Source organism: Paenibacillus polymyxa, assembly GCF_018614975.1.
GTDB classification, from domain to species: Bacteria; Bacillota; Bacilli; order Paenibacillales; family Paenibacillaceae; genus Paenibacillus; species Paenibacillus polymyxa_E.
This window is the reverse complement of the sequence record NZ_JAGGNR010000018.1, coordinates 57,672-115,342: the sequence shown is the minus strand read 5'-3', so window position 1 is coordinate 115,342 and position 57,671 is coordinate 57,672. Positions and strand designations below refer to the sequence as shown.

Here is a 57,671-nt window from a genome sequence, read left to right as displayed (position 1 = left end):
TGATCTGTTCCCTGATCGTCATCAGGAAGAACACAGCGGTGAGGAACTGTTATCCTTCTTCACAGGCAGCTATGAGCATATCGTTCTGAAAGCAAAAGAATTGCTCGTAGAGCGTCCACACGGTCACATTCTGATGAGTGGTGGCAACGTGCAACTTGGAGCACAGGTTATTACGACAACGTCGTATATGTACGGTATTTTCAACTCACAACTCGTTATTGGTAACACCAATTTTAATAAAATGATCAGTAATGCCCGCAATGCATTAAACGTGCCGAAAACGGCGGGACAACGCATCTATGTGGAAATGGACGGACAATATCGTCTGCTGACGATGCCTTCCCTGTTCGAAATTGGCTTCAACTATGTACGTTGGATCTACAAAACCGAATCCGATACGATCATCGTAACGAACTATACAGGGGCACACACCACTGAAGTAAGCATGAACGTACGCTCCACAAGTGGCACGGCATACCGTTACCTGGTAACAAACCAGATTACGATGAATGTGAATGAATACGAGTATCCGCTGCATATGACGCAGGATGGTGATACATTGATCTTCAAGGCTGATCCACAAGCGATGAGTGCAGGAACGTATCCAGATCTGCAATATCGTATGTCGGTGGATGGCGCAGCTGTAAATGTAGGTGACGAGACGTTGCTGGCAAGTGGGATCCGCAGTGGTTCCGCATCTCTGGTAACGCTTAGTCTGGAAGCGAGTGCTGAATGGACGCTGAAGGTACAAGGGGTATTGGAAGGTCAAGCGGATAGCGGAGCGGTAGCAGGCTCAAGCCTGACGTTTGAAGAGGAAGTACAGGCATACCGCGAGTTCTTCGCAGGTGTGATGAACGGTTTCCGTTTGTCCCGTGGCGAAGGTCAGCGTGCAGAGGATCTGTTCAAAGTAAATGCGCTGGCTTGGTGGTACACCCACAATATGTTGGTTCACTACTCCGTGCCTCACGGTTTGGAGCAGTATGGCGGCGCGGCTTGGGGTACACGGGATGTGTGCCAAGGTCCGGTGGAGTACTTTATGGCAACGCAAAAATATGAGCAAGTTCGCGATATCATCAAAATGGTTTATACCCACCAATATGAAGATGATGGCAACTGGCCGCAATGGTTCATGTTTGATAAATACTTTGCGATTCAACAGGAAGAAAGTCATGGCGATATCATCGTATGGCCTTTGAAAGTATTGGCGGACTACCTGACAGCGACTCGCGACTATGCAATCCTGGATGAGAAAGTACCTTATACCGTCAAGCATAGCTTCGGGTTCACGGAAGAGACGGCAACGGTATTGGATCACGCAAAAAAAGAGATCGAATATATCCGTTCGCACTTCCTGCACGATACATTCCTGTCTTCCTACGGAGATGGCGACTGGGATGATACGCTCCAACCAGCCAATGCACAGCTGAAGCAATACATGGTGAGCAGTTGGACGGTGGCATTGACGTATCAGTCCGTGAATGTACTCTCGCAAGCGCTAAAATTCAAGGATGCGGACTTTGCACAGGAGCTTGACGTGCTGGCTCAAGGCATTCGTGAGGACTTTAACCGTTACATGCTGGGCACAGATGTGATTCCAGGCTTTGTGTACATGGAAGAAGCGGACCAAGCGAAGCTGATGCTTCATCCAACGGATACAGAGACAGGTATTCAATATCGCCTGTTGCCAATGACGCGCAGCATGATTGGTGAATTGCTGAACGCGGAGCAAGCAGAATCGCATTACGCATTGATCCGTGAGCAGTTCCTGTGCCCGGATGGCGTGCGTCTGATGAATCGTCCGGCTCAATATGCTGGCGGAGTAAGCACACACTTCAAACGTGCAGAACAAGCATCCAACTTCGGACGTGAGATTGGTTTGCAATATGTACACGCCCATATCCGTTACGTGGAAGCGATGGCGAAGCTGGGTAAGACAGATCAGGTGTGGAATGGTCTTGCGATGATCAACCCGGTTGGTATCGGCGAGGTTGTACCTAACGCGGAGATTCGCCAGGCGAATTCATACTTCAGTAGTTCGGACGGTAAGTTTAATACGCGTTACGAGGCACAGGAGCATTTTGACCAGCTTCGCAAAGGGACTGTACAAGTGAAAGGTGGATGGAGAATCTACTCCAGCGGGCCTGGAATCTACATGAACCAGCTGATCTCCAACGCACTTGGCATTCGTCAAGAGGGCGGCGATCTGGTCATTGACCCGGTATTGCCAGCTGAGCTGAACGGCATGCAATTCGAATTCGAGTATGCGGGTGAGCCAGTGACGTTTATCTATCACTTGAACGAAGGTGCTGTGAGCCATGTAGCGGTGAACGGCAAGGACATTCGCACAGAGCGTACAGCGAACCGTTACCGTCAGGGCGGGGTCTGCATCTCGCTTGATGAGTTCAGACAAGCACGCAGTGCAGCTGAGCGTACGGTTGTTGATATCTATATGTAATGTCATAGCATGATGTACACCAAGGTCATCCTCCTTTATTCAAGGCGGGATGGCCTTTTTGGTTTTGTGGGAATAAGCTCTAGGCGATTCGTCGATTACCGCAGCGGAACTGCCAGCAACGTATGTAACAGCTCGTTATGCCGCACATGCTTGGTTACGTAGCCCTGTTGCTCCAGCCAGCCGCATAGCTCACTGAGCAGAGGGAAGTGACGCTCACGCAAGGCGCGGAGCTGTTCCTCGTGTCCTGTGGTTTCTGCCTTCCAAATATAGGAATCACGGTGAGTCGCATCAACAAACATCAGATCGGTTAGACCGATACGTCCGCGCGAGGTTAAAACACGCTGCATCTCCTGTAATGCCAATAGTTGCTGGTCTGGACTCAGATGATGGAAGGCAAAGCTGGATACAACAAAGTCGAAGGAATGATCGGTAAAAGGCAGCGCCAGAAAATTACCAAGTTTCACATGCATCTCGGGATATTTGGTACGGCATCTGCGCAGCATCTCCCGGGATTGGTCGATTGCAGTCATGTCTGCGCCGTGTTGTAGCAGTTTCCCAGCCAGGTTCCCTGTGCCTGTACCAATATCGAGTCCTTTCTCACCAAGAGCGGGAGAGATACAATGAGCTGTCTGTTCGAGCGCTTCGTCATAGTTGTGATACAGATAAAAGGAAGACTGTACCGTATCATTGGAATCGCTTGGTGTGGAATGATCTGCATCCTGGTGTGGATGTAGAACTTCATGCTCATTGCTTATGGGCGAGGCATTGTCCGAATGATGCCTGCCCTCTGAATTGGGATGTTCAGTACTGACTCTGCCTTCTGTCTGCACTCTCTGATCGTGGATGGCTGCCTGCGTGTCATAATTCCAACGATCATGCCAGTTCTGACGTGCTTCACGCAGGCGGCGCGCACTGTCCGCGAGATCGTGCAGATGGCTGACATCCAGCGGTCCGTCCTGACGATTCAGGTCAATCATACGCTGGGTTGTATCCATCATACGTTTCAGTTCAATCCACTGGGCATACATGACGGCCTGTTGCAGCTCCAGGTACTCTTCCAGCCGCTGCTGGTTTCCCTGATCGATCTCTCCGAGCGCGTGTCTAATATCCTGTAGCGACATGCCAATCTCACGCAGTGCAGCAATGGTCTGCAGCCGCCAGATATCATTCTCGGTATAGGTGCGATACCCGTTACTGGACTGTTTGGCGGGTAGAATTAATCCTTTTTCCTCATAAAAGCGAATGGCTCTCGCCGATATACCGAGCCTGCTTGCTGCCTCTTTGATATTCATCGTGCATCCCCTCCTTATCAAAACAGTATAAACTATGACGTTACGGCAAGGTTAAGTGTATATTTCGTTTTTCTGAATGGTAAAGGTCAAATTTCGTTCATCTGGAGTGGAATTTTAGTCAAAGCTGAGGCTATGCTACAATATATAGAACGAATATATGAAACAGTGAAGCAAGCGAACAACGTATTCCTACGTTTCTTACCTTGATTAACTTCCCGGACGTTGTAACGTACAGCGTTGTCGACTATAGCACGAAAGGTTGAATCATTATGCTTACCAGCCATACATTTACGATTCGTCCATCCGAGATTAAAGATGCAGCCCAGCTAATGGAGTTGGACACTCTGGTATGGGACAAATACACCTCTCCTGCACCGATGCAATGGCGCTCCAGACAGCAATACCTGCAGCATTGCCCGCCAGGCAGTCAATTAATTGCGGTGCAGGGAGAGCGGGTATGTGGTTATGTGGGCTTTCAGCCAGCCACAGGTATGCCGGTCAACCGTCATGTCTACGAGATTCATATTGCAGTTCATCCTCATGATCGGCGTTGTGGTATTGCTACAGCTTTGATGGATGCCATCAAGCAGCATGCGGCCCAACAAGACGTTCGCAAGCTCAGGCTGCGCGTGCTCTCCAGCAATCCGGGAGCGATTACGTTTTATACACAGTGTGGATTTGTGACAGAAGGCAGGTTGGTGTCCGAGTTTTATATCGGAGGCAAGTATGTGGACGATATTCTTATGGGTTATTTTATCCAAACCAATATAGAAACTAGCTGAGGAGGAGGAACAACGATGGACATGGGACTTCAAGGTAAAAAAGCACTGGTGCTGGCTTCCAGTCGCGGGCTGGGCAAAGCGGTAGCCGCTCAATTGGCAGCAGAAGGTGCTGACGTCATGCTTGCCAGCCGGAGCGAAGAAAAGCTCGCAGCAGTGAAGCAGGAGCTGCTGGCGCTTGGTGGTGGCGGACGTGTAGAATACTTTGCAACCGATGTGACACGCAAGGAAGATATTGAGGCTCTGATTCAGAAGACAGTGGAGCTGTTTGGGCAGATTGATATTCTGGTGAACAATTCGGGTGGCCCGCCATCGGGTTCATTTGAGTCACTGACGGATGAGGATTGGGAGCGTGCATTTGAATTAAATGTACTCAGTTATGTAAGACTGATTCGCGGTGCTCTTCCTTATATGAAAGAAAGCGGAGGACACATTGTGAATATCGCTTCAACTTCAGTGAAACAGCCGATTCCGGGTCTGGTTCTGTCCAACACGTTCCGTACCGGCGTGTTTGGATTGGCGAAGACCTTGTCTCAAGAGCTTGCTCCATACGGTATTTTGATCAACACGGTGGCGCCAGGGCGTATTGCAACAGACCGCATTCGTGAGCTGGATGCAGCACGGGCAGAGCAGAACGGAGTCAGTGAGGATGAAGTCTCTGAACAGTTCCGCAAGGAGATTCCACTGGGCCGTTATGGTCAACCGGAGGAGTTTGCCAAAGCGGTGGTGTTCCTGTTATCCGGGGCCAATACATACATTACCGGAACCTCATTAATAGTGGATGGTGGCATGGTCCGAGCCCTATAAAAGTCATGGATACAATAAAATACCCTCTGTCACCACATTCCGTGGAGATCGAGGGTATTCCTGTTATTCTGATATGTTGGGAGAGATCACTCCCCATTCATTATGTAGGCGAATTAGCGTAAAAGTTCCCATTCATGCTGAAGCATGCCGTATACCGCATGGTTCACGTAACCTTTAGGCAGCTTCTCTGCCTGACGAATGACACCCTCGAGAACAAATCCGAGTCTTTCAGGGATGGCACGACTCCGTTTGTTATTCGTTGCCGAGCGAATCTCGACGCGATTCAGGTCCAGGGTCACCAGTGCATAATCAACCAGAACGCGACAAGCGCTTGTCATCAAGCCTTGACCCTCAAAACCTTTGCCAAGCCAATATCCGATGCTTACCGAGCGATTGGTCCAGTTAATTTCGTGGAATCCAATGACGCCTGCTAGATCCCCTTTTACCCATACTCCGGCGGTGAAGCCGCCATTCTCAGCACCTTGTTTTAAGGCGTTTGTAATAAAGTTTGAGGTGTGTTCCACTTCTGTCACATGATCCACCCACGGCAACCAATGTCTCAGTTGATCCCGCGAGCGATCTGTCAGTTCGAACAGCGGTTTGGTATGTTCCATGGCCAGCGGCCGGAGTTCGGTATATTCATCCAATGAATAGGTAAACATGAATGCAACCTTCTTTCTTTGTATAGTGTTGTTCAAAAAAATCCACTTTTGATTACGTATTATGCCTAGCGGCATTATCAGCATCGAATATGTAATTCAGCCGAAATAAGCGGAAGGCTTACGAAGTATGTTTCCAAAGGAAACATTTTGGTTGCTCACGTAGCTCTATCTACGCTCCGCTACTCCATTTCTAGCTTCATTCCATCTTCTCGGTACTGAAAACCAGATTTTTTGAACACGTATTTGTAGTGGATTAACGGGAAGTCTTGGGTAACTTTTGCTCCAGTGCAAACAGGTCTTCTTCCATTGAGGCCATGCGTTGATTGACCGTTGTGCGTGCGTCACGGAGTGCCTGATTATATATGTAGGGAGCGAGCTGTGTCATGAATAGGTCGAGGACACCCCAAGCGGCCAGATCACCCAGCTCTTCGCCACGTTCCTCTTCGAAATACGACTGGATGGTGCGAATGGCTTCATCCTGCTGTTCTTTGGTCAGTTTAAGCGTGTTCAATGGGAAACCCTCCCTCCCTTTCATTTGCTTTTACTATCATGCTACATGATTCGAGCGAACCCGTCAAAATGGTTTAGGGCCTATTTATGCACGGCTTATCCTGACTTTGGTGCCGTTCTTTATTGAACTCCTCCCCCGTTAAAGGTATATTTATATGAAACGCGTACGAAACTTTCCAAGAAAATAGATTTTTTCAGGAAATGACTTCGTTATTAAGGAATTATAGCCGGAATTGCTGCAATTCCCTAAGGCTCCAATCCATTCATGAAAGGTTTGATACCTGTGGACAATCGTACAACCCCACCTAACTTTATCAAAAATATTATTACCGAAGATCTCCGGTCTGGGAAAGTCCAGGAAGTGATTACCCGTTTTCCTCCGGAACCGAACGGTTATCTGCATATCGGCCATGCCAAGGCGATCTGGATCAACTTTACGCTGGGCGGCGAATTTGGCGGCAAAACGAATCTGCGCTTTGATGACACGAATCCGGTCAAGGAAGATGTAGAGTACGTTCAATCGATTCAGGAAGACGTGAAATGGCTCGGATACGAGTGGAACGAGAAACGTTTTGCCTCGGATTATTTTGACGAGATGTACAACCGTGCTATCTTGTTGATTAAAAAAGGTAAAGCCTACATCGACGACCAAAGCGCCGACGAAATCCGTGAAATGCGCGGAACGCTGACGGAGCCGGGTAAGAACAGCCCGTACCGTGATCGTTCGGTGGAAGAGAATCTCGACCTGTTCACACGTATGCGTGCAGGCGAATTCAAGAACGGAGAGAAAGTGCTGCGTGCCAAGATCGATATGTCTGCACCAAATATCAATCTGCGCGATCCGGTCATTTACCGGATTTCACATGCACACCATCATAACACGGGCGACAAATGGTGTATCTATCCAATGTACGCTTTTGCTCACCCGCTTGAAGATGCAATTGAAGGTGTAACGCATTCCCTCTGTTCCCTGGAGTTTGAGGATCAACGTCCATTCTACGATTGGGTTATTGCCGAGTGTGAGATGGAGAGTAAGCCGCGTCAATACGAATTTGGTCGCCTGAATCTGTCCCAGATGGTGACAAGCAAGCGGAAGCTGAAACTGCTCGTGGACGAAGGACATGTGGATGGATGGGATGATCCACGCATGCCAACGATTTCGGGTCTGCGCCGCCGGGGTTATACACCGGAAGCTATTCGTGATTTTGTATATGAGACAGGCATTTCCAAAAACTATGGGGTTATCGACCTGCAAACGCTGGAGCACTTTGTACGTGAAGACTTGAAACTGAAAGCTCCGCGCACGATGGCTGTCCTGCACCCACTCAAAGTGGTCATCACCAACTATCCTGAAGGACAAGTGGAATGGCTTGAAGCAGAGAATAATGTGGAGAACCCAGAGATGGGTAATCGCCAAATTCCGTTCTCTCGTGAGATTTATATTGAACAAGACGATTTCATGGAGAATCCGCCGAACAAATATTTCCGTTTGTTCCCTGGCAACGAAGTTCGTCTGAAACATGCATACTTCATCAAATGTAACGATGTGATTAAGGACGCAGAAGGCAATGTAACCGAGATTCATTGTACCTATGATGTGGAGACAAAGAGCGGCAGTGGCTTCACTGGCCGTAAAGTCAAGGGAACAATCCACTGGGTAGAAGCGACTCAAGCGGTACCTGCTGAATTCCGTCTGTATGAGCCGTTGATCCTGGATGAAGCACCGGAAGCAGAAGTGGAAGTGGCAGTAGCTGGAGCTGAAACTGAGGTTGTGGAAGAGCAACCGGAGAAAACGTTCCTGGATCAACTGAACCCGAACTCCCTTGAGATTGTCCACGGGTATGTGGAGCAAGAGATGAAGGAAGCGAACGCTCAGGATAAATTCCAATTTTTCCGTCATGGTTACTTCAGTGTAGATCCGAAACATTCCGAGCCAGGTCGTCCGGTATTTAACCGGGTCGTATCCCTGAAAAGCTCATTCCAACTGCCGAAGGCATAAGGCCGCTGGAAGAACTTATGGTCTGTATCAGAGTGCTGGTAAGCAGCCAATTTATAAGTTAAATGAGGGGCATCCTTCGTCATGATCATGGCGAAGGATGCCCTTTATGTTTTTCTGGATTTAGCCAGGTCCAGTTTTAGACGTAGTAATACAATTTCGCATGAACATGAACATGAACATGAACATGAGCTGAGGCCTTAGGTGTGCGTATGAGGCAAAAATCTAACGAACCGAAGACACGTTATTCAAGTGTATTTGGACATTCCAGCAACGTAATGAATCGTAGACACCTTATTTCCCCGTTCGGTCTGTCTTTTTTGGATTTTTAACATCTTTTATGCAAAATAAGGTGGCTGAGATTCTTTAGCTTTAGAATTTCGTGAAATTGCTGCAAATAAGGCGTCTAAGGTTCGTTTGGCAACAAACCTTAGACGCCTTCCTCTTTACTGCACCTATGCTTAATCTTTTGTCTGAATGTTTGAACGTTTTATTTACACCATAACGGAGAGGACAGAAGAAAGCTGAAGAAGCGGAGCGGTCGCCTTTATCCCCGGATTTATCCCTTTGAAAAGGGAATCAAAAAAATCCGGGGATAACAGCGATCGAAAGATTGTTCTGTCCTCGTAGTGCTCCAGTGGAAATCCTTCAACTTTTTCAAACAAAAGATTATCGGTCCTCATCCATATTACCCATCTCCGTCAATACAACCGGCTGATAGCCGTTACGTCGATTCGATAACCACATGATGCTAAATCCGACAGCGCCGATGAGCGAGAAGAATACGCCAATGCTATACATGATTTCTGCACCGAAGCTCTGGAACAACCAGCCGCCGAACAGACCGGCAATCACGCCGGAGAGACCGCCCCAGGCCATCGTATACACCGCTTGACCGGAGGAACGATAAGGTCTTGGAATGAACAGCATAGTCAGCTGTGTACCTACATAGAAGTACCCACCAAACGTAATGGAGTGCATCAACTGAATGAATACAATCTCCAGTGGGTTGTTAGCCAGTGCCATGAGCTGCCAGCGAAGTGCAAACAGCAGACTGATCAGAATGAGAGATGCCAGGAGCATGCTCATTTTGCGTTTGAGTAAGCGGTCGAGCAGCAGGAATACGCCGACTTCGAGAATGGATGAGGTGAAGATGGCCCAGCCGACCATCTGTTTGTCGCCACCCATTTCTACAATATATAGTGACATAAACGTACTGTTCATCGCATTAGGCACCGATACGAGTACACCCAGGCCGATAAATGCCATAAAATACGGATTGAACATGACTTTGCCAAACCGCCGAAAAGTAACCACGGGTGTATCCGAAGCGATCGGCTGTCTGGGTAGAAATACGGATAATACAAAGGCGGTGGCAATCATGCACGCAAATATAATGGATACACTGCCGATGCCAAAACGGTCAATGAGCGGTCCGGCTGCGACGGCAGTCAGTGCCCAACCGAGTGAACCCCAGAGCCGGAATGACCCAAATTTTTGGGTTGTACCATCGATATATCCGAGAATCAGGCTGTTCGTTTGGGCGAATAATGGACTTTGAAAAAAATAAAAGAAAATCATGGCTACATAGATCCATGTATAAGTGGGCGCATAGAACACACCCTGGGCGAGCACAAATGTCCCTCCCATCATAATCATCAGAATGATGCGAATGTTGCGAGATTTATCGCTCCAGAAGCCCCAGAACGGGTTGGCGAACAAGGATACAAAGGGTCCAATCGCCATGAGACTGCCAATCTCCAGTTTGGTCATACCAATCTCTTGCAGGTAAAGCTGCAGGAATCCGGCGAAGATCGAGATGGCTCCATATATGAAAAAGTTATATAGTTTCAGAGAAACCAATGAGGGATTGCCTCTTGAAGGTGCAGGTCTGTCCAATTAAGCCATTCCTTTCAAATGCATATTGTTCAATGTATCATGTGTTGAAAGGGGATTCAATGCATAGCGAATGTTTTGAAATTGATGCAGTCAAACACCTATCGTTACCAGGAGGGAGCATAACAACATGAACACACGTGAATGGACAGGCATCATATTGGCAGGAGGGTTATCCAGCCGCATGGGGACCAACAAAGCCATGCTGGAACTGAACGGTTCCGTTGTACTGCAACATGTCACAAAGGCCATGAGACCCGCCGTATCCCGTATCATCGTGGCTGCCGGACCCGATGTGACAACCTACAGTGCAATGGGCTACGACTGCGTTCAGGATCACTATCCGGGGAAGGGGCCACTCGCCGGTCTTCACGCGGCGCTGGAAGCTTCCGATACAGACTGGAATCTGGTATGCGCCTGCGATATGCCGCTCCTGCAAACGTCTTTTTTTGATGGACTAAAAAAACTGGTCGAATCGCATAACTCTTATTCTGCTATCGTTCCACGCGTGGATGGACATGTCCACCCTCTTGCAGGGGCTTACCACAAACGAGTGCTCCCTGATCTCGAGCAGCGCCTGATACAGGATCATCTTCGAGTCATCCGATGGCTTGAAGAGATCGGTTGCTGTTATGTCGAAGCGGAAGAGCTTGAGAGAGCGGGTGTTCATCAAGTAGCGATGCAAATGAGTAATATGAACACGCCGGAAGAGTATGAACGTATTCGTAATCAAGATTCTGGACTCGATTCAGATCTGTAGGATACAGGATCACCTGATGCATCTGTATGATGATTGCGATATTGAAGCGGGCTTTGGCCTGTCCACCGTTTGAATTGTCTGCTGAAATGGGACAGATGGGTGTAACCTAGCTTCCACGCAATTTCCCCGAGCGACAGCTCTGGCTGTTCGATCAGCACTTTGGCCTCCTGCAACTTCAAGCTGGACAGGTAAGCTCTGGGGGAACGCCTGTACACCTTGCGAAAGACCTGTAGACCATATCCCGGGCTGATGCCAAACGAGGATATAATCTGCTCTACTTTGACCGTGGATACACTGCTTTCCTTGGTTCGAAGCTGGGCATGGAATGCCTGCTTGATTGCCTCCGCTATAGCTCCCGCATAATGCATGGCTGTTGGAGCTGGTGCATGTGAAGCAGCAACGGAAGTGGTGGACTCCGATTCATTGTCAGCGGCTTGGGACAACAGGGCGAACAGTTCAAACATGCGGGCCTGCATGATCATTTTGTCAGTGGACGTGTAGGCCTCAGATACGTTAATCATCCCCATCCAACTCTCCAGCACAATACGAATCTTCTTATTATCAGCCGTACCTGCTGCGTAGATTTGGCTATGCTGTGACATCAGCTTCAAGGTGAAAACCGGATCATCCACATTAAAATGAGCGCTAAAATAAGTCATGCCTTCCGGGGATACACATTGATTCGTATGTTTGAACCCGGGCGGAATGAGAAGAATGGAACCTTCCTCCACGGTATAGGTATAACCATGAATTACACTCTCCTGCGTACCTTCGATGATCAACATAATCTCAAAGCCCGGATGTGATTCTTCCGGCATTGCCCATCCATAGGGTACTTGTTGGCTGTGCGCACCATAGAATTTGATGTTACAGTCGATAATAGGCAGCCAGTGGGCCAACGTATGGTGAGGCATTTCTCGGAGCTGTGATCGAATATCCATCATATTCACCTCGGAAAAGGGTAAAAACAACTTGCCTTATACAATCGGCACCCGTAGTATATTTCATTATAATCAGTTTAACGCAAGCATGGATTATCCATGGAACACATCAGCGTTTGAAGTGGTTGCTGAACAATCGAAGTTCTTCAACCGACAATAATGTAAACGCTACCATTATGGAATGGAATATGTCAACTCTTGCACACGTCAAGATCATTATATTTTCCACCTAAAAAGGAGATTAAATCATGGACAAATTATTATATGGTGTAGCTTACTATGATGAATATATGCCTTACGAAAGAATGGACAAGGATATTCAGATGATGAAGGATGCAGGCATCAACGTGGTCCGCATTGCAGAATCCACCTGGAGTACTCATGAACCGCAGAATGGTGTATTTGACTTCTCTTCCGTGGATCGTGTGCTGGATGCCATGCATGAGGCGGGGATTCAGGTTATCGTTGGCACACCAACGTATGCTGTTCCTACATGGATGGTCAAGGAACACCCGGATGTGCTGGCTACCACCTCACAGGGTCCTGGCAAATATGGCGCAAGACAGATCATGGATATTACACATCCAACCTATCTATTCTATGCTGAGCGGATTATCCGTAAGCTGATTTCTCGGGTAAGCACACATCCAGCAGTAATCGGTTATCAGACAGATAACGAGACGAAGCATTACAATACGGCCGGAGATAATGTACAACTGCAATTCGTCAAATATATGCGGAACAAGTTCAGCTCCCTGGATGAGCTCAACAAGGAGTTTGGCCTCGACTACTGGAGCAATCGGATCAATAGCTGGGAGGACTTCCCGTCTGTTGTAGGAACGATTAACGGCAGTCTGGGTGCTGAATTTGCCAAGTTCCAGCGACAGCTGGTAACCCACTTTTTGGCTTGGCAAGTGGGAATCGTGAACGAATACAAACAGGAAGGACAGTTTGTTACCCAGAATTTTGACTTTGATTGGCGTGGATATTCGTACGGCATTCAAGGGGATGTGGACCATTATGCCGCATCAAAACCTTTTGACATCACCAGTGTGGACATCTACCATCCTTCCCAGGATGATCTGACCGGCATTGAAATTTCATTCGGCGGGGATGTGGCGCGTTCGACCAAACAATCGAATTACCTTGTACTGGAGACCGAAGCGCAAGCGTTCTGGCATTGGGTTCCCTATCCGGGACAGCTGCGTCTACAAGCATTTAGTCATCTGGCATCAGGAGCGAACATGGTCGCTTACTGGCACTGGCATTCGTTGCACAATTCGTTTGAGACGTATTGGAAAGGTTTGCTCAGTCATGACTTTGAACCGAATCCGGTATACAACGAAGCCAAGACCATTGGCAGGGATTTTGCCCGTCTCAGTCCGCAGCTTGTGAATCTGAAGAAAAAGAATCGGGTGGCGGTGCTGTTCAGCAATGAGGCCCTGACATCAATCAAGTGGTTTGGTTTTAACTTCACCAGTGACAAGAATTACAATGACGTGGTGCGTTGGATGTACGATGAATTGTATAAAATGAACATTGGCTGTGACCTCATCGACCCATCTGTTGAGAGTTATGCGGAGTATGACGTGCTCGTTGTACCTGCTCTGTATGCAGCTTCGGATGCATTGTTGGAAAAATTAAATCGATTCGTACAGGATGGCGGACATATCGTCTACTCGTTCAAAAGCGGATTCGCAAATGAGCATATCAAGGTACGCTCTACCCGCCAGCCTGGTCTAATTAGTGAGGCATGCGGCATCAGCTATAACCTATTTGTAGAGCCAAAACATGTCTCGCTGCGGGATGATCCATTTGGCGTTGGCAAGGAGGAGAGCCAGATTCACACCTGGATGGAACTGATTACGCCAACAACGGCTGAAGTACTCGCTTGGTATGATCATCCACATTGGGGTGAATATGCGGCAATTACCCAGAATGCCTATGGAAAAGGCAAAGCCACCTATGTCGGCTGTTATACCAGTTCTGCGGTAATTCGTAAGGTACTGGAGCGTGTCATGAAGGAAGCGGGAGTATGGGGAGCCGATCAGGAGCTGGCTTTTCCTATCATTGTGAAGACGGGTGTGAACGATCAAGGGAACACGATTCGCTACTATTTCAATTATGCGGATGAGGCAACATCCTTCGTGAATGCTTATGGGGAAGGGACCGAGCTTCTGGCAGGAACCCCGATTGCTGCGAGAGAGAAGATCGAACTGGAGCCATGGGGCATACGGATTATCGAACAATATAGGAAATAATAATTACCAAAAACGAATATAAAGACCAAAGCGCCCTCAGCTTCCATGCTGGGGCGTTTGTCTATTTTAGCTCAGGAGTGGATGCGCTGTGTTTACCGAATGTTATCGGAAGCTGATTGATCCTTTCAAACGCAGCATTCGCAATAAATTGATTCTTACCATGACGCTGCTGGCTGTTCTGCCCGTCATTGCCATGACCGCCATGGCAGCCGAGAATACCCGCTCTTCCATGGAAGAGGAGATTATGGAGACCAACCGAGCCAATATGAACTGGGCCTCCATCTATCTGGGTGAACAGTTCGCCCGCATGAATAATATTATTTATTCGATTCAGATCAGTGACGAATTGCATCAATATCTGGCGTTGAACCAGGAAGCGCCGGCAGCCAGCCGATTCGATGAACAGAAGGCCATGTTTAATATGCTCAACAGTGTATACTATTCCGCTGGCAATTATGTATTTGGCGTTGAACTGTATCTGAAGGAATTGGACACCCTGTTCACCTTCAACTCCATGGATTCTCGCATCAAAGCGGTATCGGAAATACCGGAAGATTATCATGAACTTTTTGCACAACATAAAGATTTTACGATTATCAATGATCCGGATGATCCGCAAAAGTTTCACATGACCCGCAGCATGAATCGGTTCGAGGATCAGGCACAGATTGGGGCCATCAGTCTGGAGGTCAAGTGGGCTGAGTTCAACCAGACCCTGGAGCTGCTGGATAGCCGGGGAGACTATGCGGTATACATTGCTGACAGCATGGGCAGTCCGGTCTATCAGCCAAATCAAGAGATTCAGCCTTCTACGGAAGCACTGGAGAAATTGGCAGGCACCAAAGAAAGTTCAGGCTTCATTCGTACAGCCAAGGAATACGTATTCTTTCATTCCATTGAGCCGTCAGGACTGCGTGTGATCAAGATTGTACCTGCCCATGTCGTTAACGAAAGTGCCTTGGAAACGATGAAATACGGATTGGTTGTGGGTGGCCTGGCCACCGTCATATCTGTGGGACTAGCTGCGCTGGTGGCCTGGCGTACATCAAAGCCTATTGTCAGACTGGCCAATTCCATGAAGGGTATCCAACTGATTAAGGACAGAGAAGTGGTACGAAGCGGCCGGGTAGATGAGATTGGTCTGCTGGAGAAAAATCTGCACGGCATGGCTAGTCGTATCCGGGAACATATTCGCGACAACTATCTAATGAATCTGGAGAAGCAGACGGCCGAGCTCAAAGCACTGCAATCCCAGATCCATCCGCATTTCCTGCAAAATACACTGCAGATGATTGGTGGCATGGTCTACTCGCAAAAACCGGCAGACAGTTACAAGGTCATTCGAGCCTTGAGCGAGATGTTTCGTTATATTGTGCGAGCGCCGGACGGACTTGTGCCCCTACAGTCTGAACTGGACCAGCTGGAGCATTATATGCTGATTCAGAAGCAGCGTTTTGGCGGCAAGCTTGAAGATGCACTGGAGATTACCGGAGAACTTCGGGCGTGTTATATTCCCAAGTTGTCTTTGCAACCTATTGTGGAGAATGCATTTTTGCATGGTCTGGAGAAGAAACCGGGCGAATGGAAGCTGGGCATTGAGGTCGTTTGTGAACCTGAAGATGTAACCATTCGAATTTGGGATAACGGTGTGGGTATGGATGCTGAGAAACTAACGGAGATGCAGTCTAGGCTGGAGCGACTTACCTGGGAGGCCGATCGGGTGTGGAGTTCGGGTACAAGTATTGGACTGGTCAATGCGGCCTCACGAATGGTAATGCATTTTGGACCTGAATATGGGATGAGCATAGAAAGTGAATACGGACAGGGGACAAGCGTTACGGTACGAATCCCCTGCAATACAGGAGGCGAAGCCTTATGAACAAGGAACTGTACAGAGTGCTGCTAGTGGACGATGAACCGTGGAACCGGGATATTTTGCGCAACCTGGGAGATTGGAATGAACTCGGCATGACCGTTGCAGGTGAGGCAGAGGATGGTGAGCAGGCCATACAACTGGTCAAGCAGCATCAGCCTCACATTATCATTACGGACATGCGCATGCCCGGTACAGACGGTGTGGAACTGTTACAGACGCTGAGCGGACAGTACCCACAGATCAAGGTGATCGTGGTGAGCGGATATGATGACTTCAATTATGCAAAACATGCGATTCGCCATCGGGCCGCAGATTATCTGCTCAAACCGGTGAATCCGGATGAACTGAATGGTGTACTGGCCAAATGTGCAAAAGATTTGGAAAAGGCTGAATCTACGCCTGAATCATGGGAATCATATCCTTCTGCGTTTGCTGGTGAGTTCTCCCTGTTTCAGCAGCAGGCTCGCTTGCGGTTTAATGACCTGAACGTTCAGAGTCTGCGGGAATGGTTCCAGCAATTACAGCAGAAGCTGGAACGATGCGAGATTAACAGACCCCGGCAGCTTGGAAGGGTGGCTCATGAATTACAGGCTTTGCTGGATGAGTTGTGCGTCTCCAATGGCTTGTACGAGCGGCCCGAAGCAACGGCGCTACCTCCTGCGGCTGCACTGGCTTCCATCGAATCCACGATCGCATGGATTTCGACTCCGTACTATCAGGCTTTGGAGCAGCTCATTGCGCAGCGTAAGTTCAAGAATAAGCTGAACATGGACGAGGTGAAACAATACATTGAGCAGCACTGTATGGAGATGATTACCCTGGAGCAGCTCGCCCAGATCTTTTTTGTCAGCAAGGAATATCTCAGCAAGGTATTCAAGAAAGAGTATGAGGTGAATGTGACCGACTATGTTGTCCAGTTACGCATGACACGAGCGAAGGAATGGGTGATGGATAAACAGATTCCGTTCAAGCATATTGCCGAGATGGCGGGTTATGAGGATGTGTCCTACTTCTATCGGGTATTCAAGAAACATTTCGGAGTTTCCCCGGGGGAGATGCGGAAGGGACAACCTCGGTTATCAGGCAATTCTGGCAGTAGCACGGAATGAGTCGTTTAATAGAGCATTTGCGGCAGGATTAAGGTTTAAAATAATCCAATACACAAGTCTAATTTTGTCCAATGAAGCGCCTTCATTATCTAATATATAATGAGCCTATGAAAGACAAACCAGTTACACACCGGGAGGTCATAAGAGATGAAAGTATGGAAAAGCGTAGCAAGTGCGGTACTGGTCAGTGTTCTGCTCGCAGGTTGCGGTTCCAATGCAGGAACGGACAATGGGCAGGAGGAATCGGCGTCAGGCAGCACGGTATCACTCAAAGTATTCGTTGCACAACCTCGGCTGAAAGAACATTACGATAAATATATAGAACAGTTCAAAGCCAAGGAGAAAGCAGAGAAAAACATTGAAGTGAACGTGCAACTGGAGATGCCGCCTGCGGACAATGCACCTCAGATTCTGAAGACTCGTCTCGCCTCCAATGATGCACCGGATGTGTTCGCCCTGCATGCCGTCAATGAGATCCCACCATTCAGCAAAGCTGGTTATCTGGAAGACCTGTCGGGCCAACCTTTTGTCGATAAGCTGCTGGATTCGGTGAAACCTTCCATAACGGATGCGGAGGGCAGAATCGTAGCTGTTCCATTGGAAACAGTATCATGGGGCTATCTGTACAATAAAGATATTTTCAAAGAGCAAGGGCTGGAAGTGCCAACGACTTTAACGGAAATGAAAGCGGTCGTGGAGAAACTCAAAGCAGCCAACATTACACCGTTTGAACTATCCTACAAAGAAGCCTGGATTCCGCAATTATTCCTGCCACTTACCGTGGGTGCATTAACTCAGTCTGAGCACAAAGACTTCGTGGAGAAGATGAATCAGGATCAGGGCTCCTTCTCCGATATGAAAGCATTGTTCGATATCTTCGATCTGGTTAATGCCAATGGAACGGACAAAGCGCTGGAAGTGGGCGGAGATGATGGTTCAGCAGCCTTCGCATCAGGAAGCGCCGCGATGTGGATTCAGGGACCATGGTTTGCCGAAACCATTCTGAAGTCCAACCCGGACTTGAACTTTGGTGTAGCACCAATGCCGATCAATGACAATCCGGATGATACCAAAATCAATCTGAGCACCTCCACTTCATTGGCAGTATCGTCATCTAGCAAAAACAAAGAAGTGGCACTCGATTTCGTGAACTACATTCTCGATGACAAGGATTCAAGTGCATTCTTCGAAGCACTCAAGTTCAATCCGATTGCCAAGATCCATGACTTCAAGAGCTTCCCGTGGGTAGACGATGCCCAGAAATATGTGAGTGAAGGTAAAGCTTATGAGGACCCATCCCTCCCTCAAGCGGTGAAAGACGAGTCAGGCAAAGCGTTGCAAGGCTACTACTCTGGGCAATTAAATCAACAGCAGGTTATCGATGCGCTCGACAAGGCGTGGAAATCCTACAACAAAGTCAACAAGTAAGGAGCTGTGAGGAATGGAGTATCCGCTTTTGTTGGCAAATCTCAACGGTCTGAGAGTTTTGTCAACAAATTAGCGGTACTTTGTTTCGTCACAGTCTCCAAGCAGATGATACGGCAGGCAGAACGTTCTTCGTTCCCTCGTTTGCAATCATCCGCTTCGAGTGAAAAGGGGGAGAACCAATGGCTACGAATGTGTTCAAGAAGTATCTGTCACTGCTCGCGTTCACTGCGCCTGCCTTTGTCATTTATGCGATTTTCCTGCTGTATCCCACGTTTAGTGGCATGTTCTATAGTCTGACGGATTGGAACGGACTCAATCAGGGTTACAGCTTTATCGGTCTGGGCAACTTTGTGGAATTGTTCAAAGAAGATCCCGACTTTCTGAACTCCCTGTGGTTCACGATGAAATATGTAATATTTATGCTGATTCTGCAAAATGGAATTGCCTTGCTGCTCGCTGTGTTGATTGAGTCACGAACGCGCAGCAAAGGGCTTTTCCGGACGCTGTTCTTCATGCCTAACATGATCAGTACAATCATCAGTGCTTTCATGTGGACCTTCATCTTCTCTCAGGTGCTGCCACAGCTCGCAGAGAAACTGGCCTTTTCGTTCCTGGACCAGCAATGGCTGGGTGATCCGAAGTTTTCATTTTACTCCATTCTGATCGTATCGCTCTGGAACGGTGTAGGGTATATGATGATCATCTATCTGGCTGCTCTCCAGGGTGTACCAAAAAGTCTCAAGGAAGCGGCTGTTATTGATGGGGCCAACGCATTCCAGGTACTGCGCAATGTGGTGTTGCCGATGATTACTCATGCCGTGACCATCTGTTTCTTCCTGACGCTGAACGGAGCATTCAAAGTGTTCGAAGTGGTGTATGGACTGACGGGTGGTGGACCGGGCCGGGCCACGCAGGTTATCACGATGAACATCTATGAAGAAGCGTTCTCCAACAACTTCAGATACGGCTATGCGAGTGCCAAATCGGTTGTGCTGTTCATCATCGTACTCATCTTTACACTCATCCAGATCACCGTCATGAAGAAGAAAGAGGTGGAAGCATGAGGATGCAACGACTGAACCGTTATCTGATTCGACTGCTGCTGATTCTGGGTTCTCTCGTCGCCATGCTGCCGATCTACATGGCGGTGGTGAACTCTTTCAAAACACAGGGTGAGATGTTCCAATCCTTTATCGCGCTGCCAACAACGTTGCACTGGGAGAATTATTTGGACGCGTTTAACAAAATCAATCTGTTGGGCAGTTCGATGAACTCGGCAATTGTATCTTTTCTGGGGATCGGGGGAATTGTTTTCTGTGCCTCCCTTGCGGGATACAAGCTGTCACGTACCTCTGGCCGCTTGAGCAACCTGATCTTCTTCCTGTTTGTTGCGTCCATGCTGGTGCCGTTCCACTCGATCATGATTCCGCTGACACGGGTAGCCAAAGGCATGGGTGTACAGGGAAGCACATACGGATTGGCCCTGATCTATATCGGGCTTGGTGTGAACATGGCAATCTTCCTCTATCACGGGTTTGTGAAGTCCATTCCGCGTGAATTGGAAGAATCAGCTCAGATGGACGGATGTAATGAGTTCCAGACGTTCTTCCAGATTATCTTCCCGCTCTTGCTTCCGATCACAGTCACCATCGCGATCCTGGACTTCCTGTGGATCTGGAATGACTTTTTGTTGCCACTGCTCATGCTGACCGATGTGAATCGGTATACGCTGATTCTGTCTACGAACATGCTGTTTGGTGAATATAACAAAGAATGGCCGTTGATTCTGTCATCGCTGGTACTGACTGCGATTCCCGTTATTCTGATCTATGCGTTCTTCCAAAAGTTCATCATGGAGGGCATTGCGGAGGGTGCGGTAAAGGGGTAAAACAGTTGAAGGAATGCCTTATCTTCGCCGGTAACTACGCGCTTTTGGTATTCGAACACACTTTCGAAATTACGCTAACAGCCTTGATCTGAAGGACATGGTCCTTTAGATCAAGGCTGTTTTCTTTTGAAAAATAAAACTCCCCGTAGCAGTAACGCACGGGGAGTTAGAAATGGATGCTGAACTTGGTCATTCATGTATTCCTAGTACAACGTTCTATTTCACGTTTCCAGCAATGAATGCTGATTCACGTAAAGGTATACAACGCCAGCATGCATCATCCATGAAACACGTGCTATCCGCCAATCTGGGACATGCGGCGTACCGTCGGTGTATGAGATTGCATTTTTTGTTCCAAAGCCAGAGCCATCTCATGATTCTTCGGTTTCGTACCCAGTGCTTTGAGGAAGAGTGCCGCCATGGCATCCGGATCATCCACGAAGCGGCGAACATTATACTCATCCGACCAGTACAGGCAGGCTTTAATATGTCCGTCAGCGGTCAGCCGAAGTCGGTTGCAATTGTCACAGAAGTGATCGCTTACGGGATGAATCAATCCAAATGTGCCTTCGGAGCCCGCAATTTTCATATTGCGTGATGGGCCATTGCCCGCAGGGCCTGTTGTATTTTCTACCGTCCAGCCTGCTTCAGCACATACATCAGTCACGGCTTCCAGCGGCAAATAAGATTTGCGCCATGAATCCGAAGCCTGTCCAATCGGCATATATTCAATAAAACGCACATGAAGAGGTTGATCAATCGTCATTGCAATAAAATCTTTGATTTCATCATCGTTGATACCCTTCATCAGCACAACATTCAGCTTGATTGGAGCAAGGCCAGCGGCAGTTGCAGCTTCAATGCCTTTCAGCACCTTGTTCACATCTCCGCCGCGGGTAATCATGGAGAAGCGATCAGCGCGCAGGGAATCCAGACTGATGTTAATCCGGTTCAACCCAGCATCTTTCAACGCCTGAGCTTGTTTGTCCAGCAGAAGAGCGTTGGTAGTCAGGGCAATATCGTCAATCCCGTCAATTGCCGAGATCATGCTGACGAGCTTGTGCAGATCCTTCCGTACCAGCGGTTCACCCCCCGTGAGCCGAACTTTACGCATGCCCATCGGAGCAAGCACTTTCAGCACCTGTGCAATCTCTTCGTAGCTCATAATCTCATCATGTGGAGCAAACTCCATACCCTCTGCGGGCATGCAATACACACAGCGTAAATTACAGCGGTCCGTAACAGAAATACGGATGTAGTCATGTATCCGGCCAAATGAATCCTGAAGCAGTTCCATGCAGACCACCCTTTCATCGGTTCAGATTGGAAATCTTCTATTATAAATGATACGACAAATTCAAAAGGAACAGTTGCATCAAATTTTAGCTATTTCTCCAATCCGCGTCAACGATGACGTCAGATGACAGTATTTTTGGCGGGGTGATTCAGATGGAATTGTCCCACGAGTTGTTGCAAAAATACCGTAATGGCTTCCACGTTATGCGAAGCATGCTGAACCTGCAACATGTCATGGATCAGCTCCATCATCTCTGCTTCTACCTCAGCAGAAGTCGCCCGATTTTGATGGCTGATTGCAGCAATATTCTCCATCAGCATGACCACTTGATCCACGACTTGAGTGCGCTCAGGTTCTTCAGCGGTAGCATTTTGCAGAAGTTGTGAAGCGGCCTGAACCAGTGTAGTTCCTTCAGCCAGCACCTGATCACCCTCTGTGATTAATTGGGATGCAGCTCCTGCTGCCGTTGAGATTCGGTCCAGAATCTGATGAATATTTTCAGTAGAAGAGCGGGATAACTCGGCCAGCTTACGGATTTCCCCTGCCACGACTGAGAACCCTTGGCCATGTTCGCCCACGCGTGCAGCTTCAATGGTGGCATTCAGAGCCAGCAGGTTGGTCTGAGCTGAAATTTCATCAATGACAGCCAGTGCACGGTAAATTTCTTTCATTGTGTCCATGAAGGACAGGATGGTACGGTTGGTATCCGATACCGCTCCTGAGATTTGTGTCATTTTGTCACCGATTCGTTCCACTTCCTGCTGGGCCACGCCGATCTGTTCGGTTGCAGAGGTCTCCAGTTGTTGCAGCGTTATGCGCATGTGATCGGCAGCGATCTTGGCCTGATCGAGATCTTCCAGTTGGGTGCGAATGGCCTGAATCATCGAACCAAGCTTGTGGTTCACACGTTCAGTCGTACCCTGGGTTGTCTCTGTTGAAGTTCGCATCTGATACTGGTTGTCCATAACGTCTACCGTGGCAAGTTGTACCTTCAGCATAATGCCTTCCAGAGAGTCAATCATGTTGTTGATCCACTTCGCCAGTTCGCCTGATTCATCTTGGGCAAAAGCAGACGTGTCCAGGCGTTGGGTCAGATCACCTCTGCCTTCGGCGTTAATTCGAATAAATCGGCTGATGCGGCGTAAGTCTTCATGAACCCGTCGATATTGGCTGCGATGCAGCTGTAATGCAGTGAAGAATCCTAATAACACATTAAAAGCGGCCATTGCTGCTGCGCTCCAACCACTACCAGTGAAGGCATAGACAAGGGAGGCTCCTGCAATGCCTGACAAGAGCGTGAAGAAACTGTGCTGCTTGAACTGGCGCCAGCCGATGCTTCGGATCCGATACACTTCCTCCAGATCCCCTTCACACATCATACCCCAGCGATCAGGACAGTGTGGCAGCTGGAAGGTGATGCCTTTGCCGATCACAGAAATATGGCGGTAATCCGAGTAGCCGGGAAAAGCTACGAACAGATTGGAACCATTCTGAATGGTATTTGCTACTCCGGGGTGCAGTTCTCCGGTCGACGGATCAGTGAACATGAGTTCCAGCTCGGTGTGCTCCTTAACGGAAACGATACCCCATTCGGTGGTGACACCATCTTTGAGATTTTCCCCATGTGTAAAAGTACGATCCTCGAAGCGGCTTCGAGACAAGGCAGTGCCGGGCTGTAGATGGGGCCGTAATTTCGACTCAGCCATAAAGAGATAGTTGTCACCGGAGTCGGGATAGATATGGCCTGATTCTCGTTGAATCAGGTCACCCAGGACATCCCCGGGAACACGGCTGCATAATGAACCAACATATCGACCTTCCTGTAGAATTGGGTTGATAAACAGCAAGGTGACATCATCGTGAAAAGCGGACGAGCGTGGTCCAATATCCAACGTCAGTGGATCGGAATAAGGGCCATACAAACACTTTTTCCCATGAATATCTGCTCGGGAGTAACTCAATCCTGGTCCAATCAAAGCTTCCTGATCTTCATAGATCTGTCCAATATGTTTCTTATATGTAGAGAATACCACCTGATTCTGTTCGTTCAGCATGAATAGCTCCGTACTGTCAACGGCTCGAATATAACTGGCTTGAAACCATGGATCTAGTTTGCTTCGTTGCTGTGCACCTTGTAATACATCCTCTAATTGGACCGACTGTAACTGTTGGAGCAATCGATCCAGGTGGTTCCATTGTTCATCTGCCCAGTCCATCATAAGCTGCCTTCTCGTTTCGGCAATTCCCTCAAAAATCTGTTCCACATCTTCCTTCATATGTGCGTTCAACCGATACGATCGCCACAGCGACAATCCTTTTCTCCATCCCAGCCAATCAAACATCATGACCACCCCGATTTCTGGATTTGAAAGCTTCGTTCTACTGGATTCCACCCTCTCTATTCAATCTTTATACAAGAAAACGAACAAGAATACGAGGGGATATGTCATATTTTCCGAATATTTAATCAATAAATACAAATGAACGTGCGCTTGTTGTTAGGTGAAATGTACGTTAGCTATCTACGAAGAAAGCTCACATGTATGTATCTGAGAATCCGTCTCATTTTACATTGTGTAACATGAACAGGCCCATACTCAAAACACACTGTATAATGTAATTCCCGCCCAAAGCGATATAGTATTATCTAACAAGCAAAACCTGTTACGTTCGTGTATATAAACCTCCCATTCAGCCTCGGTGTGCAATGAAAACAACTTCCCCATAAAGGAGAATGCCCATGTCCTCCATGTCCTCAGCCACAGTCCCCGAAGCCTGCCATATTGATGTTGATCATGTGTCCGTTATCTTTGGGACCTGGAAGAAGCGGTGAAATAAGCGTGGACGAACATTTACACGAAAACGAAGAGTGCAGAACCAATCTGAAGATGGTACTGCAATCGGAGTGGCGAGTGTAAAGTCTGTAGGTCCAGCTTAAAGAGAGGAGGATGACGAATGAGTTCTGTGGATCAGCAGCCGCTTGGCGGTACGAAGGAAGAATGGCTGGAGAAGGATCGCAAATACGTATGGCATCACATCTCGCCTCATAACGATCATCCGATGATTGCGGTAAGTGGGGAGGGCAGTTGGATCACTGATCAGGAGGGTACGCGTTATCTGGATGCGATGTCCGGACTGTGGTGTGTGAATGTGGGGCATGGCCGTGAGGAGATTGCGCGGAGTGCCTATGAACAGATGAAAGCACTCGCTTATGTACCGATGACGCAGAGTCACGAACCGGCGATTTTGCTGGCAGAGAAGCTGAATGAATGGCTTGAGGGGGAGTATCGTATATTCTTCTCCAACTCAGGTTCAGATGCCAATGAGGTGGCTTTCAAAATAGCCCGTCAATACCACCATCAGAACGGTGAGCCTACTCGTCACAAATTCATTTCCCGTCACCGTGCCTATCACGGTAACTCCATGGGCGCACTGGGCGCCACCGGGCAAGCCGCCCGCAAGATCAAATACGAGCCGCTCGGCGTAGGTTTCTCTCATGTTCCACCACCCTATTGTTACCGATGTCCGTTTGGACGAAACAAGGATGGATGCGGACTCGAATGTGCAACCATCTATGAAGAGGTGATTCGTTGGGAAGGTCCTGAGACGGTTGCCGCAGTAATTATGGAGCCAGTGATCACCGGGGGCGGCATGATTGTCCCACCGCTGGATTACATGCGTACCGTACAAGAGATCTGTCAGCGCTATGGCGTGTTGCTCATTGTAGATGAGGTAATCTGTGGTTTTGGCCGCTCAGGGCAGAAGTTTGGTCATCAGAACTATGGTGTGCAGCCAGATATTGTGACGATGGCAAAAGGCATGACCAGTGCGTATTCACCGCTATCGGCAACGGCCATGCGAGCCGATCTGTATAACACGTTCAGGGAACCCGGCCCGGATGCGCATTTTCGCCATGTGAATACATTTGGTGGTAATCCGGTGTCCTGCCGAGTTGCACTGGCGAATCTGGAAATTATGGAACGAGAGAATCTCGTCAGCCGCGCGGAGGAACTGGGATACCTGCTTCGTGAGAAGCTGGAACCTCTGCTGGAGCTGTCCATTGTGGGGGATATCCGTTCATTCGGATTCGCCTGTGGGATTGAGTTGATTGAACCAGACGGTTCTCCTGCGGAAGCGGATAAAGTAATGAAGGTACTCGCCAGTTGTAAAAGGGATGGCATCCTGATTGGCAAGAACGGTGATACCGTGCCGGGGTTTGCTAACATTTTGACGATTTCCCCACCTTTTGTCACCACCGAGGATGAGTTGGATCTGATCGCCGGAAGTTTGCTCGTTGCGCTACGTAGTCTGGACGCAGGTTAACGTGATAAATATACGCAAGGAGGCGAGGGAGGATGCAGAGCACAACAGGCAAACTCATTAATCAGCTTCGGCTGAATGAGCGAATTGAGCAGTTGTCACAGATTGGCCGAATCGCGGAGACGGGTGTCTGCCGACTTGCCCTGACGCCGGAAGATATGGATGGCATCATTCAGGTTCGTCTCTGGATGGAAAAGGCCGGTTTGACGACGCGACTTGATCCGTTTGGCAATCTGATTGGTCGTCTGGAAGGTGCGGATCAGGCGCTGCCGATCCTCATGATTGGTTCCCATATCGACTCTCAGCCGTATGGCGGTCGATATGATGGAGCAATCGGTGTGCTTGGCGCACTCGAAGCCGTGCAATGTCTGATCGAAAATGGCATTCAGCCCCTTATGACGATTGAGGTAATTGCCTTTTGCGATGAAGAGGGTTCCCGTTTTAACAAAGGGTTGTTCGGCTCACGCGGTATAACTGGTCAATTGGAAGAGGGAGAACTGGAGCGTCAGGATAAAAACGGAGTGACCCGCCGGGAGGCGCTGGAGGCTTTCGGCTGTTCTCCATCGGATTTTGAAGAAGCGATCTATCCGCCAGGTTCCATAGGCAGTTATCTGGAGCTGCACATTGAGCAGGGGCCGGTGCTGGAAGCGTTGAATGCACCTGTAGGTCTGGTGACGGGCATCTCGGGCCCGCTGTGGCTTACGGTGACGATGAAAGGCATGGCGGGTCATGCCGGCTCTGTTCCGATGGGGATGCGGCATGATGCTTTGGTAGGCAGCGCCAAAGTCATTGCGGCTTTTGACGATATGGTGAGAGAAGACCCGGAAGTTCCAACCGTAGGTACGGTGGGTAGTCTGAGGGTGTTTCCAGACTCCCGGAATATCATTCCGGAGGAAGTAAGCTTCACGGTTGATTTACGAGACATGGAGATGGAGCGCAGGAACCGGCTTGAAGCCCGATTGATGAACATGTTGGATGACGTGAGTTCCCGATATGGTCTAACTTACTCGCTGACAGAGGATACGAACAGTGAGCCGCGGTATTGTGCAGAGCCGATCATGTCGGTGATTCGTTCATCCGCGGAAGAGATCGGAGTGCCTTTGCCAGAACTGATGAGTGGCCCGTTCCATGATGCATTGGCCCTGTCGGTTGTGTGTGATTATGGCATGATCTTTGTTCGCAGCAAGGACGGCATCAGTCATCATCCCAGCGAATATTCCTCGCCAGAGGATATTGGGCTCGGCACGGAAGTGTTATATCGCACCATTCGGAGGATGTGCAGTGGAGTGAACAAACCAATCATTTTACCCCAGGAGGCGTTGTGACGTTATGGGCAAAATCAGCATCGGATTAATACAGGCTTCTCATGAGATTGAAGGTTCGGCTCCCGTTGAAGTGCACAAAGAGGCTGCGGTTAAGAAGCACATTGCGCTGGTCCGTGAAGCTGCTGCAAGAGGCGCCAAGATCATCGGGTTGCAGGAAGTATTCTATGGGCCGTACTTTTGTACAGAGCAGAATCCAAAATGGTATGCATCCGCTGAACCGGTGCCGGAAGGACCAACGACCAGACGGTTTCAGGAGCTGGCGAAGGAGCTTGCAGTGGTGATTATTTTACCCGTGTACGAGGTGGAGGGCATTGCTTCGTATTACAATACGGCAGCTGTCATTGATGCAGATGGTACGTATCTGGGCAAATATCGCAAACATCATATCCCGCATGTGGAAGCAGGTGGGGGTACGAATGGGTTCTGGGAAAAGTATTATTTCAAACCAGGTAACCTCGGGTTTCCGGTATTTGATACGGCCTACGCCAGAGTCGGCGTGTACATCTGTTATGATCGTCATTTTCCGGAAGGGGCACGATTGCTCGGGCTAGCGGGGGCAGAGATTGTGTTCAATCCGTCCGCTACGGTTGCGGGTACATCGGAATATCTGTGGAAACTGGAACAGCCTGCTCACGCGGTAGCTAACGGCTATTATGTTGCAGCCATCAACCGGGTCGGTATGGAAGCGCCATGGAATATGGGTGAATTTTATGGACAGTCGTACCTGGTCGACCCGAGAGGCACAATGGTAGCGATCGGCAGCCGTGATCAGGATGAGGTCGTTATTGGCGAGATGGATACGGAGATGATTCGTGAGGTACGTAATGTATGGCAGTTCTACCGTGATCGCAGGCCGGAAACGTACGAACAGCTCGTTAGTCTGTGAAGCAGCTGGAGGTTAGCCAGGATCAAACTTCAGGAGGTGCATGACATTGATGAACAGTTCAGGAACAACGTTATCCGATTATGGGTGGGAGAATCGTTTTGCTGAGATGAAACCGACCATGACAGGCAAGGAAGCGATGGAGGAGTCAAACCGCTGTCTGTACTGTTACGATGCACCTTGTATCAAGGCCTGTCCAACCGATATCAATATCCCTTCGTTTATCAGCAAAATATCAACAGGGCACCTGAAAGGATCGGCTCGCACTATCATGGATGCGAATCCGGTTGGAGCCAGCTGCGCACGTGTATGCCCCACAGAAGAACTGTGTGAAGGCGCATGTGTGCTGAACGAATCGTCGAAGCCGATTCGAATAGGTGATTTACAGCGTTACGCCACCGACTGGGCCCGGACGAAGAATGAGCGGTTATTCCAGGCGGCACCTGCCAATGGGAGAACCGTCGCTGTTGTAGGAGCTGGACCTGCGGGATTGTCAGCGGCACGTGAACTGGGGCGTGCAGGATATGAGGTGACGATCTATGAAGCCAGATCCAAAGGCGGCGGGCTGAATACGTATGGCATCGTATCCTTCCGTTTGCCCGAATCGGTTGCGCTATGGGAAGTGGAGCAGGTAGAAGCGCTTGGTGTACAGATCCGTTATGGAGTGCGCATCGGTGTGGATATCCCTGCTTCGCAGTTGCTGGAGCAGCATGAAGCGGTCATTCTGGCTTGTGGCATGGGTTCAGTACCTATGCTGGGCATAGAAGGGGAGACACTGGAAGGTGTCTACGATGCAATTGAACTGGTGGAGTCTACCAAGCAGGGTGTTCCGCCCGCGCTGAATGGTCTGAAGGTCGCCGTTATTGGCGCGGGTAATACGGCGGTAGATGCCGCGATCTGTTCGGTACGTCTTGGTGCGGAGCGGGTGCAGATGTTATATCGGCGCGGGCAAAGCCAGATGACGGCGTATGCGTTTGAATATACTTTTGCCAAGCAGGAGGGTGTGGAGTTCCGCTGGTTTACTATGCCGCAGCGTATCATTGGAGATGAGAACGGTCGGGTTCAGGCTGTAGAATGCGTGAAAATGGAGCTGGTTACCCCGCCTGGCGGTGGGCCTGCATTGCCTGTGCCTGTCAAGGGATCGGAGTTCATGATTGAATGTGATACGGTCATCCGGGCGATTGGACAGCATCGTTTATTACCACTAATCGAAGCGTTTGGTCTGCGTCATCACTGGGGTGTCGTTGAGATCGAGCCGCATACGTACCGTACCTCGCATCCTCAGGTCTATGCGGCAGGAGACGTTATTTTTGGTCAGGGTCAGGGTGAGGCGATGGTTGTCTCGGCTGCACAGCAGGGTAAGCTGGCTGCTGCCGCAGTTATGAAGGCGTTGCCTGGACAGGTGGAAGAGCCGGCATGAGCAGGCGCTATGCAATGCACGGGTAATAAATTGTATGTGTAAGTATCTTCTGTGCCATAAGCAGCAGACTACAAGTTCAAACAACACCAAGGAGGGATCGTTATGGCAGACTTATCCATTAATCTGGCAGGTATTCGATCACCCAATCCATTCTGGCTGGCTTCTGCACCACCGACCAATACAGGGTATCAGGTTCAGCGTGCGTTCGAAGCGGGTTGGGGGGGTGCGGTGTGGAAGACACTGGGTGAGCCAATTATCAATACATCCTCGCGTTTCGCGGCGGTTCATTTTGGTGGACAGCGGGTGGCGGGGTTTAACAATATTGAACTGATATCGGATCGTCCGCTGGAAGTGAATCTGAGGGAGATTGCCGAGACCAAGAAGCGATTCCCGAATCGCGCCGTTGTTGCTTCACTCATGGTGGAACCTACGCGGGAGAAGTGGCATGAGATTGTGAAAAAGGTGGAAGCCGTCGGCGTCGACGGTCTGGAGCTGAACTTTGGCTGCCCGCATGGCATGGCTGAACGTGGTATGGGAGCCGCCTCTGGTCAGCAACCTGACCTGGTCGAACTACAGACGATGTGGGTGAAGGAAGTGGCGACCACACCGGTAATCGTGAAACTTACGCCGAATATCACGGATATTACGGCGACCGCCCGGGCAGCCGTACGAGGCGGCGCGGATGCGATCTCCCTGATCAATACCATTAACTCCCTTGCAGGTGTGGATCTGGATTCGTGGAATACCGTGCCGCATGTAGGTGGCAAAGGAGCGCATGGTGGATACTGTGGTCCAGCGGTGAAACCAATTGCTCTGAACATGGTTGCCGAGTGTGCGCGTAATCCAGAGGTGGGTGTGCCGATCTCGGGTATTGGTGGCATATCCGACTGGCGGGACACAGCAGAATTTTTGCTCATGGGCGCTACAGGGGTTCAGGTATGTACCGCAGCGATGCATCATGGATTCCGCATTGTGGAGGACATGATTGATGGGCTGAATGATTATTTGGATGAAAAGGGTCTAAGCAGCGTAGCAGAACTGGTCGGTCAGACGGTTCCGCGTTACTCGGATTGGGGCAATCTCGATCTGAACTACAAAGTGGTCGCTCGCATCAACCGCGATGTCTGCATCAATTGCAACAAATGCCATATTGCTTGTGAGGACACCTCGCATCAGTGTATTGATATGTTGACCGACCCGTCCGGCTCCTATCTGGAAGTGGTGGAAGAGGACTGTGTTGGCTGTAATCTGTGTTCGATCGTGTGCCCAGTGGATGGGGCGATTGAGATGGTTGAACTTGTGCCAGAGCAGGAACCTGTAACCTGGAATGAACGTCAGTCTGCGATTGCGATGCTGCAATCGGTTAGAGATCAATCAACCAAGGAGGCGATATCATGATTACCCGCAAATTGATTCGTAACGGTGTGTTGGTCACAGCGTCAGATACCTTTGAAGCAGATATTTTGATCGAAAAGGGTAAAATCATGCAGATTGCCATTGGGCTCATACCGGACGAACGAACGGAAGTCGTGGATGCAGCCGGCTGTTACGTCATTCCGGGCGGTATCGATCCGCATACGCATCTGGATATGCCATTCGGTGGAACGGTAACGGCGGATGATTTTGCGACGGGAACGACAGCTGCAGCCTTTGGTGGTACAACAACGATCATTGATTTCTGTCTGACACAAAAAGGCCGTCCATTAATCGAATCCCTCCAGGAGTGGCATGCCAAAGCCGAAGGTAAAGCCGCCATCGACTACGGTTTCCATCTCATGATTGGGGAGATGAATGATCAGGTGCTGGAGGAGCTGCCGCAGATCATTGAAGAAGAGGGTGTGTCATCCTTCAAGGTGTTCATGGCATATAAAAACCAGTTTCAGGCCGATGACGGGATTCTCTTCCAGACGTTGCAAAAGGGAAAAGAGTACGGCGCACTTGTCATGGTTCATGCCGAGAACGGGGATGTCATTGACCTGCTGGTTCGACAGGCGCTCGCCGAAGGGCGCACGGACCCGATTCATCATGCGCTGACTCGTCCATCCATGCTGGAGGGAGAAGCAACAGGGCGTGCGGCCCGTTTGGCTGCACTGGCGGATTCACAGCTGTATGTGGTGCACGTGACCTGTGCGGAAGCGGTGGAGCAGATCGCGCGTATGCGTGAAATGGGCTACCGAATCTGGGGGGAGACCTGTCCTCAGTATTTGACGTTGGATCAGTCGATTATGGATCAGCCAAACTTCGAGGGTGCGAAGTATGTCTGGTCACCACCGCTGCGGGAAGCAGCGCATCAGGAAGTGCTGTGGAATGCATTGAAAAGCGGTCAACTGCAGACAATTGGCTCCGATCATTGTTCTTTTAATTTCAAAGGGCAGAAGGATCTGGGGAAGGATGATTTCAGCAAAATTCCTAACGGGGGGCCTGTTATTGAGGACCGGCTTAGCATTCTGTATTCGGAAGGTGTAGTCAAGGGGCGGATCACGCTGAATCAGTGGGTCGATCTGTGTTCGACAAGAGCGAGCAAGTTATTTGGATTATTTCCGCAGAAAGGGACTCTGGCCGTAGGGACAGATGCGGATATCGTTATTTTTGACCCATCTGTAAACAGGGTGATCTCGGCAGATACGCATCATATGAACGTGGATTACAGCGCATTTGAAGGCATGCAGGTACAGGGTTGTCCGGTGACGGTGTTGTGCCGTGGGGAATATGTCATTCGAGATCGGCAATTTGCCGGAATGGCAGGGGCGGGGCAGTATGTGAAGCGTGCTAAATACGATGCAGGTGCACCCGTACCGATGAAACAGCCTGTAACGGCAGTGAATGGAGGGAGAAGCTGATGTCGGATCATGATGTGTTTGAAGCGGAGAGGATCGCCATAGAGCGAATGGTTGCGCAGGGTTATCGGATCTATGCGGTACGGGAACATCTGGAGGGTGCTCACGTCATATGGGGGCACCCGGATCTTCCCGAAGAGAAACAAGAGCAATACGTAGGCACAGCGTCTGGACGGAAATGGTTCAGTCACATCCTGATTCGCCAGCTTCAGGAGCAGCGGGGAGCTTAGCATATGCTGAAGATCTTCATGCGATCGGGCCGTGTACGTACTCATAGGCATAGAGTGCAAGTTCGAGCGCTACCCGCTTCTCGGGGAGGATATAGTCTTCTCCCAGAAGGGCTTCGATTTTGTCCAAACGGTGATATAGCGTCTGTCTAACGATATATAGCGCGGTGGCCGTTTCTTGCTTGGAGCAGCACAGGACCAAATATTGCTTGAGTGTGCGCAGCAGCTGACCTCCTTTCTCTACATCGTAACGGATGAGCGGCCCCAGATATTCTTCGATGAAATCATCCAGATTGCCACTCTGCTTCATACTGGCGATGATGCGGTAACAATGAAGATTACTGTAAAAGGGCTGCTGCATCACCCCGATGTCCTTCTGAATTCGCAGTGTCTCCTTCGCGGATTCCAGACTATCCTTGAGACGGGAGAGGTCTGTGCAGTTATGACCGATACCGATCAGGCCTGAGAAGAGGCAGTGGGTCTGTTCCTGCTCGTGCTGCTGCAACTGTTCGATACAGCGCCAGAGACTGCTTTTGCGCTGAGATCCGGATAGTGGGTCGAGAATGATAAGAATGATCTGGTGGTTCAGAACGGTGCTGTAGAGGGTGAAGTTCTCCCGACCGAACACGGAACGGGCGACGATGTTGCGTTGGATCAATAATTTCTGAAGTTTAAGACTGTCTGTGTATGCGGGGTTGCTGTCGAATAAGATTATGGTGGCTTTGCTCGTTGCGAGAAGGGGATTAACGTTAGATACATATTCATGGATTTCCTTCGTGGAGTGATGTCCGTTAAGCCAGTCAATGACCCACATATCTTCCTTGTAGCGGCGTTTCTCTTCCATGTATTTGGTTCGCATCCAGTCCTGGGCAATCGCGGCCGCGCAACGTTCCAGTGCCTGAATGACGAATTCATCCGAAGGTTGGATTGGTATGCTTGAATCGTGATCCGCCAGTTCTTGGTGCATGAGTACAAGATCCGCAAAGGTGTAGTCCAACGCCTGAACAGGCATACTGATCACATCCAATGTGATCTCCGTGTATACTTTTAACGCTGTAATATCCTCTCCCGCCAAATGTCCTCGCTGCAAAAACCAATCCTGCCGACGAGTCTCCAGCTGCTCTGGAGGGCAGTAGGGAACGCTACTCGCTTCCCCTTCAAGTGGATATAATGCCACAGCACATCCGGTTGTTCGTGACAATAATCGAAGCAAAGGTTGTACGCCATCTCCATTCAGAAGAAGTTGGTTAAAGGAGGTGGTGAGACTATCGAGTTCAGCGATCATCCGCTGATGACTGCGAATCAGGGTGAAATGCAGGTCTTGCGTAATATCGATATAACGGACTTGTTCGTGGAACCAGATCAGCGGGAAATCCGCGGCAACTGCAATGTCCTTCATGGCACCGAGCTGCGATTTGGTGTGGTCTCCCAGCTCCATGCATAGTCCAGCAGCCCCGCGTGCAATTAACTGACGCAGAAAAGACAGACCTTGCTGCTCACCTTCCTGCCAGCCAATGCCTGTCGTCAGCACCAATTCCCCACCGTTGAGCAAGTCCCCTACCTCGGGAACCTCCATGATATGAACCCAGCGTACATACCGCTCCAGCGCACGATCACTGGCCAGGACTTCTGCCTTGCGAAACACGGGACGTTTTAACATGTCTCTAACTGTAATATGAAGCGTTGTCTCCCCCACACAACCACCGTCCTTCCCCAATAACATGTGATCTATCTGGAGTCTGGAATCTATCATCTTGCATAATTAATCCATATTATAATTCCATTTACAGCTGATGGGCTGAAATCTAACGTTAATTTGTTTCAAATGACAAATGAATCTGTGCTTTTTGTGATTTTGATTAAATTGAAGCATTTCTATGTCAGTCTATGTGACGCATATGCATATTCTGGAACGTTATTCAGCAAGAAGAAACCACATTAAAAAAGTTTTTTAAGCGGCGTTGGCATTAAACTGTTTGTTCCAGGAGGAAGGTGCGTAATATGGATTCACTCGGACATGAAGATCAGATAGATCGTAGGATCTTTTTGCGTATGTATAGGACAAACAATATAATTTCACCAAATCCGATAGCATCGGTAAATAAAGACACTGTTGGCAATACGATGGTAGTTATTTTTTGGTTTTAATGTTTATATATGTATATACTATATAGGTATATATTTACATCAAAATCTTTAAATGGTATATTGTGTATATATAATGTAATTAGGAGGAAATAAAATGAAAAAATTAGTAAGTAGTTTAGTTGCAGGTGCTCTTTTGTTATCTTTATCAGCAGGAGCGGTATCTGCCGATACGAGTGTACATAATCTTCAAACGGCACCACCTGCAAATATAAATGTAATCACTCCAATGGGTGCTAACGCGCCAGGTAGTAATGCGTCAATTCATGACTTGTCAGTAAGTAGCTATAATTACCAAGTTAGTGAGGTTGGTGCACAAGTTTACACTGATAAATGGATAAAAGGATCTTCAAAAATGAAAGTTACTGTCACGAATGTGAAAAATGTAGGAGAGACTCCAGGTAGCTTGAGCGGAGTGACAATTACAGTGTATAATGCTAGTAATCAGGCAGTAGCATCCGGTAACATTAATCCTAATACAACAAGCTCTATCACATTTTCAGGTTTGAGTTCTAGTAATAAATATTACGTAGAATTTTCTGTACCTAGAAGTGGATTGAAGTTTGCTTTTAATGGCACTATATCTAGTGCACAATAACCAACTATTTTAAAAAATGGGAGTCAGAAATCTGACTCTCGTTTTATTTTATTTATTCAAAAAAAGAAAGTGTGATAATAATTATAAAAAAGATCATTGTTACTACATTTGTGATCTATCTACTCGGACTAGTTAATTTTGTTATAGTGAAATTCTTTGGTAATTTTCATGTTGTTGAAAAGAGAATTGAAGAAGTGCTTCAACAACGAGAACGTTATGGAATATGGAACATTTCGATCGAACCCTTCCGATCAATATCTGCTTCAGTACATTCTTTCATACGTGATCCAAGTTTAGGAGTAGTGACTCAATTTTTTATTGGAAACATATTGATCTTTATCCCTTTAGGATTTTTGTTACCTTTACTATATAAAAGATATTCTTTCACCAAAGTAATGCTTACTTCATTGGGTATCATTGTTAGTATTGAATTAATTCAATTTGCAACCTGTCTAGGTATTGCAGATATAGACGATGTAATTCTAAATATGTTTGGTAGTGGATTAGGATACCTAATTTTCATTTTAACTGAGAAATTGTTTGCTATCAGAAAAAATTATCTCGGCTCTCATAGTTTTTAAAATGACTCCAACAGACTTATATGTTGGAGTCATTTTATTTTAGGTAAATAACTGTACTTGTAAATAATCACTTTAATAATTTGGAAGTCTAAAAAGCCTACAAGTATCCATATACTGTGTCAGTGAAACATCTGTGCTTAGAAAAGCCTTCATATCCTGGGGCTCAAAACCTTCCCCCTCTTTCCAACACAACAGCATTGCGGCGTTGTCCAAAAGAATGTGCTTTCCTTCATAGCGATATACCCGATAAGCGGCGGAGCCGATGGTCACTAGATTGGTATCCGATTTCGAAATATAAGAAGCAAAACTTTTGAGCGATTACCAAAAACGAAATGCGGTTGGTTTCCAAGCCACTAATGTCATGAAATCCTTGCTTGGTATTGGTTTGAAGCACCGAAAACGTTTGATACCATGAGTCCATCAGTACGTAGGCTTGGCACATGGACATAGGAGCGGCCTGCATCATCTCGCAAGCCAGTGCAATTTTTCTCTTCCTTTCGGATCGTAACTTTCCGTAGCAAAGGGATACAGATCACCCGAACGAAGGCTTGGTTTTTTCATACATGATATCGTCGAGAATCACAAAAATCGGGCTGTGATGTTGCTGAGCGCTCTCTGTAATCTGATGAAAAGTCATAGGTTTAAGGTAAGAAGTGTTCCAGTGTTTCTTCAAATACAAATTCCGTCTTTAAGTGAGATAAGAAAGACTCAATACAAGCATTGTCATAGCAGTTCCACTTCGATAATGGCTTCCTCTAATAATCTGGCTTTCGCTCTTAGTCCTATCCTTCTTCCACTCGCAGACGAACGGCCTCTTCTTCGTTTCCTCACTATATCGATTAAGCTAACAAAAATCCCCTCCGGTATCCAGTGTTTGAGTTCACTGTCTGCCATGAGGGGATAATAGTATTATCTAATTAATCTTCAATTCTTTTCTTTTTAAATTTCATCAGAAACTCATACACAATCGGTACGATAACCAGTGTGAGCAGCGTGGAGCTGATCAGACCGCCGATAACGGTGATTCCGAGTCCTTTGGAGATGATCCCCGCACTCTCTTCGAGACCCGTTACCAGTGGCAACAGGGCACCGATGGTCGCGAGAGCGGTCATCAGAATTGGACGCAGACGAGTTGCACCGGCTTCCAGCAAGGCTTCACGGGTAGGCATACCCTCTTTTTCCTTGTGAATAACACGGTCGATCAACACGATGGCGTTGGTGACTACGATACCGATGAGCATCAGTCCACCCATCATGGCGGAGACGTCTAGCGTACCACCCGCGATGAACAAACCTACCATAATACCGATAACTGTAAATGGCAGGGAGAACAGGATTGCAAATGGTGCCAGTCCGCCGCCGAATGTAACAACGAGCACAAAGTATACAATGGCGATGGCTGCCAGCATGGCGAGACCCAGTTGAGTGAAGGTATCATTAATCTGTTCGGTTGTACCGCCGAACTTCACCTCAACGCCATCAGGCAGATCCAGTTTGTCGATCTCGGCCTGCAAGTTACTCGAGGCTTTCGTTACATCCGAAGCCAAGATGTTGGCTGTAACTTGTACAACAACCTTACCATCAATTTGCATGATGGAGTTCGGGGACGTACCTTCTTCCACTTTGGCAACATCTTTGATCGGTACTTCGATGCCAAGCGGTGAAGTGACGGTTTCATTCTCAATCTCTTTAATGCTGCTGAATGATTTGTTGTCTGTCTCTACATATACTTTGTACGTTTTGTTATCAATATCGACTTCCGTAAGCACAGGACGTTCCCGTACCGGGCTGAGCGTCATAGCCAGTTGGCCTGCAGTCAGGCCTAGGGAACTCAATTTCTCCTGATCTGCCACGAGCGTATACTGCCCGTAGGTGTCAGCGAGTGTTGTGTCTGCTTTTTCAAAATTATCCTTATCCGCTTCAACCAGTTTCAGAATTTCATCCGATACAGGTTTGAGTTGCTCTACATTATCGCCATAGATGGAAAGGCTCAGACCACTGCCACCCAGACCGCCGGACATATCAAGCTCACTCCAGGTTCCTACGGTAACTTCCTTCTTCAGACCTTCGACAAGCTGTTCTTTCACTTGAGTAAAGTCTTTCGTATCTTCGTTATATTCAATATAGAATAGAGCCGAGTTGGAACCACCGCCACCCATGCTGCTCAGTGGATTACTTCCGCCGATGGAATATTGCATTTTCTCCAGACCTGGTTGTTTCAGCAACCACTTCTCGGCAACGAGTGCTTCTTTTTCCACATCTTCACGCAAAGCCCCGGTTTGCGGACTGTACGTAATGGTCACATATTTATCCTGTTGTTCCGGCAGGAAACTTGCACCGATGAACGGGTACAGGAACAAACTGCCGACCAGCAGGATCACTGCGATACTGACCGTGATGAGTTTGTGTGATAGTGTCCAGTTCAGCAGGCGTTTGTAACCTTCCGCCATTTTGCCTGGTTTTTCTTCGTGATTCTGTTTGTTCTTCAACCCTTTACGGAACAGGGTATGCGCGAGCATCGGCACAATGGTAATGGCAACGAGCAGGGATGCCAGCAAGGCGAATACCATGGTCAGTGCAAATGGCGTGAATAACTCACCGACCATACCGCTTACCAATGCCAGTGGCAGGAATACAGCAATGGTTACGATGGTGGAAGAAAGAATTGGAATGAACATCTCGCGAGTTGCTTCGCGGACCAGTTCACGGCCTTTCAATCTCTCGCCTTTAAGTGTTAATCTGCGGTAGATATTCTCGATAACAACGATGGAGTCATCGACAACCCGTCCGATAGCAACCGTCATGGCACCCAGCGTCATCATGTTCAAGGTGATGTCCATCATATTGAGCGCAGTCAATGCCATGAGCAAGGAGAGCGGGATCGAGATAATGGAGATAATGGTTGAACGAATATTACGCAGGAATAGCAGGATGATCAGGATGGCAAACAAGGCGCCAAAAACGGCTTTGCCCAGCATCGTGTTCACCGAGTCCTGAATCGGCTTACCTTGGTCAAGCAGTACATTCAAATCTGCGTTTTTGAACTGCGTTTGCAATTCTTCCGCTTTGTCTTTGACTGCGTTAACGACATCAACCGTGTTGGCATCGTTGGATTTTACAACGGAAATACCGATCGATTCCTTGCCGTCTGTCCGGGAAATGGATTCCGCTTGACCGATGACTTCGATCTTGGCAATTTCACTTAGTTTTACAGTTGGAATGCCAGGCGCGTTGGCAGCACCTGAAGGACTACCTACACTGGCATTACCGCCAGCTGCTTGGCCTGCGGCCTGGTCTGTTCCTTGTGCAGAGTCAGGAGCTGTACCTTGAGCTGCGTCACCAGCCGCCGAGCCTTCACCAGCTGGTGCTCCAGAGCCTTGTGGCGCTGCGCCTGAACCATTGCCTGTGGAAGCATTGGCACCGCCGGGTACGACTGGAATGGCAAGGTTTTTCAGATCATCGATGTCGATGATGTTTCCATCTACGACAACGGCTTTCTGGGATTTATCCAGTTCAAACAGTCCAAGGGGCACACGAATGGATGAACCTTGAACGATGCCGTTTACCGTATCTTCGGTCAGGCCCAGCTCGGCCATTTTGGCTTGGTCAAACTTCAATTGAACTTCTTTTACATATTGACCGGACACCTGAACCTGAGCTACACCGTCAATATCTTCGAGTGCAGGCTGAATATCTGATTCAACCAGTCGTGTCAATTGTTCCAGGTCACCGCCGTCCTTGTCGGACAGGCTCAGAGATACAACCGGGAAAGAGTTAATGCTGAACTTGGAAATGGTCGGCTTCTGCACGCTGTCAGGCAGTTGTACTTCATTCAGTGCCTCACGAACGGTTGCAGTCGCGTTGGTCAGATCTGTTCCATAATCAAATTCGAGTGTGATCGATGCAGCATTCTCCATGGAAGTGGAGGTCACTGTCTTCACGCCATCTACATTGCGTAGTTTTACTTCCAGCGGCTTCGTGACATCTTCAACAATTCCCTCCGGTGCAGCCCCCGGATCAATGGCAGTGACATTCAGAAACGGTACGTTGATGTTCGGAATGGTCTCTTGCTTCATCGTGAGTCCGCTGTACAAACCTGCGAAAGAGATAATGATTGTCAGAATCCAGATCGCAAACTTGTTGTTCAGTGAAAAATTAATAATACCTTTCATACGATGGTTTCTTCTCCTCTCTGTTTCTCCTGTTTATGTGTGTGACGAGTCAGCAGGGATGAACCGGCTATACATGGCATCCAAAATATGCTGAAGCTCGGAGTGCAAGGGTTGAATGGCAGTTACGTTCTCCAGATTGCGCATCATACCCAGAATAATGGCACGCCGCGGCGTGAATTCCATCATCTCATGCCGGAGAATGGCAATGGTCTCAAGTGCATCATTCTTAGGTTGCCCTGCAGGCAATTCGGAGGCAGCAATATCCTGCATTTGCTTGATAATATGTATAGGATGCCGCATCACCGTGGAATCCGGATGGGGTTCGGTAATCCAGGCAGGCCAGTCCTCCAAAGGAATCAAAGGCAAAGGTCGCTGCTTAAGGAATCCGTGCGCTGCATAGTCCATCATTTGCAGTAAATTTGTTGCCATTTTGGTAACGGTAAGGGACGGCATCTCCGTAAACCAGATCTTGACGTAAGAGAGGAACAGCCCCTGTGTCAGCAAAATAAGGTCAATCGTATAAGGTTCAATCTCCGATCCGTACTGCTCCTCCAGCTTATCCTTAAACCAATGTAAGGTACGGACCTCCAGATCTCTTTGCAGCGGATGGCATTGTTCCTTGCGTTGCTGTTCATCATCCATCATCATGCTGCGCATCTGTACTCGCAAAAATTCCTTGAGTTCGGAAACATGGATCAACAGTGTCTCGATCTGCTTGTGCAGACGTTCACGCGAGGTAAGGCTGATTTCATGCTCAATCTGTGTCATCTCGTCCATTAGCGTGTACATACAGTACTCCAGAGTACTGGCTTCTAATTCCTCTTTGGATTTGAACATGATGTAGAGACTGCCCTTGGACATCCCGCATAATTCTGCAATTTCTTGCATGGATGTTGCAGCACTGCCTTTGGATGAGAATAGCTTGAGTGCTGTAGTAATGATGAGTTTTTTCTTCTCATTCATCTCATGTATAGGGTTCATTAACGATACATTCACCTCATCAGGGAACTTGTGAGTTCTTGAATTGACTTTAAGGTCAAACCAAGTATAAACGATCTGGTTAAAGGAATTCAAATGGGAGTAAATTGGAAAATGTATATGGGGAAAAGAGGATGATCAAAGGGAAGGAGAGACGGCAAGTAACAAGGTACAGCTTGTATGTACGATATGAATAAGGTATCAAGAAGGTTTAAGTTAGTTTCCTCCAGTGAAGGCGTACAAGGCAAGCATAATAATAGCGACTAGAGCGATGAGATAGAAGATGGCCATGCCGATCAGAAGGGTATACCCTGTATAAGAGCCCATGCGTGCCAATAACTTTTTCATGATTTACGACATCCTTTCTTACGTAGCAGAGTGTAGAGAGGTTCCCTATTTATATCATATCCCAAAAAAGACGACTTTCTGATCGAAGTCGTCTTTTTTATATTACAGAATTTAATAGATATCATAATGGAAGCTAAGAATTACACGATAACGGAGATTGCAGAACCGACTTGAAGAAACGAAGTGTTCGCCTTTATCACCAGATTTATCCCTCTTCAAAGGGAATCAAAGAAATCTGGGGATAACAGCGATCGGAAAGTGGTACTGCAATCGGAGATATAAGAGTGTAATTCAGTTGTTCCGTTACGTGATCAGTTTCAGCCCAACCGCTGCCACCAAAATCATCGCGATAAACAGGATCCGCTTCGCTTCTTTCCGTTCACCGAACAGGAACATGCCTGTTAACGTACTGCCGACTGTCCCGATCCCCGTCCACACGGCATACGCTGTGCCCATGGGAATGGACGTCATGGCGTAGGATAACAACGAGAAGCTGAACACAAACGACACCAGCATCAGTACGATATATGGCCAGCCTTTTCGAGTCGAAGCACCATTGATACCGATCACGCCAAAAATTTCACATATCCCTGCACCTACAATTGCCATCCAGGCCATTATGCTGCACCTCCTTGGGCTTCTTGCTGATCGGTAACCAGCTTCAGTCCAATTACGCCGCAGAGCAGCAGCCCGATGAGCAATACTTTGGCCAAGCGGAACGGCTCACCAAACAGTACCATTTCCGTAAGGACGGTACCCGCCGTACCAATTCCCGTAAAGACGGCATACACCGTACCCACAGGCAGTCTTTTGGAAGCGGCAATGATCAGTCCAAAGCTGATCACGATAGCAATCCCCGTCAAAGTCCACTCCCAAGCATTCGAGGCATGCTTCAGCCCGCTTACCCAGACAATCTCAATAATTCCCCCGATAAATACGTATAACCAGTTGCGGTTCATGATGTTGAATCTCCTTCCGGCACAACGTGTTGTGCCTCTTCGTCCAAATGATGAATGCCATACCAAAATACAGGCCAGGATGCTTCCAACCGTCTCTTGTACCGACGTGAGCTTCCATAGATAATCTCCACGGTAATACCGTCGAGGAACGTCATAAATGCAATGGCGGCTTGTTCCGCGGGAAGGGGCGGTATATCTTCATTACGCATTGCCCTTTGCAGCAGACGAGTCAGTGCACGTTCCATGCCATCGATAAACGGATAGACCTGATCCATCACTTCTCCATACAGAGAAAGGGGTGGATAAAAACAATTACGCAGCATCAAACGAGCCGAAGCATGGGCATTGTATTCTTGTTCGAACCAGATCAACAAGCCTTTCAGCCTCTGCTCCAATGGCAGATCCGCATGATCACGGAAATATTCCAGTGTGTGCCGTTTTACCTCGTGAAAAGCAAAGGCCAGGGTGTGTAAAAATAAATCATCCTTGCAGCTGAAATGTGCATATATGGACGGTTTTTTAATCCCGACTTCATCAGCAATAGCTCTCAGAGAGGCCCCTTCATAGCCATCTCTGGCAAAATGGAACAGGGCTGCATCCCGAATGGATTCAGCAGTCATTCAATCACCTTCCTAACGGTCGTTAGGTAATTATATTTTCACACTTCATATCACCTGTCAAGATGAAAATATCCGCCTGCACAGTAGAGTGCAGGCGGATATAACACGTATGGATATGGTTTCTGATCAAAAGGTCGTAAGACCCAGAATCAGCTGCAGCTTGTATAGGATGCCTTTCAAAAACGTAGTCTTCTCCTGAAACTCATCCAGGTTTAGCGTAAACTCGGCATCATCATTATTCCAAATGCGCTCAAAATAATTCGCGATATCAAGCGTGAACTTATTGTCTGGAGGTGCAGCAACCCATAGATCATTCTCCAGATTGTAGTCATTCATGTTTCGTGGTGTGAAGTTGGTTGAACCCCCGAGGACAATATGATCTCCGGTTGCTTTGGCAAGATACATCATCTTGGTATGATATTGCTCCTTGGTGGTGTTATACCAGCGGATCTGAATTTTACCGTTGGATTTATCATGCAATTCGGCGGCGACAGGACGGTTCGGAATGCCGATCTTTTCCTGACCAAAGGCATTTTCATTTGGATCAAGTACAAGCCGGATCTCGGTTCCTCGTTTTGCAGCTTCCAGCAGGGCTTCCAATACTTTCGGAGAGGCCACATAGAACATGCCCAGCCATAAGGTATCACCTTTGCCAGCCTGATTGATCTCATGGAGTACAGCGTCATTCACTTTGCCTTCAGTTAAATAGCGTATTCGCAAATCTCCCGTATTTGAATCCGAGGAGGGAGCTGTGTAGGCAGGAACCTGGCCTCCGCCTGAGATATCCAGTACAGCTTGCTCTGACTGAAGAATATCGCCAATAATTGGACCTGTTACTTCAAATGCAATGTTCGAGTGGTAGGCACTCGCATCATGAATATTGCCAGAAGAGACAATTGCCGTCTTCTCACTAACGAAAACTTTGCGATGATTTGCTTTCACATTAAGCAACTTGAGATAGGAACGGACCGTTACATCCGGACCATCCGTGGCCATCAGGTTTTTGATCCAGCCATCTCCAGATTGACCGAACCATTGGAAGAAGGTCCGCCAGACCGCAGAGTATACTGGAGTTGAATCACGCAAAGGGTCCACATCCGTGATGACCACGTGAATGCCTGCTTGTTTCATTTGTTCCAGCAGCGGATTAGGTGCTGAGTTATAGTTGGTATTTACTTCATCTGTAATAAACCAGATGTCCATATCAGGATGTTGATTTTTTTTGGCGACCAGCGCTTCGGTGAATTCAGTACTCACGGGAGGAAAGTTCTGTCCCTTGTGCTGATAATTATTGAACAGGAACATATCCACCAGGACAAACTGCTCTGCTTCCTGTACAATCTGCATCATGCGCTGGAAAATCTGCTGTTCGTGCTGCATCTGTCCGTCGGAGGAAGGATATGTGAGGTCATGAAGGAACTCGACTTGATCCACACGATACTCCGGACTTTCGTAGGAAATACCCGTTGGTAATGGTTTGTAAGTTTGATAGAGCATGACGGCGATGAGCCATAGGACCAATAGGACGAGTCCTGTTCGTATGTATGGAAATTTGCCGCGTGAAGACTTGGGGTCTGATGTATGGCGGCGTAATGAGACCAACAGTGGGCTCCCCCCTTCTGTACTTGCTGACTTCTATTACCACATGGATGATAACGTTGACGCAGGAAAACAAGGTAGAATAACTGATGTAGCGGTAAAATGCATATGGCAAAATTGGCAGGATGCAATCGACAGGTGTCAGAGCGTTGTGTATAATGAGTGTATTATTTTTGTAGAATGTTAGGGTTTTTATATGCCTGACAAGGACGGGGAACCAATGATATAACCTTTGAAATCTGGACATTTAGGAAAGAAAGTGGGTAATAAGGTGTATTCCATCAAACAAGTCGCTGCCATGCTCGGTATCAGGGCGGTAACAATCCGGGCTTGGGAGAATCGGTATAGTGCGGTCACCCCTGAGCGGACGGAATCGGGTTATCGAATGTATACCGAAGAGAATGTTGCGGATCTGCGCTGGTTGAAAGAACAAGTTGAGCTGCACCAGACCAATATCTCGGAAGCGGTACGGATGTTGAAAGTAAACAAATTAAATCCGCCCGAGGCTGTACCCACGCCGATCATGGCTCCGGTGCCTACGATGGAAGAAGCCTACGCACGCATGGCAGATCAGATCTATGACTCGCTCTACAACTTTCAGGGTGAACGTGCCAATGGTCTGATTGATTTTGGTTTCACCATGTATGGATATGACTCGATGTTCTATCATGTGCTGGTACCCATTCTGGTTCGGGTTGGAGATGCATGGGAGCAAGGCAGGGCTTCAGTGGCGCAGGAACACTTCATGACACAGCTGATATCACAGCGGTTTTATCAGTTTTTCCATCTGTTCCCGATCTATCCGCATCTGCCCAAAGTTCTGGCGTTGTGTCCGGAAGGGGAGCACCATCAGGTTGGGTTGCTGCTGTTCTCTCTCTTTATGCGTAAAAATGGAGCGGAAGTACTGTATCTCGGGGCGAACACGCCAGAAGAAGGCATCTTCCCGATTATTCGGGAGCAAAAGATCAAGTTGGTCTGCCTTTCGATCACAAGTCCAGGGCTTCTTGAACGGTGTGATCAGCTTATAGAGCGGATTAAAAACGAGTTTCCACATATTCGCTTCGTACTTGGTGGAAAAGGCTATGAGCGTGCAGAGCATGCTCGTTACCCGCAATGGATTATGCCAGAGGATTCAGCGGATTGGCAGTCATGGATAGAACGCGAGTATCTCGCAAATCGACCACCTGGTGCGAGGTTTGGACAGGCAAATAACTAAACATAATCTCAAATGTTACGAATAGGTTAGTGAATACAGGACATCCTTTGACGAAGTGATCAAGGGATGTTTTTTGCGTTTATAAATGGATTAGTAGATTATTTTGACCAGCGGGTCATTTTTTGGTTTACAAGGTCGTATAATATTTGTATTATATTTGTATAATGTTTTTGCCAGGTACCGCTTAAAGTGTTCATGGGCGGTTTAATAATAGGCCAGGGGCTAGAGAACTATAGGAATTCCCTACATAGAAAGGGTGAGTGGCATGATACCGAATCAACAACGCAAACGTGCAGCTGTCATTGGCGCAGGTCCGGGTGGACTTGCAGCAGCGATGTTATTATCCGGTCAGGGGTACGAGGTAGATGTGTATGAGAAACAGCCAGTCATCGGGGGGCGTTCTGCCAGATTGGAACTGGGTGAATATCGATTCGACCGGGGGGCTACGTTCTTGATGATGCCGCAGCTGATTGAAGAGATGTTCGATGTGGTGGGTCGCCAATTATCCGATTATGTGGATATGAAAGAGCTAACCCCACTGTATGCACTGAACTTTGGTGACAAGGTGTTCAGGCCTTCTCGTAATCGTGAAGATACAGCTGCACAGATTAAGGAATTATTTCCGGGCAATGAAGACAATTATCTTCGGTTCATGCAAGAAGAAGAAGTGAAATTTGGCAAAGTCATGCCTTTGCTTCGTCGTCCTTTTGGCAAGCTGACTGACTATTTACGCAAGGATGCGGTAACAGCTCTACCCAAGCTTGATGTCCACAATACAGTCTATGGAATCTTGTCCCGCTATTTTACAGATGAGCGTCTGCGCTGGGCATTTACATTCCAATCCAAATACCTTGGCATGTCTGCCTGGGATTGCCCGGGTACCTTTACCATATTATCGTTTATTGAGCATCACTACGGATTGTTCCACCCCATTGGCGGCGTGAATCGGATCTTCCAAGCCATGGCTGATGTCGTGGAAGAATACGGAGGACGAATACATACTTCCACCCCGGTGAAACAGGTTATCGTTCGCAATGGTCGTGCAGAAGGTGTGTTGCTTGAGAACGGTGAACGCATCGAAGCGGACCATGTGGTTGTGAACGCTGACTTTGCACATGCTGTGAATCATCTGTTCGAACCAGGCGTGCTTAAGAAATATACCCCGGAGAAAATGAAACGAAAAAAGTATTCCTGCTCTACAGCCATGTTGTATCTGGGTGTGGATGGTGATGTGGACCTTCCGCATCACTCGATTTATTTCCCCGAGGACTACCGGTTGAACGTTGATGAGATTACGAAGCACAAAATGTTGTCAGCCGATCCTTCTCTATATATTCATAACCCTTCCAGACTCGATTCGACGCTGGCGCCGGAAGGGAAATCTGCTTTATATGTTCTTATGCCTACGCCTAACCTTACCGCAGACATTGATTGGGAGGCAGAGCGGGAGAATGTGCAGGAGGCCATGATGAAACGTATGGAAGGCATTCCTGAGCTGGCAGATATTCGCAGCCGCATTGAAGAATGTATGCTGTTCACTCCACTCGATTGGGAAAATGAACTGGATGTGTACCGCGGAGCAACGTTCAATATGGCGCATAACCTGGGTCAGATGATGTATCTTCGTCCCCATAACCAGTTTGAAGAGTTGAAAAGTGTATGGCTTGTAGGCGGCGGAACACATCCGGGCAGCGGGTTGCCAACGATCTTCGAATCGGCACGGATTAGTGTCCGACTGATTCAGGAAGAGGACGCGCGCACTCGCGCCAAGCCATCCTCGTATGTGAAGACGGCGGAAGCCGGAGGGCATTCATGAAGCGGGCCGCTATTGTAGGGGCAGGAATTGGTGGACTTACTTCTGCCCTGTTATTGAACCGTCAGGGATGGGATGTCACCGTGTATGAACGGGGTTCCCGCGTTGGCGGACGCATTGGATATGAGCAGCAAGGGGAGTACCGGATCGATCAGGGGCCGACCATTGTCCTGCTGCCAGAGATGTTACTTGGCATACTGGAGGAAGCAGGCGTAGATCGTTCGAAGATTGAGTTACTTCGCTGTGATCCGTTATACAGAGTGCACTACCACAGTGGTCGTGTCATGACCAAGATGACGTCACGTGAAGAGCAGACGGTGGAGATTGAACGTTTGTTCCCGGGAGAGAGCCGGGGATTCACACGATTCATGAAAGATATGGACACGTTGTTTCCGGCAGGCCGGGCAGCTTTTCTGGAAAAGGCTTTTCCGCGTAAAAGGGATTTCTTCACGCCTTCTCTCATGTCACTCATGGGCAGATTGCGTGCACACAAAAGTGTTCGGAAAGCGGTAGGCGATTATTTTGAGCATGAGGAATTGCTCGACGCTTACTCACTGCAAAGTCTATACATCGGTGGATCACCGTTTGGAACCCCAGGCATCTATTCCCTTTTGCCTTATGCAGAGCATGAATATGGTATCTGGATGGTCAAAGGTGGATATGCAGCATTACCAGCTGTTCTGGAGCAGGAACTGATATCACGTGGTGGACGGGTCGTGCTGAATTCGGAAGTTACCGGGCTCACAATAAAAAATGGCGTGTGTGAAGGTATAGAAACGGCAGCAGGCGCAGAAAATGTGGATGCAGTTATCTACAATGGTGATTTCCCCCATCTATCAGGTTTGCTGGGTCAATCACCAGAGGTAGCGCGGAAAAGAAAGCCGTATCGTCCCTCTTCCGGATGTGTACTGCTCTATGTGGGCGTGGACATAACCTGGGAAGATGCAATAGCACACCAGTTCTTCTTGCCACCGAGTCTGGAAGGCAGTTTACAGGAAGTGTTCAATCAGCGACGCATTCCGAACAAGTCTTCATTTTATGTATTTAATCCGGTTGCATTGGATGAAAATGCAGCGCCTCAAGGACAGAGTGTATTGTATTTCCTCATTCCGGTGCCCGATGCCGAAGGTGTCGACTGGGATCAGGAGAGCGAAGCATTGGCAGAACGGGTACTGGAAGAAGCGGAGCAACGTGGCTTCCCGGGACTTCGTGCAGCGATCAAGTGGAAAAAGGTACGTACACCCGCTGACGCAGAGCGAGACGGGCTCTATGGGGGCGGAAGCTTCGGAATTGCGCCAGTATTGTTCCAGTCCGGTGTATACCGACCGCAACCCAAACCATTCCCCAATATACAGGGATTATATGCAGCAGGAGCATCTGTACATCCCGGAGGCGGAGTGCCAATTGTAATGCAGAGTGCACGTATGGCCGTCAATCAACTCATGAAGGAGATGGGAACATGAATGAAGCAATTTTGAGCAGGTGTGAAGAGTTGATGCAAAAGGGTTCTTCCTCTTTTTATCAGGCCTTTAGAGGGCTGCCAAGTCCACGTCGGGAAGCGGTATATGTCATTTATGCCTTCTGCCGCATGATTGATGACAGTGTAGACGAGCCGGAACATTCGCCCTATACGATTCACGAGATCCATGACTTGTTTGATCGGTTGGACGATGCGGAAGGACACTTTATCTGGCCAGCACTGAGATGGTTGTTCAGCAGTTTTCCTCATCTGGATAAGGGGCCATTTTTCCGTCAGATGGAAGGGCAGCTCACAGATCTTAAAGTGACGCATTATGCAACGATGCAGGAACTGGAGCATTATTGTTATCTGGTGGCCGGAACCGTAGGCGAGATGTTGTTGCCTGTATTACGGGATGATAATGGTGCGGAAGTAGCCATGAACGGGATTGCTTTGGGTAAAGGGATGCAGATCGTTAATATTATTCGGGATGTTGGTGAAGATCGGGCCAGAGTGCGCCGGTATGTTCCGCTGGAAATCATGGAGAAGCATGGTTACTCCGAGCAGGACTTTGAAGACGGGGTCGTGGACGAACGTTTTATTGCCATTATTCATGAATTAAAAGCTGCAGCATTGAACTGGTTCCGTATTGGCATGGATCATCTGGATACGTACCCAACGGAAAGTGCGTTTTCCATCGAGCTGGCAGCAGCCTTTTATTCCACCATTCTACACGCGGTTGAACGCAACGACTATGACGTATATACCAAACGGGCATATGTTAGCGATGAATTGAAACTGGAGATGCTGGGTGCGATTGTTAAACGTTACCCGATGCTGGCCTATCAAGCCTCCCGAACGGCGGTATCCTGATGATTCAGTGGCTTTACTGGGCGTGGTATGTCATTGGAGCAACCTTGATGCTAACGATCGGTGTGCCGGATGTATTGTCCTTTTCGAATGGTTTATTTCTAATCTTCTATGCATTGTATGTGCTGGATCTAATCTACCAAGGGCGTAATCAGACAGGCCTATCCGACCGGTCAGTCATCTGGATGAAACCTGGACTCTGGATAGCCTCTGTGATCATCTGGCTTGGAGGTATGGGCGTAGAGTGGGTAGGAGTGCATACGCATTGGCCGTTTGGTGAGTATGCGTATTCGAACTTCTTCGGTATCCATCTATTCAGTGTGCCAGTTACGCTGGGTTTCGCCTGGATCGCAGTGGTTGGTAACTCGGCGCTGTTAAGTGGCGGGGGTTCAACCCGGACTGGCAAATTGCTTCGAGCAGTGAAGACCGGGTTCTGGGCGATTGTTCTCGATCTGGTACTCGACCCTGTTGCGCATGCGAGAGGATTCTGGGAGTGGCAAGCTCCAGGTGGATTCTACGGTGTTCCGTGGACCAATTACATAAGCTGGTTTGTCATGGGTGCATTCCTGTCCCTCTTCCTTCCGGCCATGCCTAATGACCGTAGCTCATTGCAGCGTGCAAAATGGTTGTATCAGCTGTTTATTCTTCTGTTCGGCCTGCTTGCCCTCAAGGAAGGGATTACAGGCAGCTTTATTATCGCCATTGCTGGTGTGCTTCTTGCCGAAGGGAGCTGGCTCTATGATTCGCGCCGTAAAATCAAAACCGTTTAATCATATGTTTGCCTTATACAATCATTATTATCTGCTGCGTCGGCGCTTCCGCTCCTTCACGCTCACAGGGTCACTGGACCCGCAGGTGGACATCAGAGACAATTCCCCGATTGATCCGACTCGTCCGGTAATCTACTTCATGAACCACAGCTCCTGGTGGGATGGTCTGCTGCTCTATCATGCGGCCAGGCAGACATCGCGAGGTGATCATTATGTGATGATGGAGGAGCAACAGCTTCAGCAATATGCTTTTTTTCGTAAATTGGGTGCGTATTCGATCAATAAGGAGAGTGCGTCCGGTATTCGGATCTCTCTACAGTACACCAGTGAGCTGCTGGATTCGGGCAAAAGGGTCTGGATTTTTCCGCAAGGAGAAATTCTGCATCAGGAGGCCAGACCGATTCAGTTTCGTCCAGGCATCGGATTGTTGCTTCGTCGCTCCCCGAATGCCATCGCCGTACCGGTAACCTTGTGCCATGGGATGGTCCAGCACGATTTACCGGAAATATCGATGCAAGCTGGCCCGCCTGTGATAGAAGACTGGAAGGCGTGGAAGAGTGAAGAGATTGCCTCCAGACTCGGCCATCTGCTGGAACAGCAGTTAGACGATCACAGATCAGAGCTTGTACGAATGGGGCAGGGGAGCTTGCCAGATGCGCTTCCACTGATTCGTCATGTACGTTCAACAAGTGAAAAATACGATGCCACGCGAAAGCGGGTGAACCGTTAGGATGAATGCATCTGAAATCTTCTGGATTGTGCTTACAAGTATATTGGGTATCCAGTTGCTGTTCGCTCTATGGAACGTCTCCTGTCTGCCCAAAGTACGTTCATTCCGGGCAGACAAGATACAACCACCAGACCTTCTGGTCTCGGTGCTTATTCCAGCCAGAAATGAAAGACTACATATTGAAGGATGTCTTGAAAGTGTGCTCGCGAGCGATACGTCAGGATTCCGGATGGAAGTGCTGGTGCTGGATGATCGCTCCGAAGATGAGACAGCGGCCATGGTACAAGCGATTGCGGATCGCGATGCACGTGTGCGTCTGCTGCATGGCGCTGATCTTCCCGAGGGCTGGATGGGGAAATCTCATGCGTGTCACAGGCTGGTTCAGGAGGCCAAGGGAGAATGGTTTATGTTTGTGGATGCGGATGTGCGTCTGGAGCCAAATGCCATTCGGCAGACTCTGGCAGCAGGGTGTGAGCAGAGCGGGGGGCTGGTAACCGGTTTTCCTTATCAAGTAACGAAGACGTGGATGGAAAAGCTTGTTGTACCGATGATGGTCTTCACCATCATCAGTCATCTGCCCATTTTTATGATACGCAGATCATCCAGTCCGATGTTTGTGGCCGCTACGGGGGCTTTTTTGCTGATTCATCGCTCCAGTTACGAAGCATCCGGCGGTCATGCTGCCATTCAAGGGCATCTGGTGGATGACATGAGTCTCGCCAAAGCAGTCAAACGTGCAGGTCATCCGGTGATGCTGACCGACGTGCATGACGTAACGAATACTCGCATGTATCAGAACGGGGCGGAAGTATGGAATGGATACAAGAAAAACATGTACGAAGGCATGGGGCGCAAAGATGTACTGCTGCTTGGCACGATGTTGATGTATACGCTGATGTATATTGTGCCTCCACTGGGCTTGATTATTGGACTCATGACGGGGAGTTCGGTGTCCATTCTGTATGGATTGATAGGAACATTACTTGGTATGGCTGTGAAAAGAGTAGCGGATCATGCTGGCGGACAACCCTGGTGGCTTGCCCTTCTGCAACCGGTCAGCATGGCCTGTGTCATCGCCATCGGACTCGCTTCCTGGCAGGCAGGCCGCTCCGGCAAGGGGTATGTATGGAAAGGTAGGCGGTACAATTGAAGGGTCATGTGAGAAGTAACATCACTAGTGAATTGAGCGGTCGTAATTCGAAATGTGATGTCATCATTATCGGTGCAGGATTCGGCGGGTTGTCTTGTGCAATCCGTCTTGCATCCGCTGGAGTCCGTGTGACCATTCTGGAACGGCAACAACACGTAGGTGGCAAGTTGCAGCAGATTGAGCGGGACGGGTATCATTTTGACCGGGGACCGAGCACGATCACGATGCCATCAACCTTTCGTTCAGTCTTCGACTATGCGGGTGTAGCGATGGAAGATTACGTACAGCTATATCAGTTAGAACCGCGCACGCGTAATATATTCGCAGATGGCACAGTGGTAGATTTGTCAGGCAATCGCGGGTGGATGAAGGAGCAGATCGCGGCGTACAGTCCGGAGGATGCGGCTCGTTATGAGGCATTTATGGATGAGTCTGCTGCACTGTATACGGAAGCCAATCGTCATTTCCTGGGTAAGTTGCTGCTGTCTCCTTCTGACAAATACAATTTTCAGATGCTGCGCAGCCTGCTCCGCGTACGCCCAACGGTGAAGCTGGATAAGTTGCTGCGTTCGTATTTCCAGCATCCGCATACGCTGGCGATGTTCGGACGGTACGCAACCTATGTGGGATCATCGCCGTATCAATCGCCTTCTATCTTTGCCATGATGGGGCATGTGGAAGCAGAAGTCGGCATCTATGGGGTAAAAGGCGGAACCTATCAACTGATCGAAGGAATGACCCGGCTGGCTCGGGAAAAAGGTGTACAGATCATTACTGGCACAGAGGTCCGGCAGATTGTTGTTCGGAATGGCAAAGTAGCTGGAGTTGATACCGATCAAGGCTTCCGGGAAGCCGATCAGGTGGTTGCCAATGGCGATGTACTTAGCGTGAATCGACTGCTGCTCGCACCGGAACATCGTAAAGAGATGAGCGATGCCCGCATACGGAAGTATGAGCCATCCATTTCGGGATTTGTGACGCTGGCAGGTGTGCGAAGACAATATGATGCGCTGTTGCACCATACGGTTTTCTTCCCGGAAAGGTATGAACCGGAGTTCGACCAGATTTTCCGTGACCGTAAAATGCCCGACGACCCCACGATCTACATCTGTTACTCCGGTTATTCGGAAGCAGGTATGGCCCCGACGGGAGCCAGCAATCTGTTCATTCTGGTTAATGCCCCCTACTTGTCGGATTCATGGAATTGGGAGCAACAGACGGAACGTTACGGTGCGTTTGTACTGGAACAATTGGCAGCGCGGGGAATTACCGGTTTGAACCAATCCGATGTGCTGATCCGATACACGCCGCGAGATATCGAACGGGATACTTTGGCGCATCAAGGGTCGATCTATGGCATCTCCTCCAATTCGGTAAAACAGACCTTTATGCGACCGGGCAACCGAAGCAAAGATGTACAAGGTCTCTGGTACGTGGGCGGAACAACGCATCCAGGCGGTGGAACCCCAATTGTGACATTGTCCGGACAGCTTGTTGGTGAGCAGTTGGCATCGCAAATTTTGAGATAAGTAGGCATTAAGATAGTGGTGCTCCGGGATTTAAGTGAGACATTTGGTGTCGGGGCATCCTTTCCATAGCTGGAATGGAACGTTATACTGGATAGAGTTATGCTGCAATGCTTATTAGAATTAATGTTTTTGTCTTTTGCAAAAAGACTTATATACATAGAAGCTAGGAACAGGCAGGTTATCCTGTCGATCCGCACGATTCTCACATAGGAGGTCTCATCATGAATGAACAAGAGCGAGCCGGCGAACGGCTGCTTCCCGAAGTGGCTACGGGAGAACGGAAGCTGGAACACGTGCGCCTCTGTCTTGAGGAGAATGTGGCAGGAGAAGGGGTAACCAGCGGTATGGAGCGGTATGCTTTTCGCCATCACCCACTGCCGGAACTGGATTTTGAAGAGGTGCATCTGGAGACTTCGTTTATTGGCAAAAAAGTACGCACACCCTTGCTCATCAGTTCGATGACGGGTGGAAGCAAAACAACGGGCGCCATCAATGAGCGCCTCGCCCGAGTAGCAAACGCCAGAGGCTGGGCGCTCGGCGTAGGTTCGATCCGTGCTGCCGTAGAACAGCCGGAACTGGCGAGTACCTTCGATGTGCGGCGCTGGGCACCGGACATCCCGGTCATTGCCAACCTGGGTGCGGTACAGTTGAACTATGGTTTCACAACAGCTGATTTCCAGCGTGCTGTAGATATTGCGGGAGCGGACATGCTTGTGCTTCATCTGAACACGTTGCAGGAAGTTTTCCAGCCGGAAGGCAACACCAACTTTAGCGGATTATTTCAGCGAATTGAAAACTTGTGTCATGAGCTAGATGTACCTGTTGGCGTGAAAGAGGTAGGATTTGGCATCGATGGCGTGACGGCTCAACGCCTATATGAAGCGGGTGTCGCGTTTATCGATGTGGCTGGTGCAGGTGGCACAAGCTGGGTACAGGTGGAAAAATATCGTAACAATAACCCCGTACGCCGGGCGGCAGCTGAAGCTTTTGCCGACTGGGGCATTCCCACAGCGGAGTGTATTCAGGAAGTACGAGCGCTGAACTCTACTGGTGCCCTGATTGGCAGTGGTGGGCTGTACACTGGCGTGGATGCGGCCAAAGCCCTCGCGCTCGGTGCAGATCTGGCCGGTTTCGGTCGATCTCTGCTCGAATCGGCAGTCGCTTCCGATGGTGCACTGAGTGAGCGACTGGAACAGGTCGAATTCGAGCTGCGTACCGTGATGTTTGGCATTGGCGCAGGGCGGATCGAAGATCTAAAGCAGACGTCACGTCTGGTGGAACCGCGTTAGGGCCGAGAGTTAAAATGAAGGTGAGATCTTCAAAATCACATGATTTCCCTGGGGGAACCCCTTTAAAAAAGGTAGGAAACCAAAAGCAGCTTCCGAATCCGGAGCTGCTTTTGGTTTGTAAAGGTATATATTTGTAAAAAGGCACCATTATAAGGGATTAAAATATTAGCCGCTGGAACAGGTCGAATTCGAGCTGCGTACAGTCATGTTTGGTATTGGCGCAGTGCGGATTGAGGATCTGAAGCAGACGTCACGTCTGGTGGAGTGAACTCAAGCTCACATGAGCTGTTGCTTGCACTTCTTATAGGGTGGCGAATGTATTGAAACGCAGGTGGTACTGTGCAAAAATAGAGAGTGAGAACGATACTACATGTCTAACAGATCATCATTCGGTGTATATACGAGAAGAGAGACAAGCTCGTTATGATAAAGGGAGTGAAAACAATGCAGGGACAACACAAGGCGGCTATGGTTACCGGCAGGAGAGAGCTTATTGCCGTTCTGCTTCCGGACGGGCAGTATGAACTGGACTGGCAAGGGGGGCCATGGCAATCCGAGACTGAACCCGGCGGGCAAGCACTTCAAGATGAGCTGTATACGCTGTTTCGCAAGGATCCGGACGGATTCCTGCTAGAACTGGCTTTGAAGCGGCGGAATGAGGTATTGTCGGAGTCCCTCCGATTTATGCAGCGTATTGGAATGGCGTTCCTGAAAGGAATGGCGCTACATCCTGAATTGGAAGGAAAGCGTGATGCAACTGTCCTTGCACTTGAGATAAAGAATGTACAGGAATGGCTGGCAGATGCCCCGTATCTGATTGGATCGCAATATTTGGATGAAAGCTTTATTGAAGAACTTTGGCAGGGCCTGCATCGTGCTTTTACAGCGAGTGTGAAACGACATGACGGTAGCATGGCTCAATGGTTCACGGATAGTGGATCTGCTTTTCAGCCGGCAGGACGTGTCTACTTTCACCTTGTGGAGAGTAAGGAAGGGGAGGAATTTCCTTTTTCATTCTTATCTACCTATGCAGCAGAAGAGCAGGAAGCAGGGAAAACCAGACATTTGCCACTCAAGCAGGCATTGATGGATTACGGAGAGAATAGCGGAAAGCTGTTGGAACTTCTCTCGACGGTACATCGTGCGGCAGAACATAGTGAGCTGATTAGCGAGCTGGTGGAGTCTGGCGATATTTTTTATGCAATTGGACTGACATCTGAAGAAGCATATGACTTTTTGCGAGAAGTAGGGCTCTATGAAGATGCAGGCGTGTTGTGCCGGATTCCAAAGTGGTGGCGCAGTAAGTCCAATGCCATCAAGCTCAATGTTAGCGTGGGAGAAAAGCAACCTTCTCATCTGAGTGCAGAAGAATTATTAAGCTTTCAGGCTGATCTGTGGCTGGGAGATGAATCGTTCTCCCCGGAAGAGATACGGCAATTGCTAGTGGAGCAAGAAGGGTTGGCGCTGATCAAGGGCAAATGGGTAGAGGTTAATCACAAACGTCTGCAACAGGCGCTAACTGCTTATGAACAGGCGGAGAAAACCGCAGGTGTCTCCGGATTAACGCTCATTGAGGCCATGAAACTGCATATGAATGCGGAACGTGTTTTGCAAGTGGATTCGGACAAGGTAGAGGTTGAGGTCACGAACGGGCAATGGTTGGAAACGGTCATGGAGCGGTTGCGAGAGCCAGACCGGATTGGAGCTCTTGACGGGGTTGGTGAGAACTTTCAGGCAAGCTTACGGACTTATCAGGAACGCGGGGTAACCTGGTTGCATATGATGAAGACCCTTGGCTTAGGTGCTTGTCTCGCCGATGATATGGGTCTGGGCAAAACGATACAGATTATTGCGCTTCTGAACTATATCCGCAGTG

General features: G+C 48.7%; 45 protein-coding genes (2 of these 45 cut by a window edge). 30 read left to right on the top strand and 15 right to left on the bottom strand.

All coding sequences use genetic code 11. The annotated features are described in order from the left end of the window. Positions 1 to 2,455: the 3' portion of a GH36-type glycosyl hydrolase domain-containing protein gene (locus tag J7E78_RS17155; protein WP_215077427.1), read on the top strand. It extends 938 nt beyond the left edge of the window; the window shows 2,455 of its 3,393 coding nt (coding positions 939-3,393); the start codon falls outside the window, past its left edge; the stop codon is at positions 2,453 to 2,455. Positions 2,456 to 2,550: 95 nt separating this feature from the next. Here J7E78_RS17155 and J7E78_RS17150 read toward each other — a convergent pair whose 3' ends face one another. Further along, positions 2,551 to 3,747: a methyltransferase domain-containing protein gene (locus tag J7E78_RS17150; RefSeq protein WP_215077426.1), complete on the bottom strand. Its 1,197-nt coding sequence runs from the start codon at positions 3,745 to 3,747 to the stop codon at positions 2,551 to 2,553. A 269-nt stretch (positions 3,748 to 4,016) separates the two neighbouring features. Between J7E78_RS17150 and J7E78_RS17145 the strand changes: the two genes are divergently transcribed. Beyond that, the gene (locus J7E78_RS17145; protein WP_215077425.1) at positions 4,017 to 4,529 is read left to right on the top strand and encodes a GNAT family N-acetyltransferase; all 513 of its coding nucleotides are present in this window, start codon (positions 4,017 to 4,019) and stop codon (positions 4,527 to 4,529) included. A gap of 15 nt (positions 4,530 to 4,544) precedes the next feature. Continuing rightward, complete coding sequence (locus tag J7E78_RS17140; RefSeq protein ID WP_215077424.1) at positions 4,545 to 5,333, top strand: SDR family oxidoreductase; 789 nt, start codon at positions 4,545 to 4,547, stop codon at positions 5,331 to 5,333. Between the two features lie 113 nt (positions 5,334 to 5,446). Here the strand turns inward: J7E78_RS17140 and J7E78_RS17135 are convergent, their stop codons facing one another. Next, positions 5,447 to 5,995 (bottom strand): GNAT family N-acetyltransferase, encoded by a 549-nt coding sequence (locus tag J7E78_RS17135; protein WP_215077423.1) that lies wholly within the window; start codon positions 5,993 to 5,995, stop codon positions 5,447 to 5,449. 253 nt (positions 5,996 to 6,248) lie between these two features. Further along, the gene (locus J7E78_RS17130; RefSeq protein WP_133386130.1) at positions 6,249 to 6,506 is read right to left on the bottom strand and encodes a DUF2164 domain-containing protein; all 258 of its coding nucleotides are present in this window, start codon (positions 6,504 to 6,506) and stop codon (positions 6,249 to 6,251) included. A gap of 264 nt (positions 6,507 to 6,770) precedes the next feature. Here J7E78_RS17130 and J7E78_RS17125 point away from each other — a divergent pair, with 264 nt between their 5' ends. Continuing rightward, on the top strand, positions 6,771 to 8,504 hold the full coding sequence (locus J7E78_RS17125; protein ID WP_215077422.1) for a glutamine--tRNA ligase/YqeY domain fusion protein: 1,734 nt from the start codon (positions 6,771 to 6,773) through the stop codon (positions 8,502 to 8,504). Positions 8,505 to 9,170: 666 nt separating this feature from the next. On the opposite strand, the gene J7E78_RS17120 is transcribed toward J7E78_RS17125, so the two are convergent. After that, positions 9,171 to 10,364, bottom strand: a complete 1,194-nt coding sequence (locus J7E78_RS17120) for an MFS transporter (RefSeq protein WP_215077421.1) — start codon at positions 10,362 to 10,364, stop codon at positions 9,171 to 9,173. 163 nt (positions 10,365 to 10,527) lie between these two features. On the opposite strand from J7E78_RS17120, the gene mobA reads away from it, so the two are divergent. Then, positions 10,528 to 11,157 carry a molybdenum cofactor guanylyltransferase gene (gene mobA, locus J7E78_RS17115; RefSeq protein WP_215077420.1) on the top strand — a complete coding sequence of 210 codons (630 nt, stop codon included), beginning with the start codon at positions 10,528 to 10,530 and terminating at the stop codon, positions 11,155 to 11,157. Here mobA and J7E78_RS17110 read toward each other — a convergent pair. Beyond that, the gene (locus tag J7E78_RS17110) at positions 11,127 to 12,101 is read right to left on the bottom strand and encodes an AraC family transcriptional regulator (protein WP_311517646.1); all 975 of its coding nucleotides are present in this window, start codon (positions 12,099 to 12,101) and stop codon (positions 11,127 to 11,129) included. The genes mobA and J7E78_RS17110 overlap by 31 nt on opposite strands. 245 nt (positions 12,102 to 12,346) lie before the next feature. Between J7E78_RS17110 and J7E78_RS17105 the strand changes: the two genes are divergently transcribed. The 6 genes from J7E78_RS17105 to J7E78_RS17080 all read left to right on the top strand — a co-directional run bounded on the left by J7E78_RS17105 (position 12,347) and on the right by J7E78_RS17080 (position 20,660). After that, the gene (locus J7E78_RS17105; protein ID WP_215077419.1) at positions 12,347 to 14,359 is read left to right on the top strand and encodes a beta-galactosidase; all 2,013 of its coding nucleotides are present in this window, start codon (positions 12,347 to 12,349) and stop codon (positions 14,357 to 14,359) included. An 88-nt stretch (positions 14,360 to 14,447) separates the two neighbouring features. Continuing rightward, the gene (locus J7E78_RS17100) at positions 14,448 to 16,238 is read left to right on the top strand and encodes a sensor histidine kinase (RefSeq protein ID WP_215077418.1); all 1,791 of its coding nucleotides are present in this window, start codon (positions 14,448 to 14,450) and stop codon (positions 16,236 to 16,238) included. Beyond that, positions 16,235 to 17,344, top strand: coding sequence for a response regulator (locus J7E78_RS17095; protein ID WP_251035102.1), 1,110 nt, complete (start codon positions 16,235 to 16,237; stop codon positions 17,342 to 17,344). Before J7E78_RS17100 ends, J7E78_RS17095 begins: the two co-directional genes overlap by 4 nt. A gap of 147 nt (positions 17,345 to 17,491) precedes the next feature. After that, positions 17,492 to 18,772, top strand: a complete 1,281-nt coding sequence (locus J7E78_RS17090; RefSeq protein WP_215077417.1) for an ABC transporter substrate-binding protein — start codon at positions 17,492 to 17,494, stop codon at positions 18,770 to 18,772. 179 nt (positions 18,773 to 18,951) lie between these two features. Further along, on the top strand, positions 18,952 to 19,836 hold the full coding sequence (locus J7E78_RS17085) for a carbohydrate ABC transporter permease (RefSeq protein ID WP_215077416.1): 885 nt from the start codon (positions 18,952 to 18,954) through the stop codon (positions 19,834 to 19,836). Further along, positions 19,833 to 20,660, top strand: coding sequence for a carbohydrate ABC transporter permease (locus tag J7E78_RS17080; RefSeq protein ID WP_215077415.1), 828 nt, complete (start codon positions 19,833 to 19,835; stop codon positions 20,658 to 20,660). Before J7E78_RS17085 ends, J7E78_RS17080 begins: the two co-directional genes overlap by 4 nt. Before the next feature lie 295 nt (positions 20,661 to 20,955). Here the strand turns inward: J7E78_RS17080 and moaA are convergent, their stop codons facing one another. Then, entirely contained in the window at positions 20,956 to 21,957 is a 1,002-nt protein-coding gene (moaA, locus tag J7E78_RS17075) for a GTP 3',8-cyclase MoaA (protein WP_017691896.1), read from the bottom strand. A 119-nt stretch (positions 21,958 to 22,076) separates the two neighbouring features. Next, positions 22,077 to 24,302 (bottom strand): methyl-accepting chemotaxis protein, encoded by a 2,226-nt coding sequence (locus tag J7E78_RS17070; RefSeq protein ID WP_311517645.1) that lies wholly within the window; start codon positions 24,300 to 24,302, stop codon positions 22,077 to 22,079. A 610-nt stretch (positions 24,303 to 24,912) separates the two neighbouring features. On the opposite strand from J7E78_RS17070, the gene J7E78_RS17065 reads away from it, so the two are divergent. From J7E78_RS17065 to J7E78_RS17035, 7 genes are all read left to right on the top strand, one after another. Then, on the top strand, positions 24,913 to 26,280 hold the full coding sequence (locus tag J7E78_RS17065; protein WP_215077414.1) for an aspartate aminotransferase family protein: 1,368 nt from the start codon (positions 24,913 to 24,915) through the stop codon (positions 26,278 to 26,280). 32 nt (positions 26,281 to 26,312) lie between these two features. Continuing rightward, positions 26,313 to 27,602 carry a M20 family metallo-hydrolase gene (locus tag J7E78_RS17060; RefSeq protein WP_215077413.1) on the top strand — a complete coding sequence of 430 codons (1,290 nt, stop codon included), beginning with the start codon at positions 26,313 to 26,315 and terminating at the stop codon, positions 27,600 to 27,602. A gap of 4 nt (positions 27,603 to 27,606) precedes the next feature. Further along, positions 27,607 to 28,488, top strand: a complete 882-nt coding sequence (locus tag J7E78_RS17055; protein WP_215077412.1) for a nitrilase-related carbon-nitrogen hydrolase — start codon at positions 27,607 to 27,609, stop codon at positions 28,486 to 28,488. 49 nt (positions 28,489 to 28,537) lie between these two features. Continuing rightward, positions 28,538 to 29,905 (top strand): NAD(P)-dependent oxidoreductase, encoded by a 1,368-nt coding sequence (locus J7E78_RS17050; protein WP_215077482.1) that lies wholly within the window; start codon positions 28,538 to 28,540, stop codon positions 29,903 to 29,905. Positions 29,906 to 30,007: 102 nt separating this feature from the next. After that, positions 30,008 to 31,303, top strand: coding sequence for an NAD-dependent dihydropyrimidine dehydrogenase subunit PreA (preA, locus tag J7E78_RS17045; protein ID WP_215077411.1), 1,296 nt, complete (start codon positions 30,008 to 30,010; stop codon positions 31,301 to 31,303). Further along, on the top strand, positions 31,300 to 32,745 hold the full coding sequence (gene hydA / locus J7E78_RS17040; RefSeq protein ID WP_215077410.1) for a dihydropyrimidinase: 1,446 nt from the start codon (positions 31,300 to 31,302) through the stop codon (positions 32,743 to 32,745). Before preA ends, hydA begins: the two co-directional genes overlap by 4 nt. Continuing rightward, a complete protein-coding gene (locus tag J7E78_RS17035; RefSeq protein ID WP_062836929.1) occupies positions 32,745 to 32,972 on the top strand; it encodes a hypothetical protein in 228 nt (75 codons plus the stop codon). Before hydA ends, J7E78_RS17035 begins: the two co-directional genes overlap by 1 nt. A gap of 16 nt (positions 32,973 to 32,988) precedes the next feature. On the opposite strand, the gene J7E78_RS17030 is transcribed toward J7E78_RS17035, so the two are convergent. Then, entirely contained in the window at positions 32,989 to 34,665 is a 1,677-nt protein-coding gene (locus J7E78_RS17030) for a PucR family transcriptional regulator (protein ID WP_311517644.1), read from the bottom strand. A gap of 546 nt (positions 34,666 to 35,211) precedes the next feature. Between J7E78_RS17030 and J7E78_RS17025 the strand changes: the two genes are divergently transcribed. Next, the gene (locus J7E78_RS17025; protein WP_215077409.1) at positions 35,212 to 35,712 is read left to right on the top strand and encodes a hypothetical protein; all 501 of its coding nucleotides are present in this window, start codon (positions 35,212 to 35,214) and stop codon (positions 35,710 to 35,712) included. Between the two features lie 71 nt (positions 35,713 to 35,783). Then, positions 35,784 to 36,293 carry a VanZ family protein gene (locus J7E78_RS30050; RefSeq protein WP_397330590.1) on the top strand — a complete coding sequence of 170 codons (510 nt, stop codon included), beginning with the start codon at positions 35,784 to 35,786 and terminating at the stop codon, positions 36,291 to 36,293. 917 nt (positions 36,294 to 37,210) lie between these two features. Here J7E78_RS30050 and J7E78_RS17015 read toward each other — a convergent pair. The 7 genes from J7E78_RS17015 to J7E78_RS16990 form a co-directional block, all read right to left on the bottom strand. After that, positions 37,211 to 40,465 (bottom strand): efflux RND transporter permease subunit, encoded by a 3,255-nt coding sequence (locus J7E78_RS17015; RefSeq protein WP_215077407.1) that lies wholly within the window; start codon positions 40,463 to 40,465, stop codon positions 37,211 to 37,213. A gap of 33 nt (positions 40,466 to 40,498) precedes the next feature. Continuing rightward, positions 40,499 to 41,446: a TetR/AcrR family transcriptional regulator gene (locus J7E78_RS17010; RefSeq protein WP_215077406.1), complete on the bottom strand. Its 948-nt coding sequence runs from the start codon at positions 41,444 to 41,446 to the stop codon at positions 40,499 to 40,501. A 213-nt stretch (positions 41,447 to 41,659) separates the two neighbouring features. Continuing rightward, positions 41,660 to 41,791, bottom strand: a complete 132-nt coding sequence (locus J7E78_RS29720; RefSeq protein ID WP_285229451.1) for a hypothetical protein — start codon at positions 41,789 to 41,791, stop codon at positions 41,660 to 41,662. Between the two features lie 303 nt (positions 41,792 to 42,094). Beyond that, positions 42,095 to 42,409 carry a DMT family transporter gene (locus J7E78_RS17005; protein WP_062836933.1) on the bottom strand — a complete coding sequence of 105 codons (315 nt, stop codon included), beginning with the start codon at positions 42,407 to 42,409 and terminating at the stop codon, positions 42,095 to 42,097. Continuing rightward, positions 42,409 to 42,750: a DMT family transporter gene (locus tag J7E78_RS17000; protein WP_091036235.1), complete on the bottom strand. Its 342-nt coding sequence runs from the start codon at positions 42,748 to 42,750 to the stop codon at positions 42,409 to 42,411. The genes J7E78_RS17005 and J7E78_RS17000 overlap by 1 nt, the downstream gene beginning before the upstream one ends. Beyond that, positions 42,747 to 43,370 (bottom strand): TetR/AcrR family transcriptional regulator, encoded by a 624-nt coding sequence (locus tag J7E78_RS16995; protein ID WP_215077405.1) that lies wholly within the window; start codon positions 43,368 to 43,370, stop codon positions 42,747 to 42,749. Before J7E78_RS16995 ends, J7E78_RS17000 begins: the two co-directional genes overlap by 4 nt. A 126-nt stretch (positions 43,371 to 43,496) precedes the next feature. Continuing rightward, positions 43,497 to 44,972: a phospholipase D family protein gene (locus tag J7E78_RS16990; protein WP_215077404.1), complete on the bottom strand. Its 1,476-nt coding sequence runs from the start codon at positions 44,970 to 44,972 to the stop codon at positions 43,497 to 43,499. Between the two features lie 268 nt (positions 44,973 to 45,240). Here J7E78_RS16990 and J7E78_RS16985 point away from each other — a divergent pair, with 268 nt between their 5' ends. The 10 genes from J7E78_RS16985 to J7E78_RS16940 all read left to right on the top strand — a co-directional run. Beyond that, positions 45,241 to 46,185 (top strand): MerR family transcriptional regulator, encoded by a 945-nt coding sequence (locus J7E78_RS16985; protein ID WP_215077403.1) that lies wholly within the window; start codon positions 45,241 to 45,243, stop codon positions 46,183 to 46,185. A 265-nt stretch (positions 46,186 to 46,450) separates the two neighbouring features. Beyond that, positions 46,451 to 48,001: a phytoene desaturase family protein gene (locus J7E78_RS16980; protein WP_215077402.1), complete on the top strand. Its 1,551-nt coding sequence runs from the start codon at positions 46,451 to 46,453 to the stop codon at positions 47,999 to 48,001. After that, positions 47,998 to 49,461 carry a phytoene desaturase family protein gene (locus tag J7E78_RS16975; protein WP_215077401.1) on the top strand — a complete coding sequence of 488 codons (1,464 nt, stop codon included), beginning with the start codon at positions 47,998 to 48,000 and terminating at the stop codon, positions 49,459 to 49,461. The genes J7E78_RS16980 and J7E78_RS16975 overlap by 4 nt, the downstream gene beginning before the upstream one ends. Further along, the gene (locus J7E78_RS16970; RefSeq protein ID WP_215077400.1) at positions 49,458 to 50,330 is read left to right on the top strand and encodes a phytoene/squalene synthase family protein; all 873 of its coding nucleotides are present in this window, start codon (positions 49,458 to 49,460) and stop codon (positions 50,328 to 50,330) included. Before J7E78_RS16975 ends, J7E78_RS16970 begins: the two co-directional genes overlap by 4 nt. After that, positions 50,330 to 51,097, top strand: coding sequence for a carotenoid biosynthesis protein (locus tag J7E78_RS16965; protein ID WP_215077399.1), 768 nt, complete (start codon positions 50,330 to 50,332; stop codon positions 51,095 to 51,097). Before J7E78_RS16970 ends, J7E78_RS16965 begins: the two co-directional genes overlap by 1 nt. Then, positions 51,066 to 51,827 carry a lysophospholipid acyltransferase family protein gene (locus tag J7E78_RS16960; RefSeq protein WP_215077398.1) on the top strand — a complete coding sequence of 254 codons (762 nt, stop codon included), beginning with the start codon at positions 51,066 to 51,068 and terminating at the stop codon, positions 51,825 to 51,827. Before J7E78_RS16965 ends, J7E78_RS16960 begins: the two co-directional genes overlap by 32 nt. A gap of 1 nt (position 51,828) precedes the next feature. After that, entirely contained in the window at positions 51,829 to 52,977 is a 1,149-nt protein-coding gene (locus J7E78_RS16955; RefSeq protein ID WP_215077397.1) for a glycosyltransferase family 2 protein, read from the top strand. An 8-nt stretch (positions 52,978 to 52,985) separates the two neighbouring features. Beyond that, on the top strand, positions 52,986 to 54,506 hold the full coding sequence (locus J7E78_RS16950; protein ID WP_311517633.1) for a phytoene desaturase family protein: 1,521 nt from the start codon (positions 52,986 to 52,988) through the stop codon (positions 54,504 to 54,506). A 221-nt stretch (positions 54,507 to 54,727) separates the two neighbouring features. Then, on the top strand, positions 54,728 to 55,795 hold the full coding sequence (gene fni / locus J7E78_RS16945) for a type 2 isopentenyl-diphosphate Delta-isomerase (RefSeq protein ID WP_215077396.1): 1,068 nt from the start codon (positions 54,728 to 54,730) through the stop codon (positions 55,793 to 55,795). A 444-nt stretch (positions 55,796 to 56,239) separates the two neighbouring features. Next, positions 56,240 to 57,671: the 5' portion of a DEAD/DEAH box helicase gene (locus J7E78_RS16940; protein ID WP_215077395.1), read on the top strand. The gene runs 1,265 nt beyond the window's last position; 1,432 of the gene's 2,697 nt are visible here — the first part of the coding sequence; it begins with the start codon at positions 56,240 to 56,242; the stop codon falls past the right edge of the window.

Excerpts from the sequence above, each read along its gene's own strand:
- J7E78_RS17150 (WP_215077426.1), bottom strand. The coding sequence starts at position 3,747 with ATGAATATCAAAGAGGCAGCAAGCAGGCTCGGTATATCGGCGAGAGCC.
- J7E78_RS17145 (WP_215077425.1), top strand. The coding sequence starts at position 4,017 with ATGCTTACCAGCCATACATTTACGATTCGTCCATCCGAGATTAAAGAT.
- J7E78_RS17140 (WP_215077424.1), top strand. The coding sequence starts at position 4,545 with ATGGACATGGGACTTCAAGGTAAAAAAGCACTGGTGCTGGCTTCCAGT.
- J7E78_RS17135 (WP_215077423.1), bottom strand. The coding sequence starts at position 5,995 with ATGTTTACCTATTCATTGGATGAATATACCGAACTCCGGCCGCTGGCC.
- J7E78_RS17125 (WP_215077422.1), top strand. The coding sequence starts at position 6,771 with ATGAAAGGTTTGATACCTGTGGACAATCGTACAACCCCACCTAACTTT.
- mobA (WP_215077420.1), top strand. The coding sequence starts at position 10,528 with ATGAACACACGTGAATGGACAGGCATCATATTGGCAGGAGGGTTATCC.
- J7E78_RS17110 (WP_311517646.1), bottom strand. The coding sequence starts at position 12,101 with ATGATGGATATTCGATCACAGCTCCGAGAAATGCCTCACCATACGTTG.
- J7E78_RS17105 (WP_215077419.1), top strand. The coding sequence starts at position 12,347 with ATGGACAAATTATTATATGGTGTAGCTTACTATGATGAATATATGCCT.
- J7E78_RS17095 (WP_251035102.1), top strand. The coding sequence starts at position 16,235 with ATGAACAAGGAACTGTACAGAGTGCTGCTAGTGGACGATGAACCGTGG.
- J7E78_RS17090 (WP_215077417.1), top strand. The coding sequence starts at position 17,492 with ATGAAAGTATGGAAAAGCGTAGCAAGTGCGGTACTGGTCAGTGTTCTG.
- J7E78_RS17085 (WP_215077416.1), top strand. The coding sequence starts at position 18,952 with ATGGCTACGAATGTGTTCAAGAAGTATCTGTCACTGCTCGCGTTCACT.
- J7E78_RS17080 (WP_215077415.1), top strand. The coding sequence starts at position 19,833 with ATGAGGATGCAACGACTGAACCGTTATCTGATTCGACTGCTGCTGATT.
- moaA (WP_017691896.1), bottom strand. The coding sequence starts at position 21,957 with ATGGAACTGCTTCAGGATTCATTTGGCCGGATACATGACTACATCCGT.
- J7E78_RS17070 (WP_311517645.1), bottom strand. The coding sequence starts at position 24,302 with ATGATGTTTGATTGGCTGGGATGGAGAAAAGGATTGTCGCTGTGGCGA.
- J7E78_RS17065 (WP_215077414.1), top strand. The coding sequence starts at position 24,913 with ATGAGTTCTGTGGATCAGCAGCCGCTTGGCGGTACGAAGGAAGAATGG.
- J7E78_RS17060 (WP_215077413.1), top strand. The coding sequence starts at position 26,313 with ATGCAGAGCACAACAGGCAAACTCATTAATCAGCTTCGGCTGAATGAG.
- J7E78_RS17055 (WP_215077412.1), top strand. The coding sequence starts at position 27,607 with ATGGGCAAAATCAGCATCGGATTAATACAGGCTTCTCATGAGATTGAA.
- J7E78_RS17050 (WP_215077482.1), top strand. The coding sequence starts at position 28,538 with ATGAACAGTTCAGGAACAACGTTATCCGATTATGGGTGGGAGAATCGT.
- preA (WP_215077411.1), top strand. The coding sequence starts at position 30,008 with ATGGCAGACTTATCCATTAATCTGGCAGGTATTCGATCACCCAATCCA.
- hydA (WP_215077410.1), top strand. The coding sequence starts at position 31,300 with ATGATTACCCGCAAATTGATTCGTAACGGTGTGTTGGTCACAGCGTCA.
- J7E78_RS17035 (WP_062836929.1), top strand. The coding sequence starts at position 32,745 with ATGTCGGATCATGATGTGTTTGAAGCGGAGAGGATCGCCATAGAGCGA.
- J7E78_RS17025 (WP_215077409.1), top strand. The coding sequence starts at position 35,212 with ATGAAAAAATTAGTAAGTAGTTTAGTTGCAGGTGCTCTTTTGTTATCT.
- J7E78_RS17015 (WP_215077407.1), bottom strand. The coding sequence starts at position 40,465 with ATGAAAGGTATTATTAATTTTTCACTGAACAACAAGTTTGCGATCTGG.
- J7E78_RS17010 (WP_215077406.1), bottom strand. The coding sequence starts at position 41,446 with ATGAACCCTATACATGAGATGAATGAGAAGAAAAAACTCATCATTACT.
- J7E78_RS29720 (WP_285229451.1), bottom strand. The coding sequence starts at position 41,791 with ATGAAAAAGTTATTGGCACGCATGGGCTCTTATACAGGGTATACCCTT.
- J7E78_RS17005 (WP_062836933.1), bottom strand. The coding sequence starts at position 42,409 with ATGGCCTGGATGGCAATTGTAGGTGCAGGGATATGTGAAATTTTTGGC.
- J7E78_RS17000 (WP_091036235.1), bottom strand. The coding sequence starts at position 42,750 with ATGAACCGCAACTGGTTATACGTATTTATCGGGGGAATTATTGAGATT.
- J7E78_RS16995 (WP_215077405.1), bottom strand. The coding sequence starts at position 43,370 with ATGACTGCTGAATCCATTCGGGATGCAGCCCTGTTCCATTTTGCCAGA.
- J7E78_RS16980 (WP_215077402.1), top strand. The coding sequence starts at position 46,451 with ATGATACCGAATCAACAACGCAAACGTGCAGCTGTCATTGGCGCAGGT.
- J7E78_RS16975 (WP_215077401.1), top strand. The coding sequence starts at position 47,998 with ATGAAGCGGGCCGCTATTGTAGGGGCAGGAATTGGTGGACTTACTTCT.
- J7E78_RS16970 (WP_215077400.1), top strand. The coding sequence starts at position 49,458 with ATGAATGAAGCAATTTTGAGCAGGTGTGAAGAGTTGATGCAAAAGGGT.
- J7E78_RS16965 (WP_215077399.1), top strand. The coding sequence starts at position 50,330 with ATGATTCAGTGGCTTTACTGGGCGTGGTATGTCATTGGAGCAACCTTG.
- J7E78_RS16960 (WP_215077398.1), top strand. The coding sequence starts at position 51,066 with ATGATTCGCGCCGTAAAATCAAAACCGTTTAATCATATGTTTGCCTTA.
- J7E78_RS16955 (WP_215077397.1), top strand. The coding sequence starts at position 51,829 with ATGAATGCATCTGAAATCTTCTGGATTGTGCTTACAAGTATATTGGGT.
- fni (WP_215077396.1), top strand. The coding sequence starts at position 54,728 with ATGAATGAACAAGAGCGAGCCGGCGAACGGCTGCTTCCCGAAGTGGCT.